This is a genomic window from Levilactobacillus senmaizukei DSM 21775 = NBRC 103853 (assembly GCF_001592085.1).
Taxonomy (GTDB): domain Bacteria; phylum Bacillota; class Bacilli; order Lactobacillales; family Lactobacillaceae; genus Levilactobacillus; species Levilactobacillus senmaizukei.
The window spans coordinates 1-57,671 of the sequence record NZ_BCWD01000011.1; the positions used below are offsets into that span (position 1 = coordinate 1).

The 57,671-nt window shown below is 50.4% G+C and carries 46 protein-coding genes and 2 pseudogenes (1 of these 48 running past the window's edge); 22 read left to right on the forward strand and 26 right to left on the reverse strand.

Going from position 1 to position 57,671, the window contains the following annotated elements; translation table 11 throughout:
- Positions 1–275: 275 nt before the first annotated feature.
- Positions 276–1,970: an oleate hydratase gene (locus LSE01S_RS05515; protein WP_061776633.1), complete on the forward strand. Its 1,695-nt coding sequence runs from the start codon at positions 276–278 to the stop codon at positions 1,968–1,970.
- Between the two features lie 78 nt (positions 1,971–2,048).
- On the opposite strand, the gene LSE01S_RS05520 is transcribed toward LSE01S_RS05515, so the two are convergent.
- Positions 2,049–2,858, reverse strand: coding sequence for a MerR family transcriptional regulator (locus LSE01S_RS05520; protein ID WP_061776634.1), 810 nt, complete (start codon positions 2,856–2,858; stop codon positions 2,049–2,051).
- 99 nt (positions 2,859–2,957) lie between these two features.
- Here LSE01S_RS05520 and LSE01S_RS05525 point away from each other — a divergent pair, with 99 nt between their 5' ends.
- Positions 2,958–3,902: a zinc-binding dehydrogenase gene (locus LSE01S_RS05525; RefSeq protein ID WP_061776635.1), complete on the forward strand. Its 945-nt coding sequence runs from the start codon at positions 2,958–2,960 to the stop codon at positions 3,900–3,902.
- A 182-nt stretch (positions 3,903–4,084) separates the two neighbouring features.
- Positions 4,085–6,328: an ATP-binding cassette domain-containing protein gene (locus tag LSE01S_RS05530; RefSeq protein WP_061776636.1), complete on the forward strand. Its 2,244-nt coding sequence runs from the start codon at positions 4,085–4,087 to the stop codon at positions 6,326–6,328.
- Positions 6,329–6,384: 56 nt separating this feature from the next.
- Here LSE01S_RS05530 and LSE01S_RS05535 read toward each other — a convergent pair whose 3' ends face one another.
- The gene (locus tag LSE01S_RS05535; RefSeq protein ID WP_061776637.1) at positions 6,385–7,890 is read right to left on the reverse strand and encodes a DUF5776 domain-containing protein; all 1,506 of its coding nucleotides are present in this window, start codon (positions 7,888–7,890) and stop codon (positions 6,385–6,387) included.
- A gap of 141 nt (positions 7,891–8,031) precedes the next feature.
- Complete coding sequence (gene lepB / locus LSE01S_RS05540; protein WP_061776638.1) at positions 8,032–8,664, reverse strand: signal peptidase I; 633 nt, start codon at positions 8,662–8,664, stop codon at positions 8,032–8,034.
- Between the two features lie 1,131 nt (positions 8,665–9,795).
- On the opposite strand from lepB, the gene LSE01S_RS05545 reads away from it, so the two are divergent.
- On the forward strand, positions 9,796–10,317 hold the full coding sequence (locus LSE01S_RS05545) for a MarR family winged helix-turn-helix transcriptional regulator (RefSeq protein WP_061776639.1): 522 nt from the start codon (positions 9,796–9,798) through the stop codon (positions 10,315–10,317).
- Between the two features lie 117 nt (positions 10,318–10,434).
- Here the strand turns inward: LSE01S_RS05545 and LSE01S_RS05550 are convergent, their stop codons facing one another.
- The gene (locus LSE01S_RS05550) at positions 10,435–11,751 is read right to left on the reverse strand and encodes an MFS transporter (protein ID WP_061776640.1); all 1,317 of its coding nucleotides are present in this window, start codon (positions 11,749–11,751) and stop codon (positions 10,435–10,437) included.
- A 28-nt stretch (positions 11,752–11,779) separates the two neighbouring features.
- The gene (locus LSE01S_RS05555) at positions 11,780–12,301 is read right to left on the reverse strand and encodes a DUF1440 domain-containing protein (RefSeq protein WP_061776641.1); all 522 of its coding nucleotides are present in this window, start codon (positions 12,299–12,301) and stop codon (positions 11,780–11,782) included.
- A 218-nt stretch (positions 12,302–12,519) separates the two neighbouring features.
- Between LSE01S_RS05555 and LSE01S_RS05560 the strand changes: the two genes are divergently transcribed.
- The 3 genes from LSE01S_RS05560 (at position 12,520) to LSE01S_RS05570 (ending at position 17,451) form a co-directional block, all read left to right on the forward strand.
- Entirely contained in the window at positions 12,520–14,790 is a 2,271-nt protein-coding gene (locus tag LSE01S_RS05560) for an ATP-binding cassette domain-containing protein (RefSeq protein WP_061776642.1), read from the forward strand.
- Positions 14,791–14,952: 162 nt separating this feature from the next.
- On the forward strand, positions 14,953–16,485 hold the full coding sequence (locus tag LSE01S_RS05565; protein ID WP_061776643.1) for a hypothetical protein: 1,533 nt from the start codon (positions 14,953–14,955) through the stop codon (positions 16,483–16,485).
- Positions 16,486–16,584: 99 nt separating this feature from the next.
- Positions 16,585–17,451, forward strand: a complete 867-nt coding sequence (locus LSE01S_RS05570) for a DUF805 domain-containing protein (protein WP_061776644.1) — start codon at positions 16,585–16,587, stop codon at positions 17,449–17,451.
- A 191-nt stretch (positions 17,452–17,642) separates the two neighbouring features.
- Here the strand turns inward: LSE01S_RS05570 and LSE01S_RS05575 are convergent, their stop codons facing one another.
- The 8 genes from LSE01S_RS05575 to LSE01S_RS05610 form a co-directional block, all read right to left on the reverse strand.
- The gene (locus tag LSE01S_RS05575) at positions 17,643–18,818 is read right to left on the reverse strand and encodes an MFS transporter (RefSeq protein WP_061776645.1); all 1,176 of its coding nucleotides are present in this window, start codon (positions 18,816–18,818) and stop codon (positions 17,643–17,645) included.
- Positions 18,819–18,824: 6 nt separating this feature from the next.
- Positions 18,825–19,250 carry a MarR family winged helix-turn-helix transcriptional regulator gene (locus LSE01S_RS05580; protein WP_061776646.1) on the reverse strand — a complete coding sequence of 142 codons (426 nt, stop codon included), beginning with the start codon at positions 19,248–19,250 and terminating at the stop codon, positions 18,825–18,827.
- A 134-nt stretch (positions 19,251–19,384) separates the two neighbouring features.
- Positions 19,385–20,713 carry a hypothetical protein gene (locus LSE01S_RS05585; RefSeq protein WP_061776647.1) on the reverse strand — a complete coding sequence of 443 codons (1,329 nt, stop codon included), beginning with the start codon at positions 20,711–20,713 and terminating at the stop codon, positions 19,385–19,387.
- A 92-nt stretch (positions 20,714–20,805) separates the two neighbouring features.
- A complete protein-coding gene (locus LSE01S_RS05590) occupies positions 20,806–22,002 on the reverse strand; it encodes a multidrug effflux MFS transporter (RefSeq protein WP_061776648.1) in 1,197 nt (398 codons plus the stop codon).
- A 194-nt stretch (positions 22,003–22,196) separates the two neighbouring features.
- The gene (locus tag LSE01S_RS05595; RefSeq protein ID WP_061776649.1) at positions 22,197–22,859 is read right to left on the reverse strand and encodes an ABC transporter permease; all 663 of its coding nucleotides are present in this window, start codon (positions 22,857–22,859) and stop codon (positions 22,197–22,199) included.
- A gap of 2 nt (positions 22,860–22,861) precedes the next feature.
- Positions 22,862–23,791: an osmoprotectant ABC transporter substrate-binding protein gene (locus LSE01S_RS05600; protein WP_061776650.1), complete on the reverse strand. Its 930-nt coding sequence runs from the start codon at positions 23,789–23,791 to the stop codon at positions 22,862–22,864.
- A 10-nt stretch (positions 23,792–23,801) separates the two neighbouring features.
- Complete coding sequence (locus tag LSE01S_RS05605; RefSeq protein ID WP_061776651.1) at positions 23,802–24,428, reverse strand: ABC transporter permease; 627 nt, start codon at positions 24,426–24,428, stop codon at positions 23,802–23,804.
- Positions 24,425–25,630: a betaine/proline/choline family ABC transporter ATP-binding protein gene (locus LSE01S_RS05610; protein ID WP_061776652.1), complete on the reverse strand. Its 1,206-nt coding sequence runs from the start codon at positions 25,628–25,630 to the stop codon at positions 24,425–24,427. The genes LSE01S_RS05605 and LSE01S_RS05610 overlap by 4 nt, the downstream gene beginning before the upstream one ends.
- Positions 25,631–25,991: 361 nt before the next feature.
- Here LSE01S_RS05610 and LSE01S_RS05615 point away from each other — a divergent pair, with 361 nt between their 5' ends.
- Positions 25,992–26,456 carry a Rossmann-fold NAD(P)-binding domain-containing protein gene (locus LSE01S_RS05615; protein WP_235808306.1) on the forward strand — a complete coding sequence of 155 codons (465 nt, stop codon included), beginning with the start codon at positions 25,992–25,994 and terminating at the stop codon, positions 26,454–26,456.
- Positions 26,457–26,552: 96 nt separating this feature from the next.
- Here LSE01S_RS05615 and LSE01S_RS05620 read toward each other — a convergent pair whose 3' ends face one another.
- The 7 genes and pseudogenes from LSE01S_RS05620 to purH form a co-directional block, all read right to left on the reverse strand.
- Complete coding sequence (locus LSE01S_RS05620) at positions 26,553–27,782, reverse strand: MFS transporter (protein WP_061776654.1); 1,230 nt, start codon at positions 27,780–27,782, stop codon at positions 26,553–26,555.
- A 266-nt stretch (positions 27,783–28,048) separates the two neighbouring features.
- A complete protein-coding gene (locus LSE01S_RS05625; RefSeq protein WP_061776655.1) occupies positions 28,049–28,996 on the reverse strand; it encodes a Dyp-type peroxidase in 948 nt (315 codons plus the stop codon).
- Positions 28,997–29,148: 152 nt separating this feature from the next.
- Positions 29,149–30,313: pseudogene (locus tag LSE01S_RS05630) on the reverse strand (MalY/PatB family protein).
- Positions 30,306–31,217 (reverse strand): annotated as a pseudogene (locus LSE01S_RS05635) (DUF3737 family protein). Before LSE01S_RS05635 ends, LSE01S_RS05630 begins: the two co-directional pseudogenes overlap by 8 nt.
- A 74-nt stretch (positions 31,218–31,291) precedes the next feature.
- Positions 31,292–33,358, reverse strand: a complete 2,067-nt coding sequence (locus tag LSE01S_RS05640) for a glycosyltransferase-like membrane protein (RefSeq protein WP_061776656.1) — start codon at positions 33,356–33,358, stop codon at positions 31,292–31,294.
- A 12-nt stretch (positions 33,359–33,370) separates the two neighbouring features.
- Positions 33,371–34,387, reverse strand: coding sequence for a glycosyltransferase family 2 protein (locus LSE01S_RS05645; protein ID WP_162257436.1), 1,017 nt, complete (start codon positions 34,385–34,387; stop codon positions 33,371–33,373).
- A 333-nt stretch (positions 34,388–34,720) separates the two neighbouring features.
- Positions 34,721–36,250 (reverse strand): bifunctional phosphoribosylaminoimidazolecarboxamide formyltransferase/IMP cyclohydrolase, encoded by a 1,530-nt coding sequence (gene purH, locus LSE01S_RS05650; protein WP_061776658.1) that lies wholly within the window; start codon positions 36,248–36,250, stop codon positions 34,721–34,723.
- 492 nt (positions 36,251–36,742) lie between these two features.
- Here purH and LSE01S_RS05655 point away from each other — a divergent pair, with 492 nt between their 5' ends.
- From LSE01S_RS05655 to LSE01S_RS05665, 3 genes are all read left to right on the forward strand, one after another.
- Complete coding sequence (locus tag LSE01S_RS05655) at positions 36,743–38,092, forward strand: GH25 family lysozyme (protein WP_061776659.1); 1,350 nt, start codon at positions 36,743–36,745, stop codon at positions 38,090–38,092.
- A 21-nt stretch (positions 38,093–38,113) separates the two neighbouring features.
- Positions 38,114–38,758: a hypothetical protein gene (locus LSE01S_RS05660; protein ID WP_061776660.1), complete on the forward strand. Its 645-nt coding sequence runs from the start codon at positions 38,114–38,116 to the stop codon at positions 38,756–38,758.
- Between the two features lie 152 nt (positions 38,759–38,910).
- A complete protein-coding gene (locus tag LSE01S_RS05665) occupies positions 38,911–40,095 on the forward strand; it encodes an AI-2E family transporter (RefSeq protein WP_061776661.1) in 1,185 nt (394 codons plus the stop codon).
- A 77-nt stretch (positions 40,096–40,172) separates the two neighbouring features.
- On the opposite strand, the gene LSE01S_RS05670 is transcribed toward LSE01S_RS05665, so the two are convergent.
- Entirely contained in the window at positions 40,173–41,243 is a 1,071-nt protein-coding gene (locus LSE01S_RS05670) for a hypothetical protein (protein ID WP_061776662.1), read from the reverse strand.
- A gap of 385 nt (positions 41,244–41,628) precedes the next feature.
- On the opposite strand from LSE01S_RS05670, the gene pnuC reads away from it, so the two are divergent.
- The 3 genes from pnuC to LSE01S_RS05685 all read left to right on the forward strand — a co-directional run bounded on the left by pnuC (position 41,629) and on the right by LSE01S_RS05685 (position 43,980).
- Positions 41,629–42,381: a nicotinamide riboside transporter PnuC gene (gene pnuC, locus LSE01S_RS05675; RefSeq protein ID WP_061776663.1), complete on the forward strand. Its 753-nt coding sequence runs from the start codon at positions 41,629–41,631 to the stop codon at positions 42,379–42,381.
- 80 nt (positions 42,382–42,461) lie between these two features.
- A complete protein-coding gene (locus LSE01S_RS05680) occupies positions 42,462–43,379 on the forward strand; it encodes a magnesium transporter CorA family protein (RefSeq protein WP_061776664.1) in 918 nt (305 codons plus the stop codon).
- A gap of 184 nt (positions 43,380–43,563) precedes the next feature.
- Entirely contained in the window at positions 43,564–43,980 is a 417-nt protein-coding gene (locus LSE01S_RS05685) for a hypothetical protein (RefSeq protein ID WP_061776665.1), read from the forward strand.
- Between the two features lie 268 nt (positions 43,981–44,248).
- On the opposite strand, the gene LSE01S_RS05690 is transcribed toward LSE01S_RS05685, so the two are convergent.
- The 3 genes from LSE01S_RS05690 to LSE01S_RS05700 all read right to left on the reverse strand — a co-directional run bounded on the left by LSE01S_RS05690 (position 44,249) and on the right by LSE01S_RS05700 (position 46,652).
- Positions 44,249–44,497, reverse strand: a complete 249-nt coding sequence (locus LSE01S_RS05690) for a hypothetical protein (RefSeq protein WP_061776666.1) — start codon at positions 44,495–44,497, stop codon at positions 44,249–44,251.
- Positions 44,498–44,587: 90 nt separating this feature from the next.
- Positions 44,588–45,961, reverse strand: coding sequence for a sensor histidine kinase (locus tag LSE01S_RS05695; RefSeq protein WP_061776667.1), 1,374 nt, complete (start codon positions 45,959–45,961; stop codon positions 44,588–44,590).
- Positions 45,951–46,652, reverse strand: coding sequence for a response regulator transcription factor (locus LSE01S_RS05700; RefSeq protein WP_061776668.1), 702 nt, complete (start codon positions 46,650–46,652; stop codon positions 45,951–45,953). Before LSE01S_RS05700 ends, LSE01S_RS05695 begins: the two co-directional genes overlap by 11 nt.
- Positions 46,653–46,840: 188 nt before the next feature.
- Here LSE01S_RS05700 and LSE01S_RS05705 point away from each other — a divergent pair, with 188 nt between their 5' ends.
- Positions 46,841–47,152, forward strand: a complete 312-nt coding sequence (locus LSE01S_RS05705; RefSeq protein WP_061776669.1) for a hypothetical protein — start codon at positions 46,841–46,843, stop codon at positions 47,150–47,152.
- Between the two features lie 168 nt (positions 47,153–47,320).
- Positions 47,321–48,955: a malolactic enzyme gene (locus tag LSE01S_RS05710; protein ID WP_061776670.1), complete on the forward strand. Its 1,635-nt coding sequence runs from the start codon at positions 47,321–47,323 to the stop codon at positions 48,953–48,955.
- Between the two features lie 55 nt (positions 48,956–49,010).
- Here the strand turns inward: LSE01S_RS05710 and LSE01S_RS05715 are convergent, their stop codons facing one another.
- Positions 49,011–49,661: an SDR family oxidoreductase gene (locus tag LSE01S_RS05715; RefSeq protein WP_061776671.1), complete on the reverse strand. Its 651-nt coding sequence runs from the start codon at positions 49,659–49,661 to the stop codon at positions 49,011–49,013.
- Between the two features lie 331 nt (positions 49,662–49,992).
- Here LSE01S_RS05715 and LSE01S_RS05720 point away from each other — a divergent pair, with 331 nt between their 5' ends.
- From LSE01S_RS05720 to LSE01S_RS05740, 6 genes are all read left to right on the forward strand, one after another.
- A complete protein-coding gene (locus LSE01S_RS05720; RefSeq protein ID WP_061776672.1) occupies positions 49,993–51,198 on the forward strand; it encodes an NAD(P)/FAD-dependent oxidoreductase in 1,206 nt (401 codons plus the stop codon).
- 73 nt (positions 51,199–51,271) lie between these two features.
- Complete coding sequence (locus LSE01S_RS10925; RefSeq protein WP_156470478.1) at positions 51,272–51,421, forward strand: hypothetical protein; 150 nt, start codon at positions 51,272–51,274, stop codon at positions 51,419–51,421.
- A gap of 89 nt (positions 51,422–51,510) precedes the next feature.
- Positions 51,511–52,035, forward strand: a complete 525-nt coding sequence (locus LSE01S_RS05725) for a methylated-DNA--[protein]-cysteine S-methyltransferase (protein WP_061776673.1) — start codon at positions 51,511–51,513, stop codon at positions 52,033–52,035.
- Positions 52,036–52,328: 293 nt separating this feature from the next.
- A complete protein-coding gene (locus LSE01S_RS05730) occupies positions 52,329–52,895 on the forward strand; it encodes a TetR/AcrR family transcriptional regulator (RefSeq protein WP_061776674.1) in 567 nt (188 codons plus the stop codon).
- A gap of 251 nt (positions 52,896–53,146) precedes the next feature.
- Complete coding sequence (locus LSE01S_RS05735) at positions 53,147–54,565, forward strand: NAD-dependent succinate-semialdehyde dehydrogenase (protein WP_061776675.1); 1,419 nt, start codon at positions 53,147–53,149, stop codon at positions 54,563–54,565.
- Positions 54,566–54,933: 368 nt separating this feature from the next.
- Positions 54,934–55,683: a glucose 1-dehydrogenase gene (locus LSE01S_RS05740; protein ID WP_061776676.1), complete on the forward strand. Its 750-nt coding sequence runs from the start codon at positions 54,934–54,936 to the stop codon at positions 55,681–55,683.
- 654 nt (positions 55,684–56,337) lie between these two features.
- Here the strand turns inward: LSE01S_RS05740 and LSE01S_RS05745 are convergent.
- Positions 56,338–57,671: the 3' portion of an Nramp family divalent metal transporter gene (locus LSE01S_RS05745; RefSeq protein WP_061776677.1), read on the reverse strand. 43 nt of this gene lie beyond the right edge of the window; 1,334 of the gene's 1,377 nt are visible here — the last part of the coding sequence; the start codon falls outside the window, past its right edge — the gene reads right to left on this strand; the stop codon is at positions 56,338–56,340.

Sequence of the window (57,671 nt, forward strand, 5' to 3'; positions counted from 1 at the left end):
CGGTTGGATTTTAAAAGACTGTTCAGGAGTTGGGGGAAAACACGGTGTTGACGAGCGTTACCGATTAGTCGAATTGAGGTTGATAAGTTGAGGGACTACTTAGAAAATAATGCCGACAGATCACTGTCAAATCAACGTTTATCCGAGTTAGCGCAGGCCAAATATTAAAACGCGAGAAAGGTTCCTTTTCCCGGGCGAAACCGCTTTACAATGCATGACAAAGCAAGCATAATGGGGGCGTAACGAGCTGAGACAATCTCATGGAGGTGTTGTTGATGGTTAAGACCAAAGCGGTAATGATCGGTGCCGGCCTGTCCAACATGGCGGCAGCGGTTTATCTGATTCAAGAAGGTCACTGGCAAGGTGACCACATTACTTTCTATGGTGTCGATATGCATGGTGCCAATGATGGGGGCTCTACCAGTCAATTTACCGATGAATACTGGAATAAGCGTCATCCGCTCAGTAACCAAACGGGCTATGTGGCCCGTGGTGGCCGGATGCTGAATTATCGGACCTATGTGGATCTGATGGACCTACTCGATCGTGTCCCATCGGCGACAGAAGACGGTATGACAGCCGCTGAAGACACCCGAGACTTCGATGCTCACCACCGGACCTTTGACAAGGCCCGTCTCTTAGAGGGGGGCAAGGGGATCATTGATGGTGGCAAGCTGGGGCTGAATAATAAGGACCGGGTCTTACTTTCCAAGTTGGTCTTGATGCCCGACAGTGAAGAAACCAAGTTAGACAATGTCTCGATTGCCGAATACTTTAAGGACTCACCGCATATTTTCCAAACCAAATTTTGGTTCATGTGGGAGACAACTTTTGCCTTTCGGATTCAAAGTTCGGCCCAAGAATTGCGGCGTTACATGCACCAAATGATTTATGAATTTACGCAAATTGAACATCTGGTTGGGGTCAACCGAACCCGTTACAACCAATTTGAAAGCCTCATGTTACCGTTGATTAATTATTTAAAGGACGAAGGGGTGACCTTCTTAGACAATCGGATCGTGACCGACTGGGACTTCGCCGACAGCTCCTTGCAAGACGAAATTACCGTCACTGGTATTCACGTCAAGAATGTCGCGACCGATGCTGAAGACGATGTTACCATCGACGATGACACGGCGGTTTTCTTCACGAATGGATCGATTACCGATTCCGCTACGATGGGGGACTACGACACGCCAGCCCGTGAAAACATGGAATACGGGATCAGTGCTGCCCTTTGGAAGAAGGCCACGGAGCGGTTCTACAACCTAGGAACCCCTGATAAATTCTTTAATGACCGGAAGAATTCCGAATGGGTCAGCTACACGTTGACCACGAAGAACCACCTGTTGCTGAACGAAATCACGCGGATCACCACCCAAGTTCCTGGGAACGCGTTGAACTCCTTCTTGTCCACGACGCCAATCACGCCATTAGGCCAAAAGGACGTTAACACGTCAATCGTGGTACATCATCAACCACACTTTACGACGCAACAACCGAATGAGTCGGTTATTTGGGGATACTTCCTGTATCCACGGCGGACGGGGGAATTCGTCCACAAGCAATACATCAAGATGACCGGGAAGGAAATGGCGCAAGAATTAATTGGGCAATTATCCAAGGTTGACCCTGGGCCCGACAACATTAAGCATCATGAGGCTGAAATCTTAGATAGTATTGTGAATAACGTACCAGTCTACATGCCTTACGCTTCGGCGTTGTTTAACAATCGGGCGAAGTCTGATCGGCCAAAGGTCATTCCGGACCACTCGACCAATTTAGCCTTCACGGGTGAATTCGTTGACCAACCTTACCAGATGATCTTCACGGAACAAAGCGCTACCCGTTCCGGTGAAATCGCGGCCTACCACTTTGCCGGGGTTTCGATGGACAAGTTAGTCAAGACGCCACGCTACGATAAGGACCCGAAGACGTTGGCGCGGGCAACCAAGAAGATGTTTAGTTAACCGATGTTTGAAGAACCAGATGGTTTGTCTGGTTCTTTTTGATCCAAAAAGGCCATCGCGTTGCGATGGCCTGGGTGGTTACGGTTGGATTTGGTATTGCAGACAAACCAGATTGGAAGCCCCCTTGCTGGTGAAAGCCTCGTCGCGGTTCATTTGCCACAGTTCTTGATTGATCTTCAGGTGGTGATTGGTGATGTATTCGGCCAGGATCTGTAAACCGATGCAGATGTTTTTGGTGTCGTTAGTGGTATTGATGGCGACAAATTTCCCAGCTGGTTTGGATAGTCGTGGTAGATTCCCCGTATCGGTGTCGGCCGTGATGGCCTTCAGGATGCAAAATGACGCGGTGGGATACAAGTTGGCGTCACTCTTAGGGAGTTGCGTAAGAAAACCGGAATCCTTTTTATTCATCAGTTTGAGCTTACCTAATCGTTGGTAAAAGTCCGCATAGATTTCGGCGATTTCTTCCTCGGTACAGGCAACCGACTGCTTTGACTGGCAGAATAGCTGTGCCGCTCCGGTGGTGATGAACGGATGGTTTTTCACCACGGATTCACTGGACGTGGGTTGGTTGAAGCGGGCATCTAGGGTCGACCGCAATAAGTTTAGGTTGTCGATCCGTTGGTTGATTTGACTCAGAATGCTGGTCAGCCGATCGTTGAGTGCCGACTGATCCCGGGAGTCATTCAACGCCTTGATTTCCGAAATGGAGAGACCAAGTCGGCGTAGCTCCAGAATAAACGTGGCGCGATATAACTGGTCGTAATCATAATATCGGTAGCCATTGTCGGCAACGCGCTTGGGCTTGAACAGATCCTTTTGATCATAAAAGATCAGGGTACGGCGGGTCGTGCCGGCAAGTTCGGCAAATTTCTGAATCGTAAGCATAGGGCATCTCCTGACTAAAGAACTTGACTGTAACGTTACGGTACACTCTATACTGAAATCATTAAAGAAGCAACTGACTAAGGAATGGAGTAGATAAGCATGCGAGCAATTGTGATTAATGAACCTGGCAACGTTGAGGTGATGAAGCTGGTGGATCGGCCAATGCCTAAGGCAACCGAACACCAATCGGTTATACGAATCCATGCGTTTGGCGTTCACCGTTATGAGGTCTTGACGCGGGCTGGGGGATCACCATCGGTGAAATTCCCCCGGGTGATTGGCGTCGAGGCTGTTGGTGAAGTGGCCGAGGCCGCTGCGGATAGCAAGCTCACGGTCGGTCAAAAGGTTATGACCATGATGGGAGGCTTCGGTCGTGAGGTTGATGGCAGCTATCAGGAGTATGCCCTGGTTGATGACGACCATTTGTACCCGGTCGACTATGATGGTGACTGGATCACCCTAGCCGAATATCCCGAGAACTTCTACACGGCCATTGGGGCCATTAAGTCATTGGGATTGCACGCGGGTCAAACGCTGTTGGTTCGGGGCGGCACTACGGCGGTTGGTTTGGCGGCCGTTAAATTAGCCAAAGCCATGGGGCTTACGGTGGCCGCAACGAGCCGCCGAGAAACTATGTTGCCTGAAATTGCGGCAAATGGGGCCGATTCGGCGGTGCTGGACGTGGACAATCAACTGGATACTGAGGCAAGCTATGACGGTATCATCGATATGGTGGGCACGGTTTCCATGGCTGATTCCATCGCCCACCTCAATCAAGATGGGGTAGTCTGTGTGATTGGCCTGCTGGCCGGTGAATGGGTAGCCAAGGAGTTTTCACCATTTAGTTTAGCCGGTAAATTCCTAACCTGCTTCGATTCGACCGAGGTTAAGCAAGACCTAGTGGATGAGATGTTCCGGTTAATCAATGATCACCATTTGGAAATTCCCATTGCTAAGGTCTTCAAGCTCGACCAGATTCAGGCAGCCCACGAATACGTGATGGCCAGTCGTGAACTGGGTCAAGTCATCGTGGACAACGATTAGTTTAGGTTAATTAGATAGCGTTAAGTGCCACTCGTACAGGTCCAATAGATCTTTACGGGTGGTTTTTGTTTGGTCGTTTCAATGACCGGAAAATTAGATAGTCGCTTTGCTTCGGTTTAGATAGTGGGTATGCTAAACTATGAATCCGATGTTTAATTGCCAAGTCAATTGGGAGGTTCAAGATGACAGATTCTGAGTACATAGAAATTGTGAATGACCGTCAGAATAATTTAAAGAATGTCAGTCTGCGAATTCCGAAGAATAAGCTGACCGTGTTCACCGGGGTCTCGGGTTCCGGCAAGTCTTCGATTGTGTTTGATACCATTGCCCAGGAAGCGGGACGGCAGCTGAATAGTACCTATGACAGCTTTACGCGCTTGTACCTACCACATTACCAGCGACCGGATGTTGATGCCGTACGGCACCTGTCCACGGCGATCGTGATTGATCAAAAGCCGTTGGGCGGTAATGCGCGCTCAACCCTGGGAACCATTAGTGATATTAATCCCTTGCTGCGGATCCTCTTTTCCCGATTTGGCACGCCGCACTATGGTCAGGCTAGTAACGCCTTTTCGTTCAACGATCCGGCGGGGATGTGTCCTGATTGTGAGGGGATCGGCAAAACCTACGTGTTAAAGCAAGCCGTGGCCTTGGACCAGTCGTTGTCCCTTGCCGATGGGGCGATTCAGTTACCGGGTTACGGCAACAATAGCTACTATTACCAATCCATCATCGCCACGGGGATGTTTGATGAGCATTTGCCGCTAAAAGACTATGATTCGACGACCTTTTCGGAATTGATGAACGGCGAACAGCCGGTCACCGTAGAGTATCGAGGTTCACAGATTAAAGGGACTTTCGAGGGGATCGAACGGCTTTTCTACCGCCAGAACGTGAAGACCGGTAAGGCCATTAGCGATAGTGCTCGCAAAAAAATCGAGAAGTTCGCTGATCAAGTCCCTTGTCCAACCTGCGAAGGGAAACGTTATCGACCAGAGGTGCTAGCGGCCAAGATCAATGATTACAATATTTATGATTTGACGGCTATGCAATTGGATCAGCTGGCGCGGGTCCTAAAGGACTTTCAAGCCGATGAGATGCAGAGTGTCGTCCAGGGGATTCAGGAACGGGTGCAAAGTCTGATCGATGTTGGCTTGGATTACCTAAGTTTAACGCGGGAGACCACCACACTGTCCGGTGGGGAGTCACAACGAGTTAAGACAGTTAAGTATCTGGCCAATAGTTTGACGAATCTCCTCTATATCTTGGACGAACCCAGCACGGGCTTGCACCCCCGCGATGTCCATCGGTTAAATGATCTGTTGTTAAAGCTGCGTGATAACGGCAATACGGTGTTGGTGGTTGAGCATGATCCCGATGTAATTAAGGTAGCCGACTTCATCGTAGACGTGGGGCCTAAGGCTGGTACCCATGGGGGTGAGATCACCTTCACTGGGAGTTATCAGGAGTTGTTGCAGTCTGATACCTTGACGGGCCAGTACCTGACCCGTCACTTACCGCTAAAGGACCTGCCACGGAAGCCGAAGACTTTCCTAACCAGTCAGCCGAGTCGGCGACACAACCTGAAGGAGGCAGTCCTCCGGGTGCCTGAGGGCCTCTTTACCGTGGTAACCGGGGTGGCCGGTTCCGGGAAGAGCACGCTGGTTGAACAGGTCTTTGCGCAAGAACATCCAGAAGCTATCCGAATTAGTCAGCGACCGTTGCATGCCAATAGTCGATCTAACCCGGCGACCTATGTGGGGGTCATGAACGACATTCGTAAGTTGTTGGCCGAGGAGAATGCGGTCAGCGACAGCCTGTTTAGCTACAATTCGAAGGGAGCCTGCCCGCAGTGTGGGGGTAAGGGCGAAGTTGAGTTAAATCTCTCCTTTATGGAGAACACAACGGTCGAATGTTCCCTCTGTCAAGGGGGCCGCTTTGATCCGGCCGTGCTGAACTATACCTTTGACAGCCGTAATATCGAAGAAATTATGGCGATGACGGTGGAGGAAGCGGTGGCCTTTTTTGCCGAAACCAAGGTCGCCACGAAGCTGCAACATGTGTTAAACGTTGGTCTCGAATATTTGGCATTGGGACAACCCCTCACAACCTTATCGGGTGGCGAAAGCCAGCGCTTGAAGGTTGCCAAGGAACTTAATCAACGCGGCAACCTGTACATCTTAGATGAACCCACGACGGGACTTCACGCAGCCGATATCGAAACAATTATTGGCATTATTAATCGACTGGTGGACCGCGGGAACACGGTGATCGTGATTGAACATAATCTGGATGTCATGCGGCAAGCCGATTGGTTGATTGATATCGGTCCGGATGGTGGCACTAAGGGGGGCGAAGTGCTCTACGAAGGGCCCGCCGGCGGCCTGAAGGCCGTTACGCGTTCGGTCACGGCACAGTATCTATAAATGACAGAAAAGAAGCTAACCCCAATCGGTGTTAGCTTCTTTTCTCATTTCCATGGTTATTTAATGACCTTGAGATCCCGTGTGTTGGCTAGTATATAGCCGCCGCTAACGCGATAAAGTTTTTGACCGGGCTTAGCTGAACGGTCGCCGTTGGTGTCGTCCCAGCCCTTGACCGCAATGAGGTGGTTCTTAGCGTAGTGGGTGTGAATTCGTTTGAGGTCGGTGTTCCGGTAAACAGTCACTTTCGTCTTGGCCTTGACGCGGGTGACCAATCGTGGTCGGTTCGGTGAGACCCATTGCTTATTGCCGGTGATGTAGGTGCCATCGGCAAGTTGGTAACGGGTCATTTGGCCTTTTCGTACACGCTTGATGACGGTGACCGCCGATCCCTGTTTGTAATGACCTAACTTATCAGTAAAGGTCGTGGTTTGATGGGCGTTGACGCCACGGGGATTAGTCACGTAAAGGGTTTGATAGTGGGTGCCTTGCCAATAGAGTTTGGCCACGTAGTCGGGGTTGGCGGTGATGTAGCTGCCATCACTGAGTTGGTAACGGGCCAAGCCGGCCTTGTTTTTAACGGTTTTAACTACCGTAAAGATCGGCGCATAGGTCTTGGACTTTTTGGCATAGCCCTGTAGTCGTTCAGATTTATTGAAATCGGGGTTCTGGTAGCGGTACAGGCCACGCTTGCCGTAAACCTTAAAGGGATCAGATGTCACAACGTCGGGTTCACTGGCGCCAGTCGAGTGGTTGACGGGTGATGGCTTGGCGTAGGTGATCGTGATATCTTGGTCGCCGTCGGCATCTAGCTTACCGTGATTGTCAAAGGTGAATTCGTTGGCATTGGCTTCGTAACCGTCAATCTTGGGAATTAGGTAATGGTTAGTATCGGTGTAGGTGTCACCGCTAACGCCGGTAACGATTCGCGGATTTTCCGGAACCTTATCTGCTGGTACGGCGGAACCGTCCGCCATTTTATAAGTGATCTTAGCTTTGGTGTCGTTGGCTTTTTCCGGGTAATACCACAGAAGAGTATAAGCCGTTTTTCCAGAAGCGGCATCAACTTGTTTTTTTTCATAAGTGTCGACGGTTTTTTTATTTAAGAAGTTGTTGAAGTTTTCTTGATCGAATGATTGTTTTAAGGGAAGGTTATCTGATTTTAATGTATCGATGAACTCTGACCATTCGTCTGTCGTTATGGTTGAACCGACGAATTCGGTCGCTTGGTCGACGGTCCACAAATTATTATTGAGGTTGGACAGTGCAACCGCAACATCGATGATTGACAATGACTTGCCGTCAAATACTTCGGCACTCAGTGTGTTTTCGGTTGCCGCGAGGAGTTTACGATTGGTGGTGGAATCCGTCACCGGGCAAATGAAGTCTGCGGCGAACCAAGTCATCGTGGATTCATGTGATTTGATCCTAATAGTAATCTCAGCATCATCACTGACATCATCGGCCGAGGCAGGGCTAACGAAGTGACTACTAAAAACATTGCCAATGAATCCACCTAAACAAAGTGCCATAGTAACTAACAGAATGCGTTTGAAAATCTTCATGTGATTAGCTCCCTTCGAAAGTGAACCTGTCTGGATGTGTATAGGATTAGTATAACGTAAATCGGCCAAAATGTGAGCGCTTTCACAAATTGGTATAACAAAAAAGGATCGGCACCAATCGACCGATCCTTGTGGGTGACTTTATGAAGCAGCGCCTTGCCAATTAAAAGAAGCTTGTACCTGGCCCTTGTGATTTGCGAGACGGTTAATGTTATCACGATGAGTCGCCGTTCCCTGCCAGAAGGGAACCTTCACGATGCCCATGACCTTATCAGCATTGACGTAGCCCCAAGCGCGACCATCTTCTGAAATGCTACGGTGGTCACCGAGCACAAAGTAGTGGTTAGCGGGAACCACACTGGTCGTTGTTGACCAGTGATGCTGCTGGGCGAGGCTGGCTAGTGTCCAGTTACCCGTTCCACCGGCGCGTTCGGACTGATCGATGAAAGATTGATTAAGCTTGCGACCATTGACGTAGAGGTTGCCATTACGACTGGCGATCTGATCGCCCGGCAAGCCAATGACCCGCTTGACGTAGTTGGTTCCCGGTTGAGCATTGGGATCTTCGCCATAGGCATCGAAGACAATAACGCTGAGTCGCCTTATCTTGAGCGGTTTAACCACGACCATTCGTTCCTTATCGGCCAGGTTGGGTTCCATTGATCCCCCAGATACTTTGACAATTTCAAATAGATACGTTCGGACCAGCAAGACCAGGACCAAAGCAATTAAGATGGGAATGACCCATCCCAAAAAATTCCGTGCGATTCTCATAAATCCACATTCTCCCCATCACTAATTATTCTGCTTTTTTTAGTCTAGCATAAGTGGTCGGTCAGAAGATAAAAGCCGCAGAGTTTCTTGGGCTTTTTTGAAAATTGACGCGGAATGTCAGGCCTGAGAGAATGTTGTACTGGGAGTTCAAGGTGAAGAATCACGGGTTTGTTCGTCTAATTGACGATACAAATTCTGATACGGCGGGAACGACAACTATAGGTGGCCGTTAGTGCAGTGAACTCCCACAGGTTGGCCGGGTTGGGTGAAACCGTGGTTAGACCAAAGATGGCAAAATCGTCAGATGACACTCGCTATCTCAGTTAAGCAGAAATGATCCATCCAGAATTATTATTGGATCGGTCGTTTTGAGGATAACAGATTTTACCCAATCAATTAAGTATTCTGTGTAATTTTCTGATTGTTACCAGTTTAGCAAAAGTGTGGTCAAACTTTTAGCCCAAATGGGTTTATACTTTAACTAGACTAGGACTAACTTAAAAGGTTTGTGTCTAATTGTTGATTAGGTACAAACATCGTAGATTCACAAAAGAGAGCGTTTTCTTCAAATTGTAAAGAAATTGCCAACAATTTAGCAAAAAAGGGTTTATTTTTTGTTGGAGAGAGGCGATACTATAGAGAGTCAAGATGACGACCGGTCGTACAGATGCCACCAAGATTGAAATTGGTGCAGTTTAACCTGGGTAATTTGCGTGAGGGGAATTTCACGAAATTGACCGGCAGCTAGGCCGAGCACAACGGAATTCGTCGACACTAAATCGACAGTCCCTGTACAACTAACATTGTTGAATGTCAGAGTTGTCAGTTGGTTATTTTGATACGCAGTTTGGAGTAGACGCCTGATTTGCTGACGGGCTCGTTGCATAGTGAACATCACATCCTAAACGAAAGATTATTTCCATTATAGAACACATGTTCTATAATGGAAATAGGACTTTCATATCATGGGATTAGGTTGTTTGCAGATAAACTATCTGTGTCGTTATGCACTTTGCAATTCTGTCGGTAACTTGGGTCAGATTATCTAAATAAATTTTATCCCGGAGTTGTGATAATTTGGGCCGGTGTAATCGTTTTTTTATGCTGGACAGAAGGAGTAATGGACATATAATGACAGAGACAAATGACACGGTAACTGAAGCAGAATTAAAACAACAGTTTGACGATCTATACATGCATATCTTCAAGTATATTGGAGATTTCGTTTCCATCCCTACGCAAAAGTACAATTTAACTTTTGAGGCGTTCATGGTCATGGATAATGTTGCTCACAGCAAAAATGGCCAGACTTTAGTTGAACTCGCAAAGTTAGAGGGTGTCTCTAAGAGTGCCATTGCTCGGCAAGTTAACGTCTTGCTAAAGGAAAATTATGTGATGCAAAAGGTCGATCCTAAGGACCGGCGGGTGAAGTACATTACCTTAACCGCTGCCGGTAGCCGGGTTCAACGGAACCTGTCGCAAGCGACTGACGAACGTTTCCACCGGTGGTTAACCTTTTTCGGTGGGAAAGAAGAAGGCGAACGGTTTATTAAGGTCTTGAATCAAGCCAATGAACGGGCCATCGAAGCCGGGTTCGTCGGGTTTGACAGCCTGCATGATAAGCGCCGAAACTCCAACCGGAGTACCCATTAAGCATCGGCAGATCACGAATCACTAAAGCAAATCAGGTGCCACCGTTGTCGGTGGCACCTGATTTTTATCTAACAGGCCAGTTCGACCTTACTTAGTGGTCGAACTGGCCTGCTGCTTTTAATCTGAGATGGCTGCTTGTAACTGGCGTTCGTTGTAGAGCAAAAGCACCAGGAACATGATCACATAGAGGATCAGTGGCAACCAAGCGTAATTCAAGGTAATCATATGTTGGGTCGCTAAGTTTTGTGCATGATTGGCGGAGTAACCAGAGAGATGGAACAGCCCGGCCGTGATCAGGCCACCGAGCCCGAGCCCCACGTTAACGCCAAAATCATCGGTCGACGCGAGGATGCCCTCTGCCTGAATGCCCATGGCCATCCCATAGCGGATCGTGTCGGCAATCATGATTGAGACTAGTCCGATGATGATCCCATTACCGACGGAGTTGATAAAGATTCCGGTGAACAAGATGGGCAGGTGATGCCCCATCACGCCGAGGCTTAGGACCAGTTGTCCGCCGATGGCAATCGCAATCCCCCCGAGCATCGTGCGTTTCTTCCCCCAGTGACTAGCGGCATGTACGATGAGTAAGACACCAATGAGGGCGGCAAAGGTGAAGCTGTTGGCCCAGGGAACTAGGGCTTCGCTATGCTGAATGTATTTGAAATAATAGATGGTGGTCTGATTCTTAATAGCGGTCGTCAGCCAATACAGGAGGATGACGACGGAGATCACTAACCACGGTTGATTCCGCTTGAGCATGGTGCCAACGGCGTGCCAGGACTGGTGGGCTTGTTCCGGATTGGTAAATCGTTCGTGAACATGAAAGAAGGTATTCCAGATCAGCACCAGAGAAATCAGGCCGAAGACGGCGATGGTGAGGAGAAAGCCGTGACGTTGATTACCACGGCCCAATAGAGCCACCAGCGGTAGGGTAAAGACGGCCACGATGATTTGCACCGAGCTACCACAGAATTGGCGGATGACCCCAAGGAGGGTCAGTTCATCTTCATTTTGGGTCAGGGTTGGCAGGATTGAGGTGATCGGTAAATTAACGGCCGTATAGAAGAAGCCGAGTCCGAGATAGGTGACGTAGGCCCAGATGATCTTGCCCGAACCGGTAAAGGGTGGGGTGACGAAGGTCAGGATGGCAAAAATCACGTAGGGCAACGCATACCACAGAAAAAATGGCCGACTCTTACCCCAGCGAGAATGGGTACGATCAATCATGAGGCCAATGATCAGGCTCTCCACGACATCGGCCAGCCGAGCCACGATGAAGAGGACGGCAGCGTTACTGGCCGAAAGTCCATAAACGTCCGTATAGAAGAACAGCAGGTAGGTGGTCATCATTTGAAAGACTAAGTTATCGGCCGCATCGCTGAGCCCATAGCTCAGACGTTCCGGCCATTTGGTTTGCCAGGGTTGGTTCAAGGCGCCGCCTCCTTTGAGTAGTTAGGGCTTATTTATTCTTTTCGGCGACTAAGCGACGATAGACTTCGGCACCTACCAGATCGTTGGTGACCATCCAGGCAATGTGACCCAAGGCCTCGGAGACGTGTTCCTCCTTGGGCTGGTCCTTGGCACTTGGCACGGTTCCCATGGCTGGCATGAGGCCTAAGTGAAAGGCAAACCAGATTGCCAAGCCAAACCAGGTTCCGGCGTCCTTTTTAACGGCTGGAATTTTTTCACCAATAATTTGATAGAGCACCGCGAAGGTCGTTGAGAAGCCGAAATGAATGACGTAGCTGACCCAGGGTAAGGAATGGCCAGAATAGTGATAGGTGGCGTGGGTGACCTCGGCGGGGATGCCAAATTGTTCTAGTAAGGTCTGTGGGGGATTCGTGGCATCCCGTGCTTCGGTTCGAGGGGGCAAGACGTTTTCCCAACCCAGCTTAACGAGGCCAGAAACGATACCGGCAGCGCCACCGGCAATGATGGCGGCGGGAAGATTGAGTTGACGATGCGAGTTAAATAAGGACATGAGTGGTTCCTCCTTTAAGTAATAATCACATTTAAAGTATAAGCGTCTGGTAGGAAATGCGCGGGTATTTCGCTTGTGGTATTTCACACAGCTATCAGATGATAAGGCGCGAAGAAACGTGACTTATCAAAGATTGAATGGCCGTGCTGTTCCATTAAAAAAGAATATGTTAAGGTGAAAAGGTAGTGGATTATCAGAATCATGAGAGGGGTAACGGGATGCAAACAACGTTTGATCAGGGTTATATCGAGATTAATGACGCCACCCAAAACAACTTGAAACACGTGAGTCTGCGGGTGCCGAAGTATGAAACCACCGTGTTCGTGGGACTGTCTGGTTCCGGGAAATCTTCATTGGTTTTCGATACGATTGCGGCGGCTTCCCGGCGTGAACTCAACGAGACCTTTCCGAGTTTCACGCAACAGTACCTACCGAAGTTTGGGCAGCCCCACGTCAAAGACATCGAGCACCTGCCGGTAGCCATCGTAATTGAACAGCAACGACTAGGGAAGAACGCCCGGTCCACGTTGGCAACCTATACCGGTATTTATTCCCTCATGCGATTGCTGTTTTCGCGTATTGGCAAACCCTTTATTGGCTATTCCGATACGTTCTCATTTAACTTACCACAGGGGATGTGTCCGACCTGTCAAGGCTTGGGGTACGTCGACGATATTGATGAGAGCAAATTAATTGATCCGGAAAAGTCCCTCAACGAGGGGGCTATCACCTTTGTGAGCTTTGGACCAAATACCTGGCGTTGGCGACGTTACGCCACCAGTGGTTTGTTTGATGATGACAAGCCCATTAAGGACTATACGGCCGAGGAATATGAACTCTTGATGCATGCTCCCCAGCAGCAGTTGAAGCATCCCGGCGAAGGCTTTCCCCGGACGGCGTTATATGAAGGGGTGGTTCCCCGGATTCGGCGGTCGGTTATCGGCAAGAAGGAAGCGGAACATCACCGCGAGGCCATTGCCGAAATTGTCACCCGCAAGCCCTGTCCCACCTGCTATGGTACGCGACTGAAGGCCGAGGTCTTAACCAATCATCTCAATGGGTATAATATTGCCGAAGTCACGGCCATGGATTTACGGCACGTTCTGAGCTTTTTGGGGACGATCACGGAACCCCTGGCCACCGATGTGGTTCGGGAATTGACGACGAAGATTCAATCGTTGGTTGATATCGGTTTGGGTTACTTAACGTTGGATCGCGGGACGAGTTCCTTATCCGGTGGGGAAGCTCAACGGATTAAGATCGCGAAGTATCTGACGAGTTCCTTGGTCGACATGGTCTACATTCTGGATGAACCCAGTGTGGGCCTGCATCCGCACGATATCCAATTGATCAAGCAAGCATTGACGCGCTTGAAGGATAAAGGAAATACCATTTTAGTGGTTGAACATAATCCGGCCATGATTGATTTTGCCGATTACGTGGTGGAAATGGGGCCCAAGGCCGGCCAAGGTGGTGGGACCGTGACTTTTACAGGGACCTATCCAGAATTATTAGCGTCGGATACATTGACTGGTAAATGGTTGCGACAAGTCCATCAGTGGGGCCCAGAGCGTCAATCGACAGGACAGTTGCACCTGGCCCATGTCACCCAAAATAATCTACAGGATGTCAGTGTCAATGTGCCTTTAGGCGTGATGACTGTGATCTCTGGAGTGGCCGGATCCGGGAAGTCATCGTTGGTTACCGCGTTGAAGCGGCAATTGAAGACGGCGTATATTGACCTGGCTCAGGCTCCAGTTGGGATTAACATTCGGTCGACGCCCGCTACTTATCTGGGGATTTTGGATGAGATTCGTAAACTGTTCAGCCAGGCCAATGACCGGGTTGGGACGAGCTGGTTCAGCTACAACGGTAAGGGCGCCTGTCCCCGCTGTAAGGGTAAGGGTGTGACGATTACCAACATGGCCTTCATGGACCCGGTTGTGCAGACGTGTGAGCTGTGTCACGGCCAGCGGTACAGTGATCAGGCGCTACAATATAGTTATCATGATAAGAATATTGCCGAAGTTCTCCAACTTTCGGTTTCGGCCGCGAGTGACTTCTTTGCCGATTCGCCCAAGCTGGCGGCACAACTGGGTAACCTGGATCGCGTCGGTTTAGGCTATCTAACTTTGGCCCAACCCCTGACCACGCTTTCCGGCGGTGAACTTCAACGGTTAAAGCTAGCGGTTGAACTGGGCAAGCAGGGAACGGTTTATCTTCTAGATGAACCGACCGCTGGCCTGCATTTGCAGGACACCGCACGGCTCTTAAGGTTATTCAATGAACTGGTAGCCGCTGGTAATTCGTTGATTATCATTGAACATAATTTAGCGGTCATTGGTGCGGCGGACTGGTTGATTGACGTGGGCCCCGATGCCGGTCGGTATGGTGGCCGGATCCAGTACAGTGGTACGCCACGGCAGGCCGTCGATGTGGCCACGTCGCGAACGGGGGTCGCTTTGAAGCAGTGGATCGCCCAAAATTAAAAACTTGTTACCGATGGTGACGCAGAAGATTGCCGAGGCCTAATTCTAAATTGAGTTAGGTCTCTTTTTATTTAAACTATTTTCGATCAAACACGCGTTCTGTATTTGGATAAATTATGGTATGCTGGAAGAACAATTTTTTAATGAGAAAGGATGACCATGATGGCAACGACTATTCTGACGCCGGCAGAAAACCGGTTTCTCCAACTCAGTCAACCGGCGATTCAGGTGCCGGAGTTAACGCAAGTGTTGCCGACGCTACGAGATCATCCGACCATCAAGGATTCCAGTGAATTTTTGACGCGATCCACGCGGCAAATCCTGTTGGATCAGCGGGTCAATTGGCTCATTCAGGGGAGCTTGGCGTGGAAGCTATTGGCCCGGTTACCCTACGCCATTAATGACAGCGATCAGCGGCAAGACTGGCATCACTGCGCGTTGTGCCATAAACCGGTTCGCTATGAGTATCATGTTGTCTTGCGGATTACGGATCGTGAGGTTTTGGTGGGGTCCGAGTGTGTCAAAAAGTTCATGAGCGATGAACTTCAATACTTGATGACCATCACGACTGAAGATAATTTTCAGGCTGTGACTCAGTACGACGCGCTAACCGCCGAACATCCTGAGGTCCCGGAAATCTTGTGGGATCGCGAGGCGTTATCCAATCTGCCAAAGGAGTTGCAGCCGCAGCGGCATGCGGTGCGTCAGGGGACTCAGGCGACGGTCACAGGGTATTTACGACGTCGGCAAATCAGCCTCCCTGAACGGCAGTTGGCACCGTATCTGCATGACTATCGGGGGTTACAGACGATCAACCATCGGGCAACCGCCGATCTTGAGGAACAACGACGCCGAGCGCAGCAACAGGCTCAGAACCTGGTCGAACGTGAGGCCCAAGCGGCCTGGGATGCCGCCAATGCTGCCCAAACGACAGCGGAGCAACAACTTCGTCAATCCACCGGCTATCGCGACTATTTGCGGGCCGTGGCGGCTCTTATCGCGGATCGGAAAGATCTAACCATCTTTAAACAGCAGTTAACCCAAGTGATTCAACCGCGGCAATTGAAGCGGTTGGTCAATTCCTATCAATTAGGTGTGATGGCGACAGAGTTTTCACGAACCGGTCAGATTAAGGCCGCACGGTTACAAATCGTTCCCCGGTATTTTGTGGCGGATTTGAACCGGGTGACCCGGCGATTAGCCGCTCAACGGTTACGTGATTGGCAAGATGATCTCTTTAACGCGGCCGTGGGGTTTGACCTTGGTCCGGATGAACGGCAGCAGTCGTTGGCGACCCTCCAACAGAGTTGGGAAGGTCAACAGGTCCCGGCAACGGTTTATCAAGACCTGATGACGCTGCGCGCACAACTGGCTGCGGACCGAGAACTGCCACCGTCGTGGCCGGCCGCTCTGCGAATGGCATTTACGCACCGATTGGCGGTACAGCCGCTGACTGGCTGGGTACCAGCCAAGAAGAATCACGTGACCCCCCACCAGCTGCAGCAACTGGTATGTCACTCGAACGATTTTGCTCAGCTGACGCAGGCCTATCATCGACTATATGCCTTGCCGGCCCGGGATGAGGCGATAACCCTGTCGGCGTTGGCTCAGGCGCAGCTTCGGCTGGAAGACCAACAGGCCGGCCGTTCTCAGGCCACGCGTAACCTGGTTGACCGGATCCTTTCAGAGGATTGATGACCCGGGACCATAAATTTTAGTGACGGCAACTGTTCAACCTTTGTGAGGTTTGGTAGACTAAACGAGAAGGGTTATATCGCGAAAGAAGGGGTCGCCGTGCCAAAAGAATCAGGAGTTAAATTCTGTTTTAATTGTGGGAAGAAGATTCCCGCCGAAGCCAAGTTCTGCCCCAATTGTGGGACAGACCAAACGCGGCCGGCACCGGTTTCACCAGCCAGTACCGCGTCCGTTGATCAACATCCAAGGACCACGGCGGATCGAGCCGAAACGACCAAGCCGCTCAATGAGGCTGATCGGTCACGGCCGGAGTCCCTGGGCCGGCCAAACAAGGGTCCAGAACCCGCTGAGGCCCTTGAGGACCACGGCCCAGATGTGGGTAACGATGAGGAACCGACCAAGGCTGGTCCGGCGTTCGAACGGCCAGACTTTCAACCGGTGATTCCGACTAAGCCGGCCAAGCATGCCAATCTAATTAATTCTCTAGAATTGGGATTTAGGGACGCCTTCACCATTGGTAAGCGGACCTCACGGGCGGATTTTTGGTGGCTGTACCTGGTCACCATCATTGCTGACAGTCTGGTTCAAGCCTGGTTCATTTTGGATTTTCGGAAAAACCCATTTATCATTTTTCCCATCAAGGCGATTTGTTTTGCTTTAACCTCCTTGCTTACCATTATGATGATTTCTGCCGGGATGCGCCGGTTGCACGATATTAATAAGCCGGGGAGTCATATCTGGTGGCTACTCTTGCCGGTAATTGGGAGTCTGTTACTGATCTTCTTCTGGGCACAACCGAGTGTTCCAGCCGGGAAACGATTCGATGACCCCAAGGTAAGCGGTCGAAGTTGGTTAACAAGTTGGTGGCCGTGGTTGATCTTACTGCTCATGAGTATTGGGACGTATAGTTGCTACATAACGGCGATGCAAAATCTTCCCGGCCTCATCGTACTTTCTAATTACTAAGACTGACATCCGGCAACGGTAGGGCCCAGTTCATGGATGGAAAACTAAATTTGATAGTTAGTCATGTCAGCCCAGGGATACTTCATTCCTGGGCTTTTTTAGTGTTCGATAATAGTGGAGTGACGTCAGACTATCGAGTCAGTGGCAAAGGTTCCCGTAAAAAAATTCCGACCAATTGGCCGGAATTCTTATTAGGCGTTATTTCTAGCTAGATCGCGACGATTTGGTAGGTAAACCATGATAATCACGGGTAATGTCAGCATCATGACGGGGTAGAACCAAGCCCATGGTAGGGCAGTCGAAATGACCCCACCAAGCATGGGCCCCAGTGCCATACTGAGGTCGATCCCAATGTAGAAAGTACTGTTGGCCAGCCCGTGGTCGGCTTCGGGTACCAGCATCAAGGATTTTGCTTGGCAGATGGAGAACATCATGCCGTAACCCGCGGCCAACCCGAAGGCGGCCATGATCAGCATGAACCAGTTGCTCAGTTGCGTCAGGCCGATTAAGCCCAGGAGGTTAAAGCCTAAGCAGAGCCAGATGAATCGTTTAAATGGGACGTGGTCGAAGGCATCGCGTAGCGTTAACCGCAGAATGAGTAGGGTAATTGCGTAAATGGGGAAGAAGACCCCGGCTGGCACACCGAAATGCCGGTGGGCAATGTAGGTCACGATGTAGGCTTGCGTGGCGAAGTATGGTAGTGAGAACAACAGGATGATAACCGCCACCGGAACGACCTTCGGCTGAACTAACCGGAAGCCGGGCTGTTTATTCTTCGTCTTGGACGCTTGATAGTCGGGGTGGGGAATCCCTTTGTCACCAACGAACTGAATCGTGACCAGCAACAGGAGACTGAAGATCGCCGCCAACCAGAAGACACTTTGATAGTTGAAGTTTTGGTAGAGGAACACGCTGACGGCGGGCCCCACGGCCATCCCTAAGGCGTTAGCCAAACCGTAAATTCCCATGCCGGAACCGATTCGGTCGGGAGGGAGCAAGCTGGCCATCCAGGTGGCCATGCAGACAGAACAGAGCGTGTAACCCACCCCGTTGACGATCCGGCACAGCAGGATCAGGGTGACGTTGTCCGTCAGCCCATAGCCCAAGCTGGCGATCAGGATTAAAACGCCACCAACGATGGTTAAATGGTACTTGGAAATACGGTCAGTCAGGTTACCGGCAAGGGGCCGGAGTACCAATGAGGTTAAGTTCATCGCCCCGGCCACAATTCCCGCAAAGATGCTGGTGGCACCGATGTCCGATGCGAAGCCAGCGATGATCGGGTTAATCAGCATGGAACTCATTAAGAAGAAAAAGCTAGCAGCAAGCACTAGGATGACATCTTTGGTATATAAACGCGTTTTCACGCAAACTCAGTTCCTTTCTAAATTGCTACTCGTGCGCTGCAACAAGGTTAGGAGTTGTCGTTGCTCGCGAGGAGTAAAGTCGGTCAGTAATTTTTGGCTGGTTTGCCAAATGTGTTGATCTAAGCTGGTTCGTTTGGCGTGGCCACTAACGGTTAGCGTGACCAATTTGGCGCGGCCATCGGTCGGGTTCGGTGTCAGGACGACGAGGCCCTTTTGTACCAAGCCTTGGACAATCTGGCGAGCGGTCTGGTGTGTGATTTCCTGATAAGTACGAAAGCCTGCGATCGTTTCTTGCGGATGGTCGGCGAAGAAGCGCAATGCATCGGCCTGTTCGCTGGTTAAATTTAGATGGCGGATGTATTGGTTACGACATTGGCGAATCTTCCGGCCAAGGATGATAATTTGGCGGGCCACCGTTTCGTCACTGGTCATGAAATCACCTCATCTTTAAACTATACAGGACCCTGTATAGTTTTGAAAGGGATATTTTCAATGGTCATTACCGTGAAAGTCACTTTACGGAAAATAAAAAACCGGTCAGCATCCGTGCGTTGACCGGTTGTCGCTTACTTATTAGGTGATTTTTGACTGAGGTGGAGCGTCGTTAGTCCTAGTGAAATCAAGGTCAGAGGCCAACTCAGGCCGTAAAAATACAGGTTGAAGTCAGCGGGGCTGTGCGGATTGAAGAATGCTAAGAGGTCCGTGTGCGCATAGGTGCTGGCCGTTACTAGCAGGGTGAACAGGGCGAGTTGGCAGAGTAGCCCGCCATAAGTGGAGAAGCGGTATTTACGGATGATGGCGCTGTCGGGGTTCAATTCCGGCAGGTCGTAGAGGTTCTCATTGACCTGAGGATTATCGTGGCCGATATATAAAGTGATCAACAGGAGGCCGATGATGTAGGTGCCTACCCAGGGAATCAATAGGAGAACTTGCCCACAGATAACAGCGAGTTCACTTAGGGTGAATTTTCCAGGTGCTGGTCGCCGTTCAAGCTTGATGAAGAGGGGATGACCAAGCTCGAAGCCGATAAGGTAGATGCCAAAGGTGGCGTACATTCCCAATTTTCCCAGATAGAAATAGGCGAAGAATCCGTTAAACAACAGGATCAATGTCATGATAAAACCACGATTTAATAGTCGGAGCTTAAAAGTTGGCAGTGTCTTCCAATCGGCGGCTAACTCCAAGATGAGAATGACCAAAGCAGTCGTAATTGCCACGTAGATTACCCAGGTGGGGAGACTCAAGGTTACTTTGCGCAGGGCCGTCAAAAAGGCGACGACGGCGAAGCCAATGACGGATAGGCTCCACCGCCAAGCCTTGGTGTGTTCCGGATGGAGATCCATTTCTGGATAGACCATGCGCAGGGGTTCGCGTAACAGGAGACTGCCGGGGAGGGCCGCGAGATATAGCAGGCCGAGCACACCAAAGGAGAGGGTGTAGGCTAAGTGGAATCCCAGGTCGGCGGCGACCATTAAGCCCAAGAGGCCAAAGATAATCCAGTAAAGGCGCTTCATTTTGAAGTGGCGATAGTGCTTGAGGTGGAGTTTAACGGTGAGAAAGTATGGCCAGATGGTCGCGGCGCTATAGCCCCACAGCAGGCTGCCAATGACCAACCAGATAAAGTTGGTCGTGCTGGCAAAAATAAAGGCCCCCGCGGCCCCCAAGACGAGACTGAGGGTGAGGTAGGTGACGGACTTCAGGCCCAGCCGCTGGGTGTAGAAGATGCTGGCGGACCGAGAAATGTAGAAGGTCACCAGGGCGATCAGCAGGGTGGTCGTATGTAATTGTTGATATTTCGCCATGATCAGCAGGTAGGGCAGGACCAGGCCGATGTTGGCCAAAAAATTGAGAATGCCCCCGGATAAATCGATGACAGCAGACCTGAATTTTTCCACAATGGCAACTCCTCTCGATAACTTCACTTAGTAGTATACCAAAAAGCCGGGCCAATCCTCAGATGGTGGACTGGTCCGGCAATGATCATTGGTTATTCTTCAAGATTAATTGACCGACGTTGGGTCAGTCTTAGGCGACTAAACACCAGTAGCATCCCCATACACAATGCCAGGACGTACCAAGGTAGGGAGAGAATTTGGCCGTTGTGTAGGCCGCTCATCCCCCAGGTGATGGCACTGACCAGCAGATAATAGGCCAAACTAAACCAACCGCTGGCACTGCCCATGACAGTCTCATATCCGACCAAGGCGCGATTCAAGGCATTAGGTAGAGTAATGTTGAGTCCCAGGAAGGTCACAAAGATGGCGAGGAGCATGGGTATTACGAGCTGCCAATTGGCGGTCAGTAGCCAACTTCCACCCCCAATGACGCTGAGGACTAAACCGCACCAGGTCAATTGTTCGGGGGCCCACCAAGTGAGCAGGTGATTAACGATCACGGCACCCAGCAGACTGGCCGCCGCCAATACCATGCCCAACCAGCCGTATTGCACACTGGAAAAGCCAAAGTGTGTCATGAAGATGAAGGGCGCCTCGGCGTAGTAGCTGAATAAGATCCCGTTAATGCCGCCGATTAGGAGGCCATAGGTCCAGACTACGGGGTCCCGCAGCAAGCGGAGACATAGTTGCCGGTGATGGAGCCGCACGGGTTCGCCGTTTACCGGTTGCGTTTCGGGTAGTCGAGTCCAGGCGTAACCGCCGATCGTGATGGCCAGGATGACTAGGGCCGTGAAGACACTATGGACGCCCCAGTAAAGCTGTAAACAGCCACCAATTAGGGGGCCTAACGCCGGCGCCAACGCCATGGCAGCACTGGTTTTCGCAAAGATTTTGGCACCGGTAACCCCGCTAAAACTTTCACGCATCATAGTTTGAGTAATTACCGACCCGGCACTTGCGCCGAAGGCTTGGACTAAACGACTCAATAGTAACCAATCAAAGGTGGGACTCCAACTCAGCCCGAGGTTGCCGATGAGGTAAATGACAATACCAGCCAGCATGGTAGGCCGGCGACCGAAACGATCGGCTAGCTGTCCCCAGATGAGGACCCCAAAGGCAAAGGCGATGAAGTACCAACTCATGGTGAGTTGAATCCGGCTGGCGCTGACCTGTAGATTCTTCTGCAATTGCGGTAAGACGGGGGTGAAAATGGATTCGCTGATTTGTGGAAAACCAACGAGGGTGATGATCAGCCCTAGTGAGGGGGCCGATCGATGGACGTTTTTCATGAGATTTCTCCTTAAAAGTTATTCTGCGGAAAAACGTCCTTATCCGTTTGCGGGGACACATGCCATTAATTTAGTTAAAGTCATTGGGCTGGTCACCCCTTTCGTAGTAGTCGTTTTACCATACGGGATTACGTAAAACCTGTCAAGTCGATCCAAAAAAGGCCGGAGAATTCCGGCCAGCTGAATCGATAGATTTAACGTTCCGAAGAGGTCTTCGGGGTTAACCGTTTTTCGATAAAAGAGAGGACCAAGTCGGTGATGATGGCCATTAATGCGGTGGGTAAGGCCCCCGCCAAGATAATGGCGCCACCATTGGTGGCATTGGTTCCGCGGACGATGATGTCCCCTAAACCACCGGAGCCGATGAAGGATCCAATGACGGTAATCCCGATGCCGATCACTAGGGCGTTGCGAATTCCGGCAATGATGACGGCTAACGAAAGCGGGATCCGAATGGTCTTCATGATTTGTAGCCGGGTCATGCCCATTCCCTTACCGGCATCTAAGACGTCGGGATCGACGCTGATCATGCCGGTATAGGTGTTTTTAATGATGGGAAGCAGGGAGTAGAGAAAGACGGTCACGATGACGGTGGTTTGTCCGAGTCCCAGTCCCAGCATCAAGATGGATAACATTGCTAGCGATGGGATGGTTTGAATCACGTTGGCAATGCCAATGATGACGGGTGAGAGTTTCCGATATTGAGAGATCCAGATGCCCAACGGAATCCCAACGATCGCGCCCAACAAAACCCCGTAGATGGAAACCAGGAATGTTTGGTTGAATTGGCCCAGGACGTACATTCCGTTATGCGAAAAATAGTAGACTAACTGGCTAAATAAATCCATGCCTTTCATGCCTAATTCCTCCCTTCGAAGTAGTTGTGCGCCTTTAGATAATTATTGGCCACGGTTTGTGGTTCCTGGAGTTCGTCGTCAACTTCGTAGTTCAAGTGTTGCATGGTCTTCAAAGAAATCTTCCCAACCAGACGGTTTAAGACCGGTTTGAGTTCGGGGTGTTTCTTTAGAATCGCGTTTGTGGCCACCGGACTGGCGTCGTATGGTGGGAAGAAATCGCGGTCGTCTTTCAGTAGTTTCAAGTGGTAGCTGGCGACCCGACCGTCGGTGGAGTAACCCAGAATGGCGTCCATCTTGTTGGCCGAGAGGGCATCGTAGAGCAGGCCGACTTGCATCGGATAGACCGTGCCGAAGCTATAGCCATAGGTCTTCTGAAAGGCAGGATACCCGTCACCCTGACGGTTCTGCCAAATTTGGTCGATCCCAACCTTCATGTTGGGGGCCAATTTCCGCAAGTCGCTGACCTTGGTTAAGTGGTGTTGCTTAGCGTAGTCGGCCTTCACCATCCAAGCATAGGTGTCGGCAAATCCATAGGACTTGAAGTAGGTCATCTGGTAGCGATCGTTGAACTCGCGGGTCACGATACCCTTAACCTTGCTGGGATCACGTTGGAACTTTTCGTTTAGAACGGTGGTGAGATCGGTTCCGTAGAAGCGGATCGCCGAGATGTCGGCGTCGCCGTTCTTTAGGGCATTGAAGCTCACATTGCCGGAACCTAAGTTGTTGATGATGGTCGAATCAAGGTTGGTGTAATGGTGAATCATACCTTGAATCATGTAAGCCATAATTTGCTGTTCAGTCGTATTTTGTGAGGCAATTCGGACCGTTTGATCGTTCGAGGCATTTAGCCCCGGTAGTCCGCAGCCGGCCAGTGGTAATAGGACGAAGGTTACCAGTAGTCCGGCAAGCCATTGACGTAAATGTTTTCGCATGACGGACCTCCTATCGTAGTTGTCGTGGGGAAACTAGCGCTTCAACCTTGCCCAGTAGGTAGTCGACGATGAGCGCCAACAGGATGACGGGAATCGACCCACCAAGGATCAGATCTGACCGGTAGAGGTTGAGCCCATTGAAGATAAAGTCGCCAAGTCCGCCGGCCCCAATGTAAGAGGCCAGAGTGGCCCAGGCAATAACGTAGGTGGCTGAGAGCCGAATACCGGCCATGATGACGGGTGCGGCCAGGGGAATCTCGGCCTGAGTCATTCGTTGCCACCAAGTCATGCCCATGCCTTCGGCGGCATCCTTCACTGTGGGCGATACGCCCTGCATCCCCAAGTAGGTGTTGCGCAGGATTGGCAACAGAGAGTAAATGAACAGCGCAACGATGGCGGGCGTTGAACCGATCCCAAAGATGGGAATCATCATGGCTAATAACGCCATGGCGGGGATGGTTTGCAGAACCCCGGCCAAGGAAATGATAAAGTTGGCGCCATGCTGCATCCGAGTCAGGAGTACACCTAGAGGAACCGCCACGATGACGCCTAAGAGCAAGGCCGCCGCGGAGATATAAAGGTGCTGGCCTGTTTTACTCAGCAGTTGGGTACCATAGGTTGCAAAGAAGTGCATCATTGTTGCGAGTCACCTCCCTCTTTCGTTGCCGTGGCGTGGATGTCTGCGTTGATTGGCGAGGCCGGCTGGTGGTCGGATTCTGGAGCTCCTTTCAAAGCATCGTAGACGATATCGACCAGCGCCGTCCGGGTAACAATCCCAACTAAACGCTTTTCACTATCGACAACGGGGACGTTCTTCACGCCTTGCTTTAAGATGCGGTCGACCGTGTCGCCAATGAGGGAGTCGGCCTGAACGTAGAAGACTTCACGGTTGGTGAAGCTCTTGATCGGCGTCGTCACGTCGGCGATACGGTTGATGTCGTTTAAGTCAACGAAGCCTTGCAAGACGTTCTGATCATTGACAACCAGCAAGGTATCAACCCGCCGGTCATGCATGCGATCGATCGCATCCTTTAAGGTTTCGTCCGGCCGAATTGAGGCGGGATGATCTAACATGATTTGGCTAACCGTTAAGATATTCGGTTGCGCTCGAATTAGGCGTTCTTCACCGATTAGGTTGGTGACAAATTGATTAGCGGGATGCCGGAGAATATTTTCCGGGGTATCAACTTGAACCTGTTTGCCCCGACTCATAATGACCACGCGAGTCGCTAAGTGTAAAGCCTCATCCATGTCGTGGGTCACGAAGATGAAGGTCTTGCCGAGGTCCTCTTGTAGACGCTTGACTAAGGCTTGGAGAGATTCTCGGGTAATCGGGTCCAAGGCCCCAAACGGCTCGTCCAGCAGGATGATGTCTTGGTCGGCCGCGAGCGCGCGCACGACGCCGATTCGTTGCTGTTGTCCACCGGAGAGTTCGCCGGGATACCGTTGCAACATGTCGTCCGGCAGTTGGGCTAACTCAATCATCTTGTGGGCCTGGGTGTTCCGTTTTTCCTTGGACCAGCCCAACAGCTTGGGGACGATCTCAATATTTTCTTGGATGGTCATGTGGGGCATTAACCCAATATTTTGAATGACATAGCCGATGGAGCGCCGGAGCTTGACGGGGTCCATCTTGGAAATATCCTCGCCATCAATCTTAATGGTGCCGGAAGTTTGGTCCAGCATGCGATTAATCATCCGCATGGTCGTGGTCTTGCCGGACCCAGAGGTACCGATGAAGGCGATAAATTCACCGCGATCGACCTGAAGATTGAAGTCATCAACGGCGACTTTGCCGTTAGGATATTCTTTTCGTAAGTGTTCCATTGAGAGCAGCATGCAAGTACCTCCTATTTTTGCGGCGGGTAAAAACCGCTGGAATAAAAATAACGATCGGCGTGTCGGGAGCACACGCGTAGACGAGAGCAACCTGGACCGATCGTATTAACTGACTGATTTTAAAGCATTATACCTGAAATAGTGACATGGATCAAAAGAAAACCCTTATAAAGATGGAAAGGGTTTTCTTATTAACGGGCGACACTTCGTGAGATCAACTTAACATATCTGCTAAAATTTTTAAACCGAAGTCCTTCAAAATCCGAAAACTTTTTTCAAAAAAGGGGTTGCCTTCTAGTTACTGTAACCCACTATAATCATTTTTATGATCAAGCGAAAGGAAGTTATGATCTTGAAAAGAGTGCTCATCATCGGGGCTCTAGATACCGCCGCACAACGGTATGTAGATGACCTCAGTCATAATCAACAGTTTCAATTGACGGTCTACACCCCTAGTAGAGTCCGTCTGGCCGAATCGATTCAAGCCCTTACCGAGGAAGTCTTGGACGAAGGCGGGTTAACGGCTGCCATGTTAGATCAAGACGTTGTCGTGGCGCTAGTGCCAACTATTCGGTTAACCGCAATGGTCAAAACGTTGGTCACGGCGGCTAATGCGACGGGAACGCGGTCATTGATGATTAGTCGAACCGATGACATTGATGACTTGCCCGGAGAAATTCGGATGGCACGGCAGCAGTTGGCACAGGCCCAATTGCACTATGATTTCATTACTGGTTTGGGCGGTATTGGCACACTCTTGGGTAGCACACCGGTTCCCAGTGAAGTCATTCCCTTCGATCCCCTTACCGGTCAACAAGCAGGATAGAAGTGACTGCGGCGCGAGTCGTGGACAACCTAAACAGGGACTATGACAGCCGTCATAGTCCCTGTTTTAATTGTCCTAATTTGGTGAAACGGATGGTTAAGCTGGTCGCAACTTGGTATGCCGTAGTTCAGGCACCAGCCACCAGATCATGGCCAGGTTAATCAGCATCAACATGGCCGTTGAGATGAAGACCGCGTTGTAGTTGAAGATCCCGGCAATCCAGCCCCCTAAGAGGGACCCCATCATGTTACCGATGGCTTGGAACGATTGATTCCAACTGAAGACGGTGGAGGTCAACTCGATCGGTGAATTTTTGGTCAAGAGCGTTTGAATTTCTGGGAATAAGGCCCCATCGGAAATCCCGATCATGAAGCGAAGAATCCCCAGCATCCAGACACTGTGGACGAAGCCTTGCGGCAGATACATGACCGTGGCGAAAATATAGCCAAAGATTAGCACCTTCCCGGATCCGTGTTTATCACCGTAACGTCCTAAGCGTGGCGAGGCGAAGATGTTGGAGATCCCGGGTAACGCCGCAATAATTCCGGCGACCACGGTAATGGGACCGACGTTATGCATCAGTTCCTTAACGTAGAGACTGATGATGGGTGAAATGGAAATATTCCCGAATTGCACAATTAAGGTGGAGGTTAACAGTACCAGAATTAATTTAGGCTTGGGAAACGCCGCCAATGGATTCAGGCTCTTCTCGGAAGCCGGCTTGGCTGGAACCGGTTTGAACTTTTCTTGAACGAAGATCCAACTGAGCACGAAGGTTAATAATAGTAGGAAGGCGGTGATAAAGAAAGTTAGCCGAATGGAGAATAGTTGGGCTAAGATCCCGCCAATCACTGGGCCCAGTAGCATCCCACTGGTGACGCCGGTCATCAGGGTACTCAGGGCAGCGCCACTGTGCTTTCGGGGGGTCTGGGAAGCCACAAGGGCCTGCGCGTTAGAAATATAGCCCGCAAAGACGCCTTGTAAGGCCCGTAACGCCACCAATTGCCAAACAGTCGTGGCAAAACCCATCAGACCCATGGCGATGGCCGTCCCAAAGGAGGCCCGCAACAGCATGAGTTTGCGTCCCTTTTTGTCGGCAATCATCCCCCAGAGCGGGGCGGAGATGGCACTGACAAAGAAATCGGCTGCGTAGACCAGCCCGGCATACATGGTGACTTGCGACTTGCTGTAATCACCTAAACTACCAATATATAACGACAGGAACGGCATGATTTCACTAAACGCCATCCCTGCGACGAACGTACAAAACCAGAGAACTCGTAAATTACGACGCCAAGGGCCGCGTTCTCTTTCAGCCTCGTCCAAAGTGGTTCAACTCCTTAAATTATGAATTGATTCGTGGAACTACCCATTGATAGTGTCCACTAATCGTCATTTAATCGATATAATACCCCCCTTAAGATACCCTCTTAATTTGGAACCGTCAACGTTGTACGAGATGATGTATGCGCTCGCAATGTTTTAAATAAAGGGATAACAACGCCTTTTGACAAATTATCTCAAATACAAATAATTCAGTAAGACGATGATTTTAGGGGGCGGGCATGACGCACTTTGAGGCAGCCAAGCGACTAGTCAATGAGCTCGCCAGCGGCAATGCGTTCTAGTAACGACCGGGAGGGGATGAAAAAGACACAACCAGTCACGGGCGTACTGAAGTCTAGCAGGCGGTCACTCTTAGTGAACATGTTCGTGAGCATTCGCAGGGTCACTGCCAAGTGACGGGCATAACCGATGAAGTAGGTCCCCCGGATGTTATCGGCCTCATTGATGTAGGGGACGTTCATTCGGACAATCTTGTGTTCAATGTCATCGTGATTATCTTGGGAGGCAACGTTGTGAGCGTTTGCCAGCTTTTGGTCGTCGGTTAATTCCAGGTCATTGAACTTGTGGCGGCCAATAGCGGCTTCCTGATCGTCCGTGGCGAGGCCGTCCCAAGCGTCCAGGTTGTGGACGTATTTTTGGGCAAACGCGTAAGATCCATTAATGAACTCGGGATCTTCGTCGCCAATCAGGGCGTAGGGTGTCGCGTCATTGGCCGCTGGATTTTCGGTGCCGTCCACGAAGCCGATGATCGCCCGGCCTTCAAAGTAGCGAAAACCCGGAGTGGCATCGATCACGGTGGTCCAGTCACGCAGAAAACGGTTGGCTTGGTCGATTAACTCGTAAACGACGGCCATCTCGTTAGCTCGAATGTGGAGAAAGAGATCGCCGGCCGTGGCCGGTGCACTATATTTAGGCCCGGTAACGCCGGTAAAGTCGGCCAATTCCTTCGGGCGGTTGGCATGGGGGAAGAGCAGTCGCCAGGCCGTGGCACCAATTCCGAAGGCTACCTTGAGGTCGGCATTGGGATATCGGACGGCCATGCTACGTTCGATGGCAGCTAGTCGATCGGCAAACTCCGCGAGGGCATCGCGGTCCCGTTCGAGATGTTCTCGGTCGATCAGGTAGGTTAGAAAGAAAATGTTTTCGCCGGCGTCGCGGTAGACGTCTTGGGCATCAGCTGAATTAATTGGCATGGATGAAGACCTCCCCATAAATTTGGTAATAATTATGTCCAAAGTATAGCATTGCCAGCGAGTCACGGCGTCTTCTGGCCCTCGGTTACCGCAAGCTAAGCGTAAATAAAAACAGACCCCTGTTAGTTCACCTAACAAGTGTCTGCTATTAATTATTCTTGATAGTTGTTAATCCCCGTTGCCAGTCGGTTCAGGCCGTCTTGAAGGCGCTCTGGCGGGCAGGCAACGTTGATCCGCAGATAGTGACCACCATCGCCGCCATATTCGGCACCGTCCGACAGGAATAAACCGGTTGTGTCACGAATGGCTTGGCAAAGTTTGACGGAGTCATGGCTGATTTCCGCGCAGTCGAGCCAGACCAGATAGGTTGCGTGGCCGGTAATGACGTGAATTTGGGGAATGTTTTTCGCCACAAATTTAGTCAGTGTCTGCTTGTTGGCTGTGATCGTGGTATTGAGTTCATGGACCCAGTCGGCCCCCTGTGTGTACGCCGCGATCGTTCCAGGGATGGCGAATGCATTGGGTTCGGCCAGTTCATCCGTATTGATACCGCGGTCCACGATGTTACGTAATCGTTCATTGGGGATGATCAACGTGGCGGCGTGTAGGGCGGCCACGTTAAACGTCTTGCTGGGGGGAGACCGCGGTCACACTAAGGTTGGCAGCCGTGTCACTAGCGGCAGCGAATGGCGTGTAACCGTGACCGGAGTCCGTGATATCTCCGTGAATTTCATCGGCGAAAACGGTGACGTGATTGCTTTCGGCTAGTTCGGCAATTCGGCGTAATTCAGCTGGTTGCCAGACCTTGCCCACGGGATTATGGGGATTGCATAGGATCATCATAGTGGTCAGGGGTTCGGCCATCTTAGTAGCCAAATCGTCCCAGTCGATTTCATACACGCCTTCGTTATTTTTTAGATCGCTTGAGAGAATATGCCGACCATTATTGATGATTGAATTGTAGAAAATATTATACACGGGTGCCTGGATCAGAACGTTGTCCCCAACGTTTGAAAGTCGACGTACGGCCGAGGAAATAGCGGGAACAACCCCCGTCACGAACCGCATCCAACAAGGCTGTGGTTTCCAGTTGTGTTCGTTGGTATACCACTGTTGAACTGCGGCAAAGTACTCGTCGGGGACTTCTTCGTAGCCAAAGATTCCGGTGTCTGCCTTTTGCTTGATGGCTTCGACAATGGCCGGGGCGGTTCGGAAATCCATGTCAGCCACCCACATGGGCAGCTCGTCGGCGCCAACATCCCACTTAACGGAATTGGTGTTGCGCCGATCAATCATTTCTGAAAAGTTATTAGTCATTTGGGTTAGCCTCCTGGTTACCGATGGTGATCGTTGTTTGGCTGGGATCAATCTTGGGGTCATCGAAGATTGTTTCGCCGATCGCCAGTGCCGTAATCTTCCCACTGATGGGGTTTTTGACGCTGGTGATTTCGGTCGTGATCGAGGCATCGATGTCGGAGCAGTATTCGAAGGCCAGGTTGGTATTTACCAGTGCACAATTTGTCATCGTTAGGTGATCAACGTAACATAACCCTTGTTCGCTTTCAATCCAACAGTTAACGAAGGTGATGTTCTTGGTGTTCCAGGCCAGATATTCGCCAATGATGGTGGAATCATAGATCGTGACGTTGTCACAGTTCTAGAAGGCGTCGTGGGTGATGAAGGTGGAGTTATGCACCTCAATGTTCTTACTGCCATCGAAGGCGTAGTTCCCGTTGATGGTCAAATTGTTGGCCACGACATTTTCGTTGTTCATGCCAAAATAATCGCCAGTGGCGGTCACATTGTCCAGTTGGACGTTTTGACACCACCAGAGAGTTTCGCCGGCATTGGAAAAGGTCACGTCATTTAAGTGAAGATCGCTGGCGTGCCGGAAGGTCTTGGTGGCTCGTACCCGAGTGTGTGTCATCGTTAACCCCTGGGTATACCAAATGCCGGCGTGGGCCTCTGGTTGCCAGGTCGTGTGGTTGAGGGTCGCGTGGTTGGTGTACCACAGGGGATACTTCCACTTGAAAATGGTATGGTCAATGGCTAGGTTTTGGCCGTGTTTCAACGGTGATTCGCCATCTTCGAAGATACTGTTGGTAATATGCAGGTCGTGAGCCTGAAAGAGGGCCCGCTCACCGGTTAATTTTGCCTGATTAATAAGTTTTTTAGTCAAAAAAATAACTTCCTTTGTCGGTTGATTTGGGGTACTGGTCATAAGCGTGAGTAACGCTTCATGATCTAGTGTAGTACCCTCGAGTAACCTTAAGGCAAGTTATTTGATTGATTATTTTAAATTTGACGCCGATACCAGTAAAACCGATCGATAATTAACAGCCCACCCAACCATAGGGCGCCGAACAGGAGCCAGAACTTTCCGTGCGACAGGACCGGCGCAATACTACGTTGTTGAACGAAGAAACGTAGGTACTGGTGAGGATGCTGACGGATACCCTGGGGTAACAATGGATAGTTAGCTGGCGCAGAGATGAGCCGGAAACTTTCAGTCCCGGTGTTCTGGACCGATAGGGTATAACGGCCGGCTGGTTGCAAAGGAATGGTTCCTAACAGATCGATCTCTTGGTCATGGGTCTGCCAGATGGTCTTGCCCTTGGCGTTGGTGAGGGTGATCCTTCCGGCGACCGATTCCCCATTGTTAATGATAAATTGGTCAAAGGGCAGGGTGGCCGTGAAGGGTTGAGAGACCTTTTGGTGGGGCAGTAACCGGTAATGGTGATTTTGATAGTAGCGCCCTTCGCCCTGGCTAATAACACTGACCGGTTCGCTGTTGGAGTGGGTGATCAGCCCGGTATTTTGCCAGGCGGCCAGTCCTAAGACTAGGGTAAAGGTGACGCCCATGCCCAGCGGTAACCAGCGCAGTTGGTCGGACTTCTGGAATAGGTTGAGTGGCTGGCGATAACCGGCCGCAGTGCCGGCTATTAAGAGTGGCAGGATTGGCAGGGCGTACCGTTCCTCCGTTTCCCAAAAGATGATGTGGAAGGCCGCTAGTCCTAAGACAAAGAGGCCGGCCATTAGGAAACTAGCGCTAATTCGTCGCCGTCGGAGCTGTTGAAGTCCCCAGCCGAGGTTGACCAGTAACAGTGCTAGGTAATTCATTTGGCACCAGTTAGCGAGAAACCAGTCGGTTGTTGCACGATGCTGCCGGTACCAGTTAGGCGCTCGATCGAACTCTGGTGAGATCTGAAACGCGTCGAATGTTCCGGTCGCGAAGAAGAGTTGGGCCTTCTTGAAAAGGTGTCCGATAATGCCGACGGGGCCCAACTGATGGAGACGGTTGATTAAATTCTGTTTAGCGACCGCTTTCTTAGCCGCGGGGGTCGGTTGCTTGATAATTTGAGTGGCATCGGCCCGATTGTATTGGCCATACAGGTCAGGATTCCAACTCATGGCAATCCAGCTCACTGGTGGCAGGACGGCGCCGTTAGTGTGGTAACCCTGTTGGCGCTGGACGGAATGCATCAGGCTGGTCCCCGTTGCCAGCGATGCCAACAAGATTAAGATGGCGATGCTGCGGGTAATATTAGGCTGCGGGGCCCGGTTCTTTAGCAACAGGAGGGCCAAAAGTACGGCGATAATCAACACGATAAAGTTAGCCTTTAACAGGTAGGCACTTGTCACGATCAGGCCAAGAATAATACTCCACCCAGTGATTTGTGGCCAGGTGATTGTGTCTTGCAATCGTCGGAAAGCGACGAGACTTAAGAGTACCAATGGTAAAACATAGGTGTCGGTGTAGGTGTTCAAGGCATATGCGTACAACGGGACCGTCCCCAAGACGATGACTAAGAAGAGGTTCGCTCGAACGATGCTTAGTCGCTTAAGCTGGCGCCAGCTGGCCCAAAGACTGAGGTCAAGCCAAGCAAATTGAACCAGATTGAGCCAGAGACCGGTATGTTCACCCAGGACCGTTCGTCCCAAGCTCAAGAGGCCACTCAGTAGAATCGTGAGGTTCACATTGTTGGGATAGGTTTGAAAGTACGGCGCCCACTGATGACTCCCGTCTAATAGTGCCAGCGCCTGTTGATGAACGAAGTAGAGATCAGCCCGTGGCGCGGCGATCCAGTGAATGGCGACAAAGACTTGAATGACTAGTAACAGGAGCCAGAGGCCCCGGCCGATCCAGTGGTTACGGCGATCACTGGTATGGTGCAGGGCTCTGAAAGTCAAACCGAGGCCCCCGAGATAAACTCCCGCGCCGATTAGAATAACTAAGGGCGATAGCCAGTCGTGATCCACGCGAAAAGTCACCGGCAGCGCAAACGCTAAACCGGTGGCAACGAACAACATAAGACTGATTAGGCCACCGAGCGTGGCGAAAAGATGTTGACGGATTCGCATGTCGAGACTCCCTTATTTAGTGACGGAGGGCCGTTCGAAGTGTAATGTCACCGCGGCCGGTTGGGTTGTTGAGAATTTAGGTGAATAGGTATCCGTTTGAATGATGAAGCGTGGCCGGTGTTTAACTTCGGTAAAGGTTCGGCCAACGTATTCACCAATGATACTGATGGCGATGAGTTGAAATCCCCCGAGAAACCAGAGGGAGGCCATGATGGAACTCCAGCCGGTAACGACGGTTCCTTGAAGGTGGGTCCAAAGAATCCAGATCAGCATTGCTAAGGCCCCACCGCAAATGATTAGGCCAGAGTAAAGGACGGCCCGGATGGGGGCAATGGTAAATGATAACAAGCCATCTAAGGCGAAGCGGATCATTTTTCGCAGGGGATACTTGGATACCCCGGCTTGCCGTGGTTGACGCTTGTAATAGACCTTCGTCGAGGGGAAACCAAGTTGTGGGATGATCCCCCGAATGAAGGGCTTGGACTCGCGACAGGCTAGTAAGGCGCCCACAACGCGACGAGTTAGTAGCCGAAAGTCAGAGTGGTTAGGAACTAGGTCGACCCCGAGTTTACGCATGAACCAATAGAAGCCTTCAGCTGTGCTACGCTTGAACCAGGTGTCGGTGGAGCGGTCATTACGGACCCCGTAGACGATGTCATTACCGGCCTTGGCCTTAGCAACCATCGTTGGAATTAGCGTGGGGTCATCTTGCAGGTCGGCATCGATACTGATGGTGAGGTCCGAGTACGGATGAGCAGTTTGTAGGCCGGCAATTAGGGCGGCCTCTTGGCCAAAGTTACGGCTGAAACGAACACCAGAAAACATGGCATTGGTTTGTTCCAACTGAATAATTTGTGCCCAGGTTTGGTCGTGACTGCCATCGTCCACGAAGAGTATCCGACTGTCAGTTGTCACTTCATGGTCATCCATCAACCGTTGCAGAATTTTCCCCAAAATCGCTGCGCTGGTGGGTAAGACGGGTTCCTCGTTGTAACAGGGAACGACTACGGTTAATCGTGGAATTGTTATTTGTGTCATAATGATCCTCTCCCCCAAAATTAACTGAATTGAGTCTGTTTATTAATTAATAATAGACGTAATTCAAAGTTAGTGGTCAGGGTTGACCTAATGTTTACCTATTTTTAAGGGGGATTAACTTTGATGTATTTTGGCAAAACGGGTCTGGGACAAAACCCCCAGACCCGTTTTTGCGTACCAGTCGATATGGTCGAAACGTGCGACCAAAGGCAGCCGATTCCGCTTAAAACTGCTACCCAAACAATCCAAAACCAGGATTATTCGGTTATCAGCCTTAATGCTCGCCGGCCAATTGCCTTTTGTCCCACTCTCTTTTGTCGCGATCTAGTGCCGGAAGTGCCGGTTGCCGGTGAAGATAAGGGCAACGCCGTATGCATTGGCCATGGCGATGGAATCATTGTCACGAATGCTACCACCAGGTTCGGCAATGACCTTGATGCCATGCTGTGCAGCGTATTCGACACAGTCATCCATTGGGAAGAAGGCGTCGGAAATCAGTACCGCTTGGTTAAAGTCCGGCTGAGTTTCGGCCTTACCCACGGCAATTTTGACGGCATCAATGCGGTTCATCTGACCGGGCCCAATCCCTAGAGTCTGTGTGGCCGAATTGACCACAATCGCATTGCTCTTAACGAACTTGATGGCTTTTAAGCCGAAGGTTACGGCCCGAAGTTGTTCGTCTGTTGGTTGGGCATGACTAACGACTTTAAAATTGGCGGGATCGTCGACGACCGTATCGGGTTCCTGTCGGAGCAAGCCACCTCGGACGCTCAACACTTCGTCAGCTTCCGGTGCCTGTGACGACGTAAAGTCTACCGTGAGCAATCGAAGATTTTTCTTCTTCGCCAGTACATCGTAGGCGTCGTTGTCAAAGCTGGGAGCGATGATAATTTCTAAGAAGAGATGGTGCATTTTGGTTGCGGTGGCTAGGTCAACGGGCCGGTTGAGGACGATGATCCCACCGAAGATGGACATGGAGTCAGCGGCGTAGCATTTGTCCCAAGCGGTTGTCAGGTCGGCAGCCGTTCCAATGCCGCAGGGGTTCATGTGCTTTAGGGCAACGACGGTGGGTTCTTCGTATTCTCGAATCAGGCCCAGACCTGCATCAGCGTCTTTGATGTTGTTGTAGGATAAGGGCTTTCCGTGCAGTTGTTTGGCGGCTGCAATTGAGAAAGGTACCGGTTGATCGGCCTGATAGAAGGTCGCGGTCTGTTGTGGGTTTTCACCGTAGCGCAAGGCTTGTTTTCGTTGATAGGTGAGGGTCAATGTTTCGGGCTTGGCTTCATCGGTTAAGTAGTTGGCAATAATCGCATCGTAATGTGCCGTGTGATGAAAGACCTTGGCTGCCAAGTGTTTCCGGAATAGCAAGTCGTCAGTATGTTCAATCAGCGACTGACTAACTTGGTCATAGTCGGCGGGATCGCAGACCACCAGGACATCTTGATAGTTCTTTGCCGCGGCCCGAATTAAGGAGGGCCCGCCAATGTCGATCTGTTCCGTTGCCGTTGTTAGGGTCACATCGGCCTGGGCAATGGTTTTGGCAAAGGGATAGAGGTTCACGCAGACCAGATCGATGGGGGCAATCACGTGTTCCTGTAATGTTTGCAGGTGGTCCGGATTGTTCCGGCGGGCGAGAATTCCACCAAAAACGCGTGGATTCAGCGTCTTCACCCGACCATCTAACATTTCTGGGAAGTGCGTGACTTCTTCGATTGGGATGGCCGAAATGCCGGCCGCGGCTAAGGCGGCGAGGGTTCCACCGGTCGAGACAATTTCAAAATCCTGAGAGACCAGGGTTTGGGCAAATTCAACGAGACCGACTTTATCAGAAACACTTAACAGAGCACGACGCATGGTGGACCTCCTATTGATTTAGAATGTTTAGGCCCATCATACGCGATTGTTTCTGAACGATCAACGGGAACAAAATATAATTATTCGCATATTGGCGGTTTCAAGTGCGGACAGACGGCTCATCAACTCAATTGATGATAAATAACTTTATATTAAGGCGGCCGGGGTCCCTTTTAACATTGCTCCAGGTGTGGTTCGGTGTAAGACGAGTGAGATGGCGAAAACTAGGTCGACTGCCGATTGAATTCTTAATGATTTGCCAACCTGATAGTTGGCGGTATCGTTGATTTAACAGGCTTTCTGTAATAAATATAATTGTAAGACGCGGTAATTAAACTGCAATTGATCTGTCACGAATTGCACACGAAAAAAGGTTACAGTGAAACTGGTTTAGGAAATGAGGAGGTGAATAAAGGGGAGCTTTCGTGTTGGGGAGAGTCCACACGGCTAGGAGTAGGGCACACCAAATTTAAGTAGGGAAGTGCCAAGATTATGTCGAATACACACCTTTGGGCCAAGCGATTAACCCAAGCAGTTGTTGCTGCTAGTGCACTGCTGGGGATTGCGTGGAGCGGCCAAGCCGTTGCCCACGCGGGCACCTTGGCCATTCCGGATATCTCCGAATGGCAAGGTAAATTAACCGCTAACCAAGTTTCTAATTTAAAAAGTCAGGTTTCATTTGTGATTAACCGGCGGCAGTATGGATCGTCGTACAAGGACCTCTACGCCACCAACAACACCGCCCTTTACGTGAAGTACGGAATTCCGTTTGGGGAATACGACTATGCTCGGTTCACGAGTGTGGCTAGCGCCAAGACCGAGGCCAAGGATTTTTACAATCGGTCGAATAAGAGCGCCAAATTCTATGTGTTGGATTTTGAAGAAAACGATGTGAGTTCAGGGACCACCAATGCCGCGGTGAAGGCTTGGTACAATGAAATGCGGTCGTTGACCAATAAGAATCTCGTTTTCTACTCTTACCAGTCATTTGCGACATCGTATGCCAATACGGCCCGGCAAAAATTTGATGCACAGTGGATTGCTAATTATTCCACGACGCCAACGATCTCATACGCTCTGTGGCAGTACACGGATCACAACTACTTATCGGCCTTAAGTGAATATACCGATAACAGTCGGGCAGTCACCACCGTTCATCCGATCAATTGGTGGACAGATGGGATGACGACGGCGTTAACACCGGTTACTTATGCCTACAGCAAGTACAATGCGGGTCAACACGTCTATTTACATAAGGGCGCATCGAAGTATCAGGATGGGACTGCCATTGCCAGTTCCGATCGACAAAAGTTCTACAAAATTTCGAAGGTGAAGCGTCTGACACAGTCAAAGTCTAAGCAAGCCTTGTACATTGGGGCTCTTGGTAAATGGGTCTTATCTCAGGATGCCACGGGATTCTGGGTTGGACAACATGGGTCATTTAATCTGATCCATAAATTGAATATTTATTCTGACGCGAGTCTAAGTAAGAAGACGGGGAGCTATTATGTCTCGGGTGACAAGGTGGCCGGTAAGGTCGTGAAGGCGCCAAGTGGCAAGTCATATCGGATTAAGACCAATCTCGGCTATATCTCCGCCAATACCCGGTTCTCCAATCATGCTTACTACGAGTCGGTCGCTGCTTCCAAGACGTTGACGACTAAGAAGAAGTTATATGAGTACCAGAAGTCTTCATTTGCCAAGTCTAGCCGATCTAAGGCGGTTACTAAAGGAACGAAGCTGAAGGTGACGGCGATGAAGAAACGGTCGACGGGGTCGCGTTACTTTGTCTTAAGCAATGGCAAATACGTGACGGCTTTGCGGAGCTACGTTAAGGAATAATAGAAGAGAGGCTGAGTAAATATGCAACGAAAGACAAAGATTATTACCGGGGTTACCGCCGCGTTGGCCATCGTGACGCTGGGGTCGGGGACGGCCCGGCAGATGCATGCCGCTAATAACGTCAGCGCGGTGAGCCAGACAACCGCACCGCATACGGTCAACGTTGATCACACTAAGCTGGTGGCAAATTCAACGAGCGGGACCAAGCAAAATTACACCGTTAAATACACGGCTAAAGGTTCCGCGGACAGTTCGGCAACTTTTCAGAAGAAAACCTATGGATCAGCCACGTTGGCGGCCGATCAGGTGGATTACGTGGGTAGTGCCGACGGCCCCACGGTGAAACTGAATCACGGAAGTAGAGCTGTCGTTCAGGGAACCATGGGGCATACCTATGTCCATTGGACCAAGGGGGATTGGTCGGTGACCGCCGTGACCAACAATGCCGATGTGACCGGAACGCCAACTCAATTCGCTAAACGGGTCAATACCCAAATTTCGCAGCGTAATTTGCCTAAAAAGGCAGACACCGGGGCCATTACGGTTTACAGTCAGGATGAAAAGAATGAGACCAATTCCGTGAGTTGGCACCGGGGCAAACAGCTTTACCAAGTCAGTGGAACCGTGGCTGATGCCACGGTCAAGGTTGCTCAAAGCGCTAATTAGTTCAACCGGTTGATGAAGCAGTCGTGAGTCCACGACTGCTTTTCTGGTTAGGTGGGCCAACCGTAGTGGATACCGCGTGACTTTTTTCGATCTGGACTGGTCAGAAGCGACCGTTAGCCGTACACTTAAAGTACTGAACGGAGGGGGTTGCCGTGAACAAACAGGGCCAGTCCGAATCGGGATTCTCCTGGTTTTATCGACGCTTTTTAAACAATCATATAACGATTCTTTTATTAAATATCTTCCTGCTATTATTGGTCATTCATGAACTGCTTCAAAATGCTCAGTTGCTAACGCCAATCTGGCGCTTTATCAGTATCACCACGCCATCCCTGGTGGTGGCCGGAATCCTGTTCTACGTGTTAGATCCGTTCGTCCACTTCATGGAACGGCGACTGCACCTAAACCAGGGGACGGCGATCGCAGTTGCCATGGTGCTGACGGTCGCCTTGATTGCCTTGGTCTTTGTCCTGTTAATTCCTTTTTTGGCGCGGCAAATGGCTGGGGTCATTGCGTCCTTACCGCAATTCTCGAATGACTTGTTGCGGCACTTCAATCGGCTGAATCGGGAACATCACTGGTTGTCGAGTGAGACGCTGGCTGAGATTAATAATCGCGTCACGTCGTACTTTTCGAAACGAGGCTTTAACATTTTGACGGGAACGCTGACCTCATTAGGTAGCATGGTCACCACGGTTACGGATTGGGTCATCACCCTAATCACGGCGCCGCTGGTCCTGTTCTTCATGTTGAAGGACGGCACGCGCTTTCCCCATTACGTTAGTCAGATTATCCCGACGCGGTATCGTGGACGATTTGTGACGATGCTAGCGCAGATGAATCAGAAGGTCAGCTCGTATGTGCGGGGACAACTGACCGTGGCTTTCTGTGTGATGGCGATCTTCACCGTGGGCTATACGATTATCGGTTTGCGGTATGCCTTACTGATTGGCTTGCTAGCGGGGCCATTGAACCTGATCCCATACTTTGGATCGGCCATTGCCCTGGTGCCGGCGTTGATTATTGGCTTTTTGACCAGTCCGTCGATGCTGATTGGGGTCATCGTGGTTTACCTCATCGAATGGGTCCTGGAGACCCAGGTCTTATCACCACTGATCATGGGGAACAGTTTGGAAATGCACCCCATTACCATTGTCTTCGTGTTGTTGGCCGGGGGTAAGATGTTTGGGTTGATCGGTGTGGTCTTCGGGGTTCCTGGTTTTGCCATCCTGAAGGTTTTCGTCGCCACCGCCTTTCACCTGTACCAGGAATACTCAGCTTTGTATCCCGATATTTTGCCGGACGAGGAAGACCTGGATGATTGGCGTCAAAACTAACATATAACGAAAGCAAGAGGCCTGCTCAACTAAATTTGTTGAGCAGGCCTCTTTGTCAGTTAATCACTTAAAAGCTGTTAGTCTTGGTTGCGACGACGGCGAGCGCCGAAGAACCAGGCGAAGACGGCTGCGGCAACGACAACCAATCCACCTAGGAGGTAGAGTTGGTGCTTGTCATTTTCCTTGTTGGCAGCAGATTCCTTGTTGTTTGACGCGGAAGCCTGTTTCGTCGTTTGACCAGTGGTCGAATTAGAATTATCTGACTTGGATTGCTTGTCGGTGGTCTTTTTATCCTTAGAAGTCGTCTTGTCGGGTTTCTTCGAGACGGCATTCTTGGTTGCGGCGTGGGCCACGGTTTCTCCCGTGACTTGATTAAGAACGTGGGAGACGGCTGGAACGACCGCCGTTAAGGCACCTTGCGCTTGGTTGCCGGCAAAGGCCAACACGGACGTTCCATTATGACTACCGGAACGAGAGGTGGTCAAGGTTGCTCGATGACCGGTTCCAGTTGAAGTGCCGTTAGCCTTGGTGACAGTCTTTCCGGATTGTTTGGAACCCTTAGCAGTCTTCGTGCTCTTCTTGGTCGATGGCTTGGTGGCCTTTTTAACGACCTTGGCTGGCTTTTTACCAGTATCGGTGGCTGGTTCGCCAGCGGTGTGCGTCGTTGAAGTGTCCGTCGTTGCGGGTTGCGTTGGGGTTGTCGTGGTTGTGCCAGTTTGGCCACCATTATTGTGGTTATTGTTGGCGGCGGCAATCAACGCGTCGAGAACGGTCTGCCGAACCGTGGCCAGCTTGCTGTCGGCCTGATCCTTATCGGTCTTAGCTTGACTAAGCAAGCCTTCGTCTGTCGCTAATAGTGCTTTGGCAGTGGTAAGGGCCTTGTCGGCATCGGAACTGGCATCTTGTGCTGATGTAAGATTTATTTTAGCAGTCTCGACGGCAGCATCGGCACTACTTGCAGCGCTTGAAGCGTCATTGAACTTAGTTTGGGCATCACTCGCCGCGGTCTTGGCAGCGTCGGCGGTGGACTTAGCCGCGGTAGCCTTGTCATTCAGTGCTTTTTGATTATCGCTGGCGGATTGCGCGGCGGTTGCAGCTATGGTGCTAGCGGTTGCGGCATTGGAGGCGGCAGTTTGAGCTGCGGCCAATTGACTCAGATGTTGGCGGCTATTACGACCAAAGACGACGCGGATACAGTAGAGAAGTAAAAGGATTTATAGTCCGAGCGAGGATTGACGAGAAGTCGTCGATCCTTTTTTTGTGGACAAAAGTCGCCACACATTTAACCATGTGGACAAATTGCTTTAGCTAGTAAAAGCTGTTTCACAGGACGTCCAGCTTGCGTGAAAGCGATTAATCAATGCGGATTTTTCATGAAACAAATCTAAACTTCGCCGTCAATTCGAATAAATTTCATGCTATAATCAATCCTGTTGTTCAAAAACGACACCACAATATATTGTGCTCATAGCCTAATCTCGCCGGCAAGAAACACTAGATATGGCAACTAAATTTATAAGGGAGCACAAGCATATGACGCATTATTTTCAATTTTTATCACATCAATTAACCGGATGGCCGCAACAGAATTATTACTTATTCTTCTTTAGCTTGGGTTGTCAGGTCATGACCCTGGTTAGTTCACCAATCACTTGGCTGACGATCTTAACCTTTATCGGGACGACGTTAGGGGTGCTCTGTGTTTTGGCGATTAACGCCGCCAAGTCGGTCAATGGTTTCCTAGGAGTTGTCTCGGCCTTTTGCTTCATCGTGACCGGCTATGCCGCCAAAAATTATCTGAGTATTTTTGAACAGGTGGCTTACGTGGCGACGTTAGATATTCCGGTACTTCTGAGTGCTAGTTGGAACGTCAATATGGCCGCTAAGATTCGGCGGTTTACTGGGAAGTCATGGGCCGTGGCTTTGGTGTCAACGGTCGTGGTTTACTTGATTGCCGGTTGGGGGATTGGCACGTTTACCGATGATCCCCGGCCTTGGGTCGATGCAATTAGCTTCGCCATCAGCTTGTCCGCGGGCGTGATTTGCTTCCTACGCTTCAACAACCAATACGTTTGGTGGATCGCATCGGGGCTGGCACAAATGGTCCTGTGGTTTATTTCCTTCCGGCAAGGTTCAGCCACGCTGGCCATGTTCATCAATAGCTCGATTTACCTATTGAACGACGTCTTGGCCTTCACGATTTCTCCCTGGTACAACCAGAAGGAGCGGCAACGGGTGATGAAGCAAGAAGCAGCGTACGCGGCCAGCCTGGAACAGGCGAACTAACCGGTTCCTGGTATTTAGAAGGCAAAATTTTAGCGGTCGTGGTACACTTAAACCAATGTTTTTTAGAGGAGTGAGCGGCCGTGATTGTCGAAAGAAAAATCGGAACGAGTGACCAAAACCTGGTCTGGGTGATGGCAATGATGGAGGACGATAGTGACCGTGAAGCCCTGCAGGTTAAGTATGGTCTCACGGATGAAATCATTACCTATGTGACCGACGTTAACGAACGGTCGCACTATGATCGCGATGAATATTTGAATACTCAACTGATCGTCTTTCACGTGCCAGTCGTGGTTGATCAGATCTCGCAGCGTTACATCACGCGGCCCGTCACGTTCCTGTTGAAGGGTAATCAGATCTTCACGATTACCACCAAGCGGACGCAGTGGGTTAATCAGATACTGACGGAGCGATTGAAATTGGAGACGATTGCCGATACCAATGAGTTCATGTTGATTGGACTCTTTATCCTGTTTGACCAATTTATCCCACCAATTCGTAAGATTAATGCGGAGCAGAATCGACTGGATAAGCAATTGAATCAGTCGCCAGATAATAAGGATTTAATCGCGCTATCTAACCTACAGCAGAGCCTGGCCTACTTCGTCAGTGCGACGCGGAACAACGCCATGCTGGTGTCCAACTTGGGGAGTACGCCATTTGGTAAACAACTCTCTGACCGGAATAAGGAACACCTAGCGGATGCGGTTATTGAAGCCCGACAAACCTCTGAAATGACGGCCATCGAGGCAGATGTCGTCGACCGGATCTCGCGGACCTTCAACAACGTTTTGAATAATAACTTAAACGACACCATGAAATTCTTGACGATTTGGTCGTTAGTTTTAACGATTCCAACGATTGTCACCGGATTTTATGGGATGAATGTCAAGTTACCTTTTGCCAACCAAGGACTCTCCTGGGTCATCACCGTGCTCATTATGGTAGGAATTATGATTTGGGTGGCCATTGCGTTACGGCATCGTCACTTCTGGTAAGGGGACCCCTAAGCTCACAGCCACTCGGTTGTGAGCTTTTTGAGTAGACGGTAATCAGGTTCTGATCGTGTTGGTAGCGCTACTATCCTAACTATGAGATGTAGCGTTATTTTTATTTGGGGTTAAACATGGTAGAATTCAGCTCCAAATAAGGCGATAGGCCGTTGAAAGCGAGGCGATTCGCATGAAATTTGACTGGCGGTATGCATTTCATTCTTTTTGGCTTCTGATGGCGGCAACGGTACTCCTTAGCTCCGTTGCGATTACCGAACATCATGCGCTCCGAGTGGCACTCAGCATCGTGCTCGCTTTCGGCGTGATCGATCTGTTATGGACCTGGGAATATCCTTACTTTAGTCGTTTTAGCCGGCAAGGGTCCTCGGCACTCATTAACTTGGCATTGTTCATCATGGTAGCCTTTGTGGCGGTAAAGGTTGGCCGTGGCTGGAGTCCCAAGGAATGGGGGCTCCTCAGCTTTAGTCTAGCTAGCATTGCCGGCACCATTGATGGCTATCTGGCGCGACCAACTAAGATTCAACTGATGCAAACCCGGCAACAACTACGCAAGAAGGCCGAAATTTTACGAAACTCATTACGATGAGGGCTGATCACGGTGATCCAACGGCCGTGAAGTCGAGACTTATTAGGAAGCCAGGGAACTGATCTCGGGCTTCTTTTTTTGTGCGATACAGAGAGTTATCAGACCTGTGGTCTCAGGGGCTAGGTAGCGATGCGGAATCGGTAAGTTGCCATCGTAGACCGCTTGGGGTTGGGATCGGTTGCCCCACAGGCGGCGGTCCGCCGCACAATTCTTCAAATAAAAACCGGTACCGCGGCGCAAGGCCAGCGGTACCGGATTAATAATCGAGTTAGACGGCTGAGTAGGTCCAGTCATAGGAGAGTAGTTGGTGGAACTTTTCTCCAATCGGGATCCACAGCTTGGCCTTAGCAATGTTTGTAATGGATTCCCAGAATAGGGGGTCATGTCGTTCCTGGTCGCTCAGGTTAATGTTGACGTAACTCCCGGCTTCCGTTTTGGCGATTACGTAGGGATAGAACACCTTGGTAATTTGGGCGGGAGTGATACTTTTAATTTGCGGGTTGTCATCAATCAGCATACGAACGCTTCCTTTCAATTTATGAACCCAGTATACCGAGGAACGGTCGCATGCGTCCTTGATTTCCGTTAAGGATTTCCTGAGAATTTCTTATTTTTCCGTAGCGTCGTCAATGACTCGATTGAGAGTCAAGGTGAACTGGCACCCTTGCGGATCGTTGCTGGTCACCGTCACTTGACCGTGGTTCAGGTGGGCCAGTTGTGAAACGATGGCTAGCCCGAGGCCACTCCCTTCAATTTGATTAGACCGTGAGGCGTCGACCCGATAGAAGCGATCGAAGATGTGCGCGCGATCCGCCCTGGGTATCCCTTCACCTAGGTCGGCAACCGTGAGTGTCACCGTTTGTGGATTCATGTGAACACTGACGGTGATGGGCGCTGTTTCGGGTGAATACTTGTGGGCATTATCCAATAAGGCGGTTAGGATTTGATGGATCATATCTTGATTGCCCTGGACCATGGCGATTGAATCTGGGGCCACAAAGGTGATGGGTTGTTTGACCAGGGGCTGATAGTGTTCAACGACGCCTTGGGCCAAGAGCCCAAGGTCTAGGGGTTCCAGCGTGACTTCGGCGCGATCGGCACGTGATAGATGAAGCAGATTCTCAATCAGATGCTGCATCCGCAGGGACTCCTGGTCGATAAAGCCTAGCGACTCGGGGATGATCTCGGGATGTTGGTCGCCCCGGCGTTCGATCAACTTGATATTGCCACGGATCGTAGCGATGGGTGTTCGTAGCTCATGGGAAGCGTCGGCAATAAATTGACGTTCTCGTTGCAAACGACCGTTTTGGGCTGCTAAAAGTTGGTTGAAGTCCTTGGCCAATTGGGAGATTTCGACCGGCTCCGTGGGTTCGGGTAATTCCGCTTGGGTGTTTTCGGGATTAGCCGCCGCCTGTTGAGCCGCTTGGGCCAATTGAAGGGTGGGGTCGCTTAGTCGCCGCGCGAGTTGGCGAACGAAGAATAAGCCAATCAAGAGACTCAGGCCAATTGCAATAATGAGAACGGACACGAGAACGTGGAGATTTCCGACCAGCACCTTCATCCCAATGAAGAGGAAGTAGGTTCGTGATCCGGTATGAATCGTTTCGGAAAAATAGAGACCCCAATGCTTGATATAGACCAGGTGGGTAAATGGCACGGACCAGGTGTTAGCGGCGGTGAATTTGCCCGCGTGGGGTAACAGAGAGGTGATGGTGCCATCGCTATTCTTAATCATGGCAAAGGTATTATGTGAATTTAGGCCACTGCTCTGGTTAACCGTCAGCCATTCCTTGAAGTTACTGACCTGGGTCGTTTCTAGACTGGCACTTAGGCGTTGCGCCTGATCCTGTGCCCGAAGGATTTGATCGACCGTCAGCGTGATCGTGACGGTTAAAACAATGATGAGACCAATCGCGACCAGGAGACTGGTGAACGATTGGCGAATAATGGTCGCATAGGATCGTGGGACTTTAGTGTTCATCCGCATCAGCTTCCTTTAGGCTATAGCCGACCCCCCGAATGGTGTGGAAGAGGTGGGGGGCATCGTCAGTGTCAATTTTATTTCGTAAATAACCAATGTAGACGTCGACCACGTTCTGTTGGCCTAAGAAGTCGACGCCCCAGACATTATCAAGCAACTCATCGCGGGTAAAGACTTGTCCGGGATGTTGCATTAAGAATAGTAGAAGATCGTATTCTCGTTGGGTGAGTTGTAGGCGCTGTTCGCCGCGTGTCACCTGCCGTGTTTTAGTAATGAGGGTGAGGTCGCCAATGCGGTAGCTTTGGTCTAATCCACTCTGATGAGCGGTCCGGCGCTGGATGACCCGGATACGAGCAAGCAACTCCTCAATTTCAAAGGGCTTCGTGATGTAGTCGTCAGCCCCGTTATCGAGACCGGTGACTTTGTCGCCCAAATAGTCTCTGGCGGTCATCATGATGACGGGCAGGTCAGCGTGTTTACGAATTCGCCGGAGAACCTCCATGCCGTCCATCTTTGGTAACATCCAGTCTAAAAGAACTAATAGGAGGTCATCTTGATTGGCCTGATAGGTTTCCCAGGCGGCTTCACCATCGGCAGCGGTGAGAACGTTGAAGTCTTCAAAGGTTAATTCTTTGGCAACGTAACTCGCCAGACCAGTCTCATCTTCAACTAGCAATATGGTATTTTTCATCGTTAATTATGACTCCTTATTTATGCGTGACGAGGTTTATAGGCATCATACCATACCACTTCCAATCGAAACTAAGAAATTCACAGACAATGTTTATTTTAGTTTCAAGATGGTTAAGGGTGGGGATGGTATAACTAGACTATCGAAAGCGGCTAGCTGAAACCGACAATTATTGAGGAGTGATTAAAATGTTGAAAATTAAAAAGATGATGAGCAAATTGGTCTTAGGCGCCATGACAGTGACAACGTTGTTGGCAACCTCGGCGGGGGCCTCTGCGGCCACGAAAACCACGGTGACGGCAACGCCCGTCAATCCGGCCGTGACCGCAGTCGTTAACCTAAAGACCCGGCCAGCGGGTGACTTTCAACTCACGAAGATTCACTTGAAACGAGTGACCAGCAAAGAAATTTCTAGCCAGGTCCAAACCAACATTGATGCCAGCGCGTTAAGCCTGGACCGGAAGCACCAGGCTAGCCAACTTACCAGTCAACTGAAGTAATCTGCTTCAGGACAACCAGCTAGAATAGAAGCTAACTAACCAGCAGCGGCGGGACCGTTGCTGATTTTTTAGTTGGCCGACTTTTTAATGAGTTATCACCGATCATTGGGCTATACTGGATGAGTAGTGTGACCAGAAATAGCCAAGTCTTGGCGAAAGGAGTTTGTTATGAAAGTAGGAATCGACCGTTTGAACGACCCCTTCTTAAATAAGGGGACGGCATTCACCACCGCCGAACGTGAACAATTTGAATTGACGGGATTGTTGCCACCGCGAGTTCAGACGCTGACACAGCAGATTCATCGGATGTATGACCAGGTAGAACGGCAGAGTGACGACCTAGCCAAACGCCAATTTCTCATGCATTTGTTCAACACCAATCGCGTTTTGTTTTTTGCCCTATTTGCGGACCACGTGGCGGAGTTTATGCCGATCGTCTATGATCCCACGATTGCCGAATCCATCGAGCACTATAGCGATTTGTACCTGAATCCACAGAACGCAGCTTTTCTGTCGATTGACGATGATCCGCAAACCTTTCGGTCGACCCTGGAACGGGCAGCCGATGGTCGTGAGATTAAGTTGGTCGTGGTAACCGATGCCGAGGGAATCCTGGGTATCGGTGATTGGGGGACCAATGGGGTCGATATTGCCATTGGCAAGCTGATGGTTTATACGGCCGCGGCCGGGATTGATCCACGACAGGTGCTACCCGTTATGCTGGATGCTGGGACCAATAATGCCACCTTGTTGAAGGATGCCCATTACCTGGGTAATCAGCACGCTCGAGTTGACGGGGAGCGCTATGCCAAATTCGTAGATGACTTTGTGATGGCGGCAACGGCAGCCTTTCCAGACCTGTACTTGCACTGGGAAGACTTCGGCCGCGGACATGCGGCCAAGATCCTCCGGCGGTACCAGGGCCGATTGGCCACCTTTAATGATGACATCCAGGGAACTGGAATTATTTCCTTGGCGGCGATTCTTGGGGCGTTAAATATCTCTGGTCAGAAACTGACCGATCAGACCTACCTGACCTTTGGTGCCGGGAGTGCTGGGGCGGGGATTGCCCACCAGATTTTTACGGCCATGGTCACGGCGGGGTTGACGCCTGCTGAGGCCCGGCGGCACTTCTATATGGTCGATAAGCAAGGCTTACTGTTCGACGATATGTCGGACCTGACTCCAGAGCAGCGTCCATTTGCCCGTAAAAGGTCTGAATTCACTAATGCTGCCGACCTAACCTCTCTGGCGGCCGTGGTGGCAGCGATTCATCCGACGATCTTGGTTGGGACGTCAACCCAACCGGGAACCTTTACGGAAGCAATCGTGCGCGACATGGCCGCCAATACCCCGCGGCCGATTATTTTGCCGTTATCGAATCCCACCAAGCTGGCGGAAGCCACGGCGGCCGATCTGCTTAAATGGACGGCTGGTCGGGCCTTGGTTGCGACAGGGGTCCCGTCAGCACCAGTTAGGGTGAATGGTGTGACCTACCAGATTGGTCAGGCTAACAACGCGTTGGTCTATCCGGGATTAGGGTTAGGTGTTCTCGCTGTGGCTGCTAATCAGCTAGATGAATCGATGATTTCCGCGGCGGCCCACTCCCTAGGGGGCTTGGTGGATGTGCACCAGGCCGGGGCGGCAGTATTGCCGTCCGTTGATCAGTTAAGTCACTTCAGTCGGACTGTCGCAACGGCGGTGGCGCAAAGTGCTTTGGATCGAGGGTTAGCAACCAAGCGGGTGACGGATGCCCAAACGGCGGTTCGTGCTGCTCAGTGGCAACCCGTGTATGATCATTAGTCAATAAAAAAACTCTGCTGGCAAGCTTGCCGGCAGAGATTTTTGTGATCAGTGATTAGTTAAGATCAACGGCCGTTTTAATTGGTGTAGCGTCGTTAACAATTGAAATGATCTTGGGTAATTTAGGTGCGGGCGCGAGAACGGCGACCACCGTTGCGGCAACATCGGCGCGGGTAATTTCCTTAGAAGCACTCGCGGATGGATCGAGGGTAATCTTGCCAGTAGCGGCCGCATCGGTTAGAATACCTGGCCGTACGATCGTGTAATCCAGATTGGTCCGGTGTTGTAACCATTGGTCGGCATAGTATTTGGCCACATAATAAGGGCGAATTCCGGACTTATTCCAGAAGGCCCGGTCGTCGGTGCCAATGGCGCTAACCAAGACAAACCGTTTAATGCCAACTTTCTCAGCGGCCATCATGGTCTTAATGGCACCATCAAGGTCAATGTTTAGGGTCATGTCGTCACCGGTATTGCCACCAGATCCGGCGGTGAAGATGATTCGGTCGATACCCGCCATGGCGGCAGCTAGATCGTCGACAGAACCCATGAGATCAACGGGTCGTGCTTGACCACCAAGGGTCTTCATGGTGGTGACTTGGGCATCATTGCGAACACTCCCATAGACGGTTTCACCCGTAGCTGCCAAGTCCTTAACGATGAATTGACCCACCCGACCGTGGGCCCCAATAACTAATGTCGTCATTAAAAATCCTCCCATTCATAACTCAATTTACTATCTCTTACCATAATCTTTTTAATGATAAAATTCAGTGATCACGACTTGGCAGTGATGACCGTGGTCGGACGAAAATGATCGTTAAAATCCTGTGACGATCAGGAAAATAGCGGTTTCTTAAAACTGGCTTTTCGGGTGATAAGCCTTATAATGAAGGTAAATCTTCCCTACGGTTAGTTCTTTAAGCGCTCGTTCCTTTGGGGGGAGTGGGAGTTGGTGGCTAAGCAGTGTGATTAGTCAGAATGAGATGAAGATACCTACTCGGGGAGAACTTCAAGAGAAAAGGGGTCGTTAAATAATGGCAACGATTTTAGTTCTAGGTGGCGGTTACGCAGGGATGCGAGCTATCAAGTTCCTTCAACGCGAAGTTCCCAGCGAGGACCGGCTGATTTTGGTCGATAAGTCCGGGACGCATGCGGAAAAAACAAATTTACATGAAGTTGCGGCGGGGACGATTGCGCCCAGTCGGATTACCTACGAGATTAATGATGTGATTAGTCGACGGGTTGAATTTATTCAAGATGCGGTGACCAATGTGGATGTGGACCAAAAGCAAGTCACGCTGGCCAACCACGCTCCACTGACCTATGATTATCTCGTCGTAGCGTTAGGCTTTCAATCCGAAACCTTTGGCCTGAAGGGTGCCACCGAGAATGCCCTGCCAATGGATGATTTGGCTACCTCCGAGGCCGTGTACCGGCATATCGAAGACAAGATTAAAGGGTACGCGGAGTCGAAAGACGATCGGGATCTCACAATTGCAGTCTGCGGGGCTGGTTTCACCGGGATTGAACTTCTGGGAGAATTGACCCAATCGATGCCGAAATTACAAGCTAAATACAACACACCGGCCATTAAGCTGGTTTGTTTGGAACGGACCACGACTATTCTGCCAATGTTTCACGATAAGACGTTGGCGGACTATACGATGCGGTTCATGGCCAAGCATAATGTTGAAATGAAGCTGGGATCGAGTATTGCTGAAATTAAGCCGGGGGTAGTGGTTTACACCGATAGTGATGATGCCGAACATGAGGTAGCCGCAAACACCATCGTTTGGACGGTTGGGGTCAGTGGATCACAAGTTATGGCGGATTCCGGATTTGACCAACGCCGTAACCGAGTTGTGGTCAAGGATGACTTATCCCTGGAAGGTCACCCAGAGGTTTACATCATCGGGGATGTTTCCGCGGTGATGGATCCTGACAGTGGTCGGCCATACCCAACGACGGCGCAAATTGCCTTGGCGTCTGGGACCACGGCGGCCAAGAACATTGGGTTAGCTATTCGGGGTCGCGACACCAAACCGTTTGTCTACAAGGCTCTGGGTACCGTGGCTTCGTTGAGTGACCGTGACGGGGTTGGTGAAGTCTTTAGCACTAACCGGCCGGTCCGCGGCTACATGGCGTCGGCGTTGAAGAAGGTTATTACCGACCGCTCGTTACTTGAAAGTGCCAAGTTCAGTACCCTATTGGCCAAGGGGCGCTTCGACCTGTACCATTAATCGGTTATGGCAGGACATGCCCAATTTCAGATCCGGCCAACGCCGCGGCTGATAAGTCCGAGTTAGACTAATCATGGCTGGTAACGGCGATTTCGGTCATTATCTGGGGAACCGGGGTGCGAGTGAAGACTTCGCCTTGGTTTACCTGGACGGTAGTCCAACGGTGGCCGTTCCTAACGGCCGGAGAATGGCCATGACCAGCAGCTTGAAAACCAGCAAATAAAATCTGAAAATTCGTTGAGAAACGCGGGAGCAACCAATGCTCCTGCGTTTTTTTTATGGTAGAATAACTGATAAAAGGGATGAGCACAGATGTTAAGGAAGGATCTGACGACACCGCTGGGGCCTGTCACAGTGATGACAGATGGTCGGGCTATTACGGGACTGTGGTTTACCGATCAACGACACTATGGCAGTACCCTTCCTCGGCTAACACTGGTTGGGGATAGCCCGCTGTTCGCAGAAACGCAGACTTGGCTAAATCAGTATTTTGCCGGTGAACAACCAGCGATGACCTTGCCAGTCCGGCCGGAAGGTACGACCTTCCGCCAGACGGTTTGGCAAGTGTTGCAGACCATTCCATACGGTCAAGTGAAGACGTATGGCGAGATAGCCCAGGTCGTCGGTCTCCAGGTCGGCCACGACGTTGGTGCGCGTTCGATTGGTGGGGCAGTCGGTAACAATCCCATTAGTCTGTTGATTCCGTGCCACCGAGTTGTTGCCGGTACAGGCGACCTGACGGGATATGCCGGTGGGTTAGACCGTAAGCGGGCGTTACTTGAATTGGAAGGTCAATTAAAAGCTGGCCAAGTTCGGGTGAAGCTACCGACGGACTAGACCTTTTTGAAAAAATTTTTATTTTCTGACCTATTGTGCACAAAAGTATCGTACAATAGGACAGAGGTTATGCTATAATCAATGAAGTTGAAATACATAGTCCCATGATTGTTGATAGGCATAATAAGTCTGAGTTAGTTGAAATTTTGTTCTTGAGGGGGTTTCTTCTCACCAGAAGACGCGTATAATTTTAGCTAGCTTAGACGATTTGTTAGGATTACTGACTTCCGGGGGGGACGTCAGTCAATAACAAATTAAAATTTTCAATGGTGTGAATGATTGGAGGTATCACGATGGCTGCATCAGAAACTAAGGAGCGAATTGCGGAGGCCTTGGCTTCGTTGTTGAACCACAATACATTTGATAAGATCACGGTTCGGGAGATTGCGGATGAGGCGGAAGTTCACCGCAAAACGTTCTATTACTATTTCGCGGACAAATATGAGCTGTTATCGTTTGTGTATGAGCACTTCATCGTTGAAGCGCCCCGGCATGAACAGCCGTTGACGTTGACCTTGGAGAATTGGCGGCCGGCAGTAATTCAGTTGCTTGAACGAATTGCCGATCACTCAAAAATATTCTTGAACGCTTATCCCTATGATGATGGGGTTTGGCGTCAGTCTATGAATGAATTTGTGGCTTCACGACTGTCAATCTTGTTGCACGCAATGCCGGAATACCGGTATTTAAAAGAAGATGTGATTGACACCTCAGCGGAGTTTATCGCTGCGGGTTCGCTGGGCATTATAAATAAATGGGCAGACGGTAGTTTTACGGCTAGTCCACGAACGGTCTTAGACCAAATCACAACTGCTAATCGGTTGATGAATGGGATTCTGGATCGTTGGAAGCTTAGTTAATTAAGTCATTTATCTGTGGCCATCGATGCGGCTTGTCGATGGCTTTTTTGTGTGGATAGAAACAAGACCAATTTGCACTGGAAGGGCCAGCGACTGGCCAGAGCAACAACATATAAGTATAAGTTTCACAATCTAATTGAATAACTCATCACAATCAAAATACTGGCATTCCGGTTCTATGACGGGTATAGTTTCGTTTGTAAGGGGTTACATTGTGAAATGGCAATGGCCCTTAAAGGAGGAAAATAGAAATGGCTTATCAAACAACCAATCCTTATACCAATGAAGTTGTCAAGACTTATGAAAATGCCACGCCTGAATATGTTGAAGCAAGTTTAGCTAAGGCGCAAAAACTCTATAAAGACTGGCGTAACGATCCGGTATCATCACGGATTCCGGTCCTCCACAAGCTTGCACAAATTTTCCGCGATGAAACTGACAGTCTGGCCAAAGTGCTGACCACTGAAATGGGTAAGCTGTACGTTGAAGCCCAAGGTGAAGTGGTTCTGTGTGCCATGATTGCCGACTATTATGCTGACCATGCTGAAGAATTTCTGAAGCCCCGCAAGATTGATTCGATTGCCGGTGACGCCCAACTTGAAAATCATCCACTGGGGGTGCTCATGGCGGTTGAACCTTGGAATTTCCCATACTACCAAATGATGCGGATCTTCGCACCGAACTTCGCCGTTGGTGACCCAATCGTCTTCAAGCACGCTGCGATTACGCCAGGCTCCGCTTTGGCCTTTGAAGATGCCGTTAAGCGGGCCGGTGCGCCGGACGGGGCTTTGACCAACCTGTTCCTGTCGTATGACCAAGTCTCTAAGGTAGTTGCTGACAAACGGGTTCAAGGGGTCGCCCTGACTGGTTCCGAACGGGGCGGTACGGCCGTTGCGGAAGTTGCGGGTAAGTATCTGAAGAAGAGCACCATGGAACTTGGCGGGGTCGACGCCTTCATCGTGGCCCACGATGCTAACATGGCCGACGTGAATGCCATTGCACCACGGGCACGACTCTACAATGCCGGCCAAGTCTGCACATCTTCGAAGCGTTTCATTGTGACGGCTAATCACTATGACGAATTCTTGGCTTCCCTGAAGGATGCCTTTGCTTCAGTAAAGTTGGGGGATCCAATGGATCCAAGCACAACCTTGGCCCCGATGAACTCTAAGAAGGCTAAGGACAAGTTGCAAGCCCAAGTCGACGAAGCCATTGCTGGTGGGGCCACGGCCTACTTTGTCCATGACGCGGTTGACAGTGATGGCCAATTCTTCCTGCCAACGATTCTAACCGATATCACCAAAGACAATCCGGCATATGGGAAAGAAATGTTTGGTCCCGTTGCCCAAGTCTACAAGGTAGCCGACGATGACGAAGCCATTGCCTTAGCTAACGATGCCGACTATGGTTTAGGTGGGATTGTCTTTGCTGGAAGTGCTGAATATGGCGCTGAACTAGCCTCTCGAATTGAAACCGGGATGGTTTACGTCAACACCTTCTTCAGTTCCTTACCTGAATTAGAATTTGGTGGGGTGAAGAAGTCTGGCTTTGGTCGGGAACTCGGCCAAAACGGGATCAGTAGCTTCGTCAACCAAGAACTGGTAGTTAAACGCGACCGTCCAAATGATGATGAGACGGGTGGGCTGGTTTTGCCACACAAGTTTTCTTAAATAGTTAAAGAGTTAACCATAGAGAGTTCGGACAATCGTCCGAGCTCATTTTTTGTTACTGAGGGTTGAAAGATGGACTACCCGTCTCGTTCCAGTATTGGCAAGAAATTGTAACGTCAAATTAGTATAAATTGCCGCACTCCGGAGGCTAAGAATTTCGCCTGCTGTGAGGCCGATCCGGAGTGAGAGACTGAATGCGTTCAGCCCATATCTGCTGACCGATAGGGCGAAGAGTTCACCAGGTTGCTGCTTTAGAAGCTTCAACCTTTAGGCGGGGTAAGATTATGGGAGTTAAAGAAATTATTGTGGTTCACAAAGAAGGTGTGATATTCTGAACAAGAAGCAAAAGAAGAAAGGATGATTATAAAATGAGTGATCGTTTAAAGGGAAAAGTTGCCATCATTACCGGTGGGGTTGCCGGAATCGGCTTGGGCGTGGCGGAATGCTACGTGCGTGAAGGCGCCAAGGTTGTTTTGACCGCCAACCATAACGTGGATGGGGGTCGTGCTGCCGTTGCCAAGTTTGGTGATGACGTTAGCCTGTTCGTTCAACAAGACGTTGCCAACGAAGACGACTGGAAGAAAGTTATCGATGCCACGATTGCAAAGTTTGGTAAGCTAGACATCTTGGTTAACAATGCTGGGATCGGTGGCGTTAACGGTGCCCTTGAAGACCTATCGTTAGAAGACTGGCAAAAGGTTATCGATATTAACCTGACCGCTAACTTCTTGGGTGAAAAGGCCGCGATCAACGCGATGAAGAAGACTAATGACGCCAAGGGTTCCATTGTGAACGTTTCCTCAGTTGCCGGTCTGGTTGGCTTGCCAATGGCTCCAGCCTACTCCGCCAGCAAGGGTGGGAGTCGTATGCTGACGCACGCCACGGCATTGAGCCTGGCTTCACGCGGGATTGATATTCGGGTTAACTCCGTTCATCCAGGTTGGATTGACACGGCCATCATTCCTGAAACGGCTCGCGAACAGATCGTGAAGACGATTCCAGTTGGCCACATGGGCGAACCTCATGATATTGGTGAGATCTGTGTCTACCTAGGTAGCGATGAATCCAAGTTCGCTAACGGGGCAGAATTCACGGTTGACGGTGGTCAACGCGCTTAATAAGAGTGTCAGACAGGGCGGTTAGCCGGTGAGTATTAACATCACTAGGAAATTAATCCCGGGTTTGGATTAGTTTCCTAGTGGGGTTAAACGGAGCTGGCTGCCTTGGCTGGCACGTTTCGACAGTGTCAATTCAAAAATTTAAAGTGATCAAAATAGGCAGTGTGATCCCGAATATAGGGACCACACCGCCTTTAAGTTATGCTCAAAAAGGTTAATCCGAAGCCAATTTCGCAGACAATACCGCGTTCCAATAACCCCCATGGGTATCCGGAATCTGTTCACGCAATCGACCTTCCACCTGAAAGTGCCAGCGCTTTGCCACCCTTTGACTAGGGAAGTTAGCGCTGGCCGCTAGTCAGAAGCGTTTACTTTGTTCCATGTGGCGTTGGCAAATGCGAAGAAAAGCGGCCTCATCCGCCACGGTTTTAGTGTCATCGGTCCAGGGCAACCACTGGCGTAACGTCGGGCGTGAGAGACCTGAAAACAATCGTTTCAGAAACCTGATACTCCGTCATGACGCTCACTTCATTTTTTATTAGTTATAATCTTCTGCTGGGGTCAAGTCGTTTCCAATGGGACGGCGACCGGCTTGCCAGCGTAACCGGCGGTAAAATAAAAGCCCGACCAAGCCGGCCGGGCCATTCGTCAGGTTTAGGCGAGATGCAACGTATTTAAGATCAGGTAGACGTTTAAGATAATCAGGATGACCGCAATAATCCAACCGAGGATTCGGGTCCAGGTCTTGTTCACGAACTCGCCCATGAGGTCCTTGCTACTGGTAAAGATTACCAGCGGAATCATCGCGAATGGTAATGCGATACTCAGGAAGACTTGCGAGAGGGTTAACAAGTTTTCAATCTTAGCTTCATTACCATGGTAGATAACGGCGAAGATGATGACCGGCGTCACAGAAAGCAGACGAGTCAACAACCGTTGTGCCCATAGCGGCATTTTCAAGTTGATGAAGCCTTCCATGATGATTTGGCCCGCCAAAGTTCCCGTAATCGTTGAACTTTGACCAGATGCCAACAAGGCGAGGGCAAAGAGCATACTGAGGATTGGACTGGCAATGGCACCAACAATCTGGCTATTACTTAAGGCGTTGAATAGGTCCACGAAGCGACCAAGATCGCTGTCGGTTCCAAAGAAGAGGGCGGCCCCTAAGATTAACAGTAAGCTATTCACGACGAAGGCGAGCGTTAATTGAATGTTTGAGTCGATCGTTGTGAAGCGAATCGCTTGAGAAACGCTCTTGCGGTCCTTACGGTCAAAGTTCCGTGTTTGCGAAATTGATGAACCCAGGTATAAGTCATGGGGCATAACCGTTGCCCCGACAATCCCTAGAGACAAGTAGAGCATTCCGTGATTGGTCACCACGTGGCTTGAAGGCAAGTAACCCTTAAGCACTTCACCCATGTGTGGTTGGGCTAAGATGACTTCATACAAGAAGACGAAGAGAATGACCGCCACCAATGTGGCTACGATGGCTTCAATTTTACGGAAGCCTAATTTCATGAGGACTAACAGAACCAGCACGTCGGCCGCCGTGATGAGAATCCCAATAATGAGTGGGAAACCGAATAATAGCTTCAACGCAATCCCGGAACCAATGATTTCGGCGATATCGGTGGCCATAATGGCGAGTTCGGTAATAATCCAGAGGACGATCCCGGTCTTCTTACCGGTTCGTTCCCGTGTCAGCTGGGCCAGGTCTTTACCGGTCACAATCCCTAAACGGGCGGACATGGCTTGTAGCAGCATGGCAATCAGACTAGAAATCAAGACGATAGTCAGCAGTGCGTATTTGTATTGTGCACCACCGGCGATGGAGGTAATCCAGTTACCAGGGTCCATATACCCAACGGCGATCAGGGCGCCTGGTCCCGTGTACGCCATCAATGTTCGCCAGAAGCCGGCACCTTGTGGAACTTCAACGGTTCCGTTGACTTCATTCAGACTCTTTTGGTCGTGGCCGGTGGATTCTA

Excerpts from the sequence above, each read along its gene's own strand:
- LSE01S_RS05720 (WP_061776672.1), top strand. The coding sequence starts at position 49,993 with ATGGCAACGATTTTAGTTCTAGGTGGCGGTTACGCAGGGATGCGAGCT.
- LSE01S_RS05525 (WP_061776635.1), top strand. The coding sequence starts at position 2,958 with ATGCGAGCAATTGTGATTAATGAACCTGGCAACGTTGAGGTGATGAAG.
- LSE01S_RS05560 (WP_061776642.1), top strand. The coding sequence starts at position 12,520 with ATGCAAACAACGTTTGATCAGGGTTATATCGAGATTAATGACGCCACC.
- LSE01S_RS10925 (WP_156470478.1), top strand. The coding sequence starts at position 51,272 with ATGGCTGGTAACGGCGATTTCGGTCATTATCTGGGGAACCGGGGTGCG.
- LSE01S_RS05640 (WP_061776656.1), bottom strand. The coding sequence starts at position 33,358 with ATGCGAATCCGTCAACATCTTTTCGCCACGCTCGGTGGCCTAATCAGT.
- LSE01S_RS05730 (WP_061776674.1), top strand. The coding sequence starts at position 52,329 with ATGGCTGCATCAGAAACTAAGGAGCGAATTGCGGAGGCCTTGGCTTCG.
- lepB (WP_061776638.1), bottom strand. The coding sequence starts at position 8,664 with ATGAGAATCGCACGGAATTTTTTGGGATGGGTCATTCCCATCTTAATT.
- LSE01S_RS05695 (WP_061776667.1), bottom strand. The coding sequence starts at position 45,961 with ATGAACACTAAAGTCCCACGATCCTATGCGACCATTATTCGCCAATCG.
- LSE01S_RS05530 (WP_061776636.1), top strand. The coding sequence starts at position 4,085 with ATGACAGATTCTGAGTACATAGAAATTGTGAATGACCGTCAGAATAAT.
- LSE01S_RS05590 (WP_061776648.1), bottom strand. The coding sequence starts at position 22,002 with ATGAAAAACGTCCATCGATCGGCCCCCTCACTAGGGCTGATCATCACC.
- LSE01S_RS05610 (WP_061776652.1), bottom strand. The coding sequence starts at position 25,630 with ATGCTGCTCTCAATGGAACACTTACGAAAAGAATATCCTAACGGCAAA.
- LSE01S_RS05725 (WP_061776673.1), top strand. The coding sequence starts at position 51,511 with ATGTTAAGGAAGGATCTGACGACACCGCTGGGGCCTGTCACAGTGATG.
- LSE01S_RS05690 (WP_061776666.1), bottom strand. The coding sequence starts at position 44,497 with ATGCTGATTGATGACAACCCGCAAATTAAAAGTATCACTCCCGCCCAA.
- purH (WP_061776658.1), bottom strand. The coding sequence starts at position 36,250 with ATGCGTCGTGCTCTGTTAAGTGTTTCTGATAAAGTCGGTCTCGTTGAA.
- LSE01S_RS05555 (WP_061776641.1), bottom strand. The coding sequence starts at position 12,301 with ATGTCCTTATTTAACTCGCATCGTCAACTCAATCTTCCCGCCGCCATC.
- LSE01S_RS05515 (WP_061776633.1), top strand. The coding sequence starts at position 276 with ATGGTTAAGACCAAAGCGGTAATGATCGGTGCCGGCCTGTCCAACATG.
- LSE01S_RS05660 (WP_061776660.1), top strand. The coding sequence starts at position 38,114 with ATGCAACGAAAGACAAAGATTATTACCGGGGTTACCGCCGCGTTGGCC.
- LSE01S_RS05685 (WP_061776665.1), top strand. The coding sequence starts at position 43,564 with ATGAAATTTGACTGGCGGTATGCATTTCATTCTTTTTGGCTTCTGATG.
- pnuC (WP_061776663.1), top strand. The coding sequence starts at position 41,629 with ATGACGCATTATTTTCAATTTTTATCACATCAATTAACCGGATGGCCG.
- LSE01S_RS05580 (WP_061776646.1), bottom strand. The coding sequence starts at position 19,250 with ATGACCAGTGACGAAACGGTGGCCCGCCAAATTATCATCCTTGGCCGG.
- LSE01S_RS05735 (WP_061776675.1), top strand. The coding sequence starts at position 53,147 with ATGGCTTATCAAACAACCAATCCTTATACCAATGAAGTTGTCAAGACT.
- LSE01S_RS05600 (WP_061776650.1), bottom strand. The coding sequence starts at position 23,791 with ATGCGAAAACATTTACGTCAATGGCTTGCCGGACTACTGGTAACCTTC.
- LSE01S_RS05535 (WP_061776637.1), bottom strand. The coding sequence starts at position 7,890 with ATGAAGATTTTCAAACGCATTCTGTTAGTTACTATGGCACTTTGTTTA.
- LSE01S_RS05705 (WP_061776669.1), top strand. The coding sequence starts at position 46,841 with ATGTTGAAAATTAAAAAGATGATGAGCAAATTGGTCTTAGGCGCCATG.
- LSE01S_RS05655 (WP_061776659.1), top strand. The coding sequence starts at position 36,743 with ATGTCGAATACACACCTTTGGGCCAAGCGATTAACCCAAGCAGTTGTT.
- LSE01S_RS05520 (WP_061776634.1), bottom strand. The coding sequence starts at position 2,858 with ATGCTTACGATTCAGAAATTTGCCGAACTTGCCGGCACGACCCGCCGT.
- LSE01S_RS05545 (WP_061776639.1), top strand. The coding sequence starts at position 9,796 with ATGACAGAGACAAATGACACGGTAACTGAAGCAGAATTAAAACAACAG.
- LSE01S_RS05700 (WP_061776668.1), bottom strand. The coding sequence starts at position 46,652 with ATGAAAAATACCATATTGCTAGTTGAAGATGAGACTGGTCTGGCGAGT.
- LSE01S_RS05740 (WP_061776676.1), top strand. The coding sequence starts at position 54,934 with ATGAGTGATCGTTTAAAGGGAAAAGTTGCCATCATTACCGGTGGGGTT.
- LSE01S_RS05715 (WP_061776671.1), bottom strand. The coding sequence starts at position 49,661 with ATGACGACATTAGTTATTGGGGCCCACGGTCGGGTGGGTCAATTCATC.
- LSE01S_RS05710 (WP_061776670.1), top strand. The coding sequence starts at position 47,321 with ATGAAAGTAGGAATCGACCGTTTGAACGACCCCTTCTTAAATAAGGGG.
- LSE01S_RS05595 (WP_061776649.1), bottom strand. The coding sequence starts at position 22,859 with ATGAAAGGCATGGATTTATTTAGCCAGTTAGTCTACTATTTTTCGCAT.
- LSE01S_RS05625 (WP_061776655.1), bottom strand. The coding sequence starts at position 28,996 with ATGCCAATTAATTCAGCTGATGCCCAAGACGTCTACCGCGACGCCGGC.
- LSE01S_RS05605 (WP_061776651.1), bottom strand. The coding sequence starts at position 24,428 with ATGATGCACTTCTTTGCAACCTATGGTACCCAACTGCTGAGTAAAACA.
- LSE01S_RS05565 (WP_061776643.1), top strand. The coding sequence starts at position 14,953 with ATGGCAACGACTATTCTGACGCCGGCAGAAAACCGGTTTCTCCAACTC.